This is a genomic window from Mesorhizobium sp. LEGMi-168a, from assembly GCF_058312955.1.
The window spans coordinates 1-42,584 of record NZ_JBZEGV010000043.1 but is presented as its reverse complement, the minus strand read 5'-3'; the positions used below and the strand labels follow the sequence as shown (position 1 = coordinate 42,584).

Annotated in this window: 39 protein-coding genes; 22 read left to right on the top strand and 17 right to left on the bottom strand. The window is 64.4% G+C overall.

The genetic code is table 11. From position 1 onward, the window contains the following. Positions 1-207: hypothetical protein (locus AC4FWB_RS31950; RefSeq protein WP_491030229.1), on the top strand; the 207-nt coding region annotated here is incomplete at its 5' end. A gap of 52 nt (positions 208-259) precedes the next feature. On the opposite strand, the gene ilvD is transcribed toward AC4FWB_RS31950, so the two are convergent. Further along, positions 260-2,104, bottom strand: a complete 1,845-nt coding sequence (gene ilvD / locus AC4FWB_RS31945; protein ID WP_491030228.1) for a dihydroxy-acid dehydratase — start codon at positions 2,102-2,104, stop codon at positions 260-262. A gap of 244 nt (positions 2,105-2,348) precedes the next feature. On the opposite strand from ilvD, the gene AC4FWB_RS31940 reads away from it, so the two are divergent. Next, the gene (locus tag AC4FWB_RS31940; RefSeq protein WP_491030227.1) at positions 2,349-2,819 is read left to right on the top strand and encodes a VOC family protein; all 471 of its coding nucleotides are present in this window, start codon (positions 2,349-2,351) and stop codon (positions 2,817-2,819) included. Positions 2,820-2,996: 177 nt separating this feature from the next. Here AC4FWB_RS31940 and AC4FWB_RS31935 read toward each other — a convergent pair whose 3' ends face one another. The 3 genes from AC4FWB_RS31935 to AC4FWB_RS31925 all read right to left on the bottom strand — a co-directional run bounded on the left by AC4FWB_RS31935 (position 2,997) and on the right by AC4FWB_RS31925 (position 6,210). Continuing rightward, positions 2,997-4,589: a peptide chain release factor 3 gene (locus AC4FWB_RS31935; RefSeq protein ID WP_491030226.1), complete on the bottom strand. Its 1,593-nt coding sequence runs from the start codon at positions 4,587-4,589 to the stop codon at positions 2,997-2,999. A gap of 98 nt (positions 4,590-4,687) precedes the next feature. Then, entirely contained in the window at positions 4,688-5,617 is a 930-nt protein-coding gene (locus AC4FWB_RS31930) for a haloalkane dehalogenase (protein WP_491030225.1), read from the bottom strand. Positions 5,618-5,622: 5 nt separating this feature from the next. Continuing rightward, on the bottom strand, positions 5,623-6,210 hold the full coding sequence (locus AC4FWB_RS31925; RefSeq protein ID WP_491030224.1) for a TetR/AcrR family transcriptional regulator: 588 nt from the start codon (positions 6,208-6,210) through the stop codon (positions 5,623-5,625). Between the two features lie 111 nt (positions 6,211-6,321). Here AC4FWB_RS31925 and AC4FWB_RS31920 point away from each other — a divergent pair, with 111 nt between their 5' ends. Further along, on the top strand, positions 6,322-7,386 hold the full coding sequence (locus AC4FWB_RS31920; RefSeq protein ID WP_491030223.1) for an NAD(P)/FAD-dependent oxidoreductase: 1,065 nt from the start codon (positions 6,322-6,324) through the stop codon (positions 7,384-7,386). A 23-nt stretch (positions 7,387-7,409) separates the two neighbouring features. Here the strand turns inward: AC4FWB_RS31920 and AC4FWB_RS31915 are convergent, their stop codons facing one another. From AC4FWB_RS31915 to AC4FWB_RS31905, 3 genes are all read right to left on the bottom strand, one after another. Then, on the bottom strand, positions 7,410-8,783 hold the full coding sequence (locus AC4FWB_RS31915) for an amidase (protein WP_491030222.1): 1,374 nt from the start codon (positions 8,781-8,783) through the stop codon (positions 7,410-7,412). Between the two features lie 329 nt (positions 8,784-9,112). Further along, positions 9,113-9,913 (bottom strand): class II glutamine amidotransferase, encoded by an 801-nt coding sequence (locus AC4FWB_RS31910; RefSeq protein WP_491030221.1) that lies wholly within the window; start codon positions 9,911-9,913, stop codon positions 9,113-9,115. 16 nt (positions 9,914-9,929) lie between these two features. Continuing rightward, positions 9,930-10,184 (bottom strand): DUF6356 family protein, encoded by a 255-nt coding sequence (locus tag AC4FWB_RS31905; protein ID WP_491030220.1) that lies wholly within the window; start codon positions 10,182-10,184, stop codon positions 9,930-9,932. A 116-nt stretch (positions 10,185-10,300) separates the two neighbouring features. On the opposite strand from AC4FWB_RS31905, the gene AC4FWB_RS31900 reads away from it, so the two are divergent. The 5 genes from AC4FWB_RS31900 (at position 10,301) to AC4FWB_RS31880 (ending at position 13,804) form a co-directional block, all read left to right on the top strand. After that, complete coding sequence (locus tag AC4FWB_RS31900; RefSeq protein ID WP_491030219.1) at positions 10,301-10,771, top strand: Lrp/AsnC family transcriptional regulator; 471 nt, start codon at positions 10,301-10,303, stop codon at positions 10,769-10,771. Positions 10,772-10,853: 82 nt separating this feature from the next. After that, positions 10,854-11,339 (top strand): dUTP diphosphatase, encoded by a 486-nt coding sequence (gene dut, locus AC4FWB_RS31895; RefSeq protein WP_491030218.1) that lies wholly within the window; start codon positions 10,854-10,856, stop codon positions 11,337-11,339. Continuing rightward, entirely contained in the window at positions 11,339-11,998 is a 660-nt protein-coding gene (locus tag AC4FWB_RS31890; RefSeq protein WP_491030217.1) for an HAD family hydrolase, read from the top strand. The genes dut and AC4FWB_RS31890 overlap by 1 nt, the downstream gene beginning before the upstream one ends. 65 nt (positions 11,999-12,063) lie before the next feature. Next, positions 12,064-12,918, top strand: a complete 855-nt coding sequence (locus AC4FWB_RS31885) for a hypothetical protein (protein ID WP_491030216.1) — start codon at positions 12,064-12,066, stop codon at positions 12,916-12,918. Positions 12,919-12,997: 79 nt separating this feature from the next. Then, positions 12,998-13,804 (top strand): isocitrate lyase/PEP mutase family protein, encoded by an 807-nt coding sequence (locus AC4FWB_RS31880; protein WP_491030215.1) that lies wholly within the window; start codon positions 12,998-13,000, stop codon positions 13,802-13,804. 2 nt (positions 13,805-13,806) lie between these two features. On the opposite strand, the gene AC4FWB_RS31875 is transcribed toward AC4FWB_RS31880, so the two are convergent. Together AC4FWB_RS31875 and AC4FWB_RS31870 are read right to left on the bottom strand one after the other, a co-directional pair. After that, positions 13,807-14,496, bottom strand: a complete 690-nt coding sequence (locus AC4FWB_RS31875) for a sulfate transporter family protein (RefSeq protein ID WP_491030214.1) — start codon at positions 14,494-14,496, stop codon at positions 13,807-13,809. A 65-nt stretch (positions 14,497-14,561) separates the two neighbouring features. After that, the gene (locus AC4FWB_RS31870; protein WP_491030213.1) at positions 14,562-15,464 is read right to left on the bottom strand and encodes a DMT family transporter; all 903 of its coding nucleotides are present in this window, start codon (positions 15,462-15,464) and stop codon (positions 14,562-14,564) included. Between the two features lie 277 nt (positions 15,465-15,741). Here AC4FWB_RS31870 and AC4FWB_RS31865 point away from each other — a divergent pair, with 277 nt between their 5' ends. The 3 genes from AC4FWB_RS31865 to AC4FWB_RS31855 all read left to right on the top strand — a co-directional run bounded on the left by AC4FWB_RS31865 (position 15,742) and on the right by AC4FWB_RS31855 (position 19,438). Further along, a complete protein-coding gene (locus AC4FWB_RS31865; protein WP_491030212.1) occupies positions 15,742-16,734 on the top strand; it encodes an adenosine kinase in 993 nt (330 codons plus the stop codon). Positions 16,735-17,179: 445 nt separating this feature from the next. Beyond that, a complete protein-coding gene (locus AC4FWB_RS31860) occupies positions 17,180-17,884 on the top strand; it encodes an antitoxin Xre/MbcA/ParS-like domain-containing protein (RefSeq protein ID WP_491030211.1) in 705 nt (234 codons plus the stop codon). A gap of 384 nt (positions 17,885-18,268) precedes the next feature. Beyond that, the gene (locus AC4FWB_RS31855; RefSeq protein ID WP_491030210.1) at positions 18,269-19,438 is read left to right on the top strand and encodes a porin; all 1,170 of its coding nucleotides are present in this window, start codon (positions 18,269-18,271) and stop codon (positions 19,436-19,438) included. A gap of 82 nt (positions 19,439-19,520) precedes the next feature. On the opposite strand, the gene AC4FWB_RS31850 is transcribed toward AC4FWB_RS31855, so the two are convergent. Then, positions 19,521-21,800 carry an NADP-dependent malic enzyme gene (locus AC4FWB_RS31850; protein WP_491030209.1) on the bottom strand — a complete coding sequence of 760 codons (2,280 nt, stop codon included), beginning with the start codon at positions 21,798-21,800 and terminating at the stop codon, positions 19,521-19,523. A gap of 237 nt (positions 21,801-22,037) precedes the next feature. Here AC4FWB_RS31850 and mutS point away from each other — a divergent pair, with 237 nt between their 5' ends. The 3 genes from mutS (at position 22,038) to AC4FWB_RS31835 (ending at position 25,894) form a co-directional block, all read left to right on the top strand. After that, entirely contained in the window at positions 22,038-24,776 is a 2,739-nt protein-coding gene (mutS, locus tag AC4FWB_RS31845; RefSeq protein ID WP_491030208.1) for a DNA mismatch repair protein MutS, read from the top strand. Positions 24,777-24,854: 78 nt separating this feature from the next. Continuing rightward, the gene (locus AC4FWB_RS31840) at positions 24,855-25,319 is read left to right on the top strand and encodes a nuclear transport factor 2 family protein (RefSeq protein WP_491030207.1); all 465 of its coding nucleotides are present in this window, start codon (positions 24,855-24,857) and stop codon (positions 25,317-25,319) included. A 5-nt stretch (positions 25,320-25,324) separates the two neighbouring features. Further along, entirely contained in the window at positions 25,325-25,894 is a 570-nt protein-coding gene (locus AC4FWB_RS31835; protein WP_491030206.1) for a TetR/AcrR family transcriptional regulator, read from the top strand. A 10-nt stretch (positions 25,895-25,904) separates the two neighbouring features. On the opposite strand, the gene AC4FWB_RS31830 is transcribed toward AC4FWB_RS31835, so the two are convergent. The 4 genes from AC4FWB_RS31830 to AC4FWB_RS31815 form a co-directional block, all read right to left on the bottom strand. Then, positions 25,905-26,714, bottom strand: coding sequence for an MBL fold metallo-hydrolase (locus AC4FWB_RS31830; protein WP_491030205.1), 810 nt, complete (start codon positions 26,712-26,714; stop codon positions 25,905-25,907). Between the two features lie 146 nt (positions 26,715-26,860). Beyond that, the gene (locus tag AC4FWB_RS31825; protein WP_491030230.1) at positions 26,861-27,706 is read right to left on the bottom strand and encodes an aldo/keto reductase; all 846 of its coding nucleotides are present in this window, start codon (positions 27,704-27,706) and stop codon (positions 26,861-26,863) included. 110 nt (positions 27,707-27,816) lie between these two features. After that, positions 27,817-28,206, bottom strand: coding sequence for a CopM family metallochaperone (copM, locus tag AC4FWB_RS31820; protein WP_491030204.1), 390 nt, complete (start codon positions 28,204-28,206; stop codon positions 27,817-27,819). A gap of 43 nt (positions 28,207-28,249) precedes the next feature. After that, positions 28,250-30,760 (bottom strand): heavy metal translocating P-type ATPase, encoded by a 2,511-nt coding sequence (locus AC4FWB_RS31815; protein WP_491030203.1) that lies wholly within the window; start codon positions 30,758-30,760, stop codon positions 28,250-28,252. Positions 30,761-30,951: 191 nt separating this feature from the next. Here AC4FWB_RS31815 and AC4FWB_RS31810 point away from each other — a divergent pair, with 191 nt between their 5' ends. From AC4FWB_RS31810 to AC4FWB_RS31790, 5 genes are all read left to right on the top strand, one after another. Continuing rightward, positions 30,952-33,753, top strand: a complete 2,802-nt coding sequence (locus AC4FWB_RS31810) for a [protein-PII] uridylyltransferase (protein WP_491030201.1) — start codon at positions 30,952-30,954, stop codon at positions 33,751-33,753. A 39-nt stretch (positions 33,754-33,792) separates the two neighbouring features. Next, on the top strand, positions 33,793-35,400 hold the full coding sequence (gene murJ, locus AC4FWB_RS31805) for a murein biosynthesis integral membrane protein MurJ (RefSeq protein WP_491030200.1): 1,608 nt from the start codon (positions 33,793-33,795) through the stop codon (positions 35,398-35,400). Between the two features lie 173 nt (positions 35,401-35,573). Continuing rightward, complete coding sequence (trpS, locus tag AC4FWB_RS31800; protein WP_491030199.1) at positions 35,574-36,641, top strand: tryptophan--tRNA ligase; 1,068 nt, start codon at positions 35,574-35,576, stop codon at positions 36,639-36,641. A 103-nt stretch (positions 36,642-36,744) separates the two neighbouring features. Beyond that, a complete protein-coding gene (locus AC4FWB_RS31795) occupies positions 36,745-37,236 on the top strand; it encodes a universal stress protein (protein ID WP_126096486.1) in 492 nt (163 codons plus the stop codon). 130 nt (positions 37,237-37,366) lie between these two features. Beyond that, positions 37,367-37,936, top strand: a complete 570-nt coding sequence (locus AC4FWB_RS31790) for a NifU family protein (RefSeq protein ID WP_491030198.1) — start codon at positions 37,367-37,369, stop codon at positions 37,934-37,936. 137 nt (positions 37,937-38,073) lie between these two features. On the opposite strand, the gene AC4FWB_RS31785 is transcribed toward AC4FWB_RS31790, so the two are convergent. After that, complete coding sequence (locus AC4FWB_RS31785; protein ID WP_491030197.1) at positions 38,074-38,691, bottom strand: L,D-transpeptidase; 618 nt, start codon at positions 38,689-38,691, stop codon at positions 38,074-38,076. A gap of 225 nt (positions 38,692-38,916) precedes the next feature. Between AC4FWB_RS31785 and cueR the strand changes: the two genes are divergently transcribed. Next, positions 38,917-39,342: a Cu(I)-responsive transcriptional regulator gene (cueR, locus tag AC4FWB_RS31780; RefSeq protein ID WP_491030196.1), complete on the top strand. Its 426-nt coding sequence runs from the start codon at positions 38,917-38,919 to the stop codon at positions 39,340-39,342. Here the strand turns inward: cueR and AC4FWB_RS31775 are convergent. Then, on the bottom strand, positions 39,337-39,933 hold the full coding sequence (locus tag AC4FWB_RS31775; RefSeq protein ID WP_491030195.1) for an Ea47 family protein: 597 nt from the start codon (positions 39,931-39,933) through the stop codon (positions 39,337-39,339). The genes cueR and AC4FWB_RS31775 overlap by 6 nt on opposite strands. A 130-nt stretch (positions 39,934-40,063) precedes the next feature. On the opposite strand from AC4FWB_RS31775, the gene AC4FWB_RS31770 reads away from it, so the two are divergent. After that, a complete protein-coding gene (locus AC4FWB_RS31770; RefSeq protein WP_491030194.1) occupies positions 40,064-40,564 on the top strand; it encodes an MmcB family DNA repair protein in 501 nt (166 codons plus the stop codon). 282 nt (positions 40,565-40,846) lie between these two features. Here the strand turns inward: AC4FWB_RS31770 and nhaA are convergent, their stop codons facing one another. Beyond that, positions 40,847-42,037 carry a Na+/H+ antiporter NhaA gene (gene nhaA, locus AC4FWB_RS31765; protein ID WP_491030193.1) on the bottom strand — a complete coding sequence of 397 codons (1,191 nt, stop codon included), beginning with the start codon at positions 42,035-42,037 and terminating at the stop codon, positions 40,847-40,849. Positions 42,038-42,316: 279 nt separating this feature from the next. Here nhaA and AC4FWB_RS31760 point away from each other — a divergent pair. Then, the coding region (locus AC4FWB_RS31760; protein WP_491030191.1) for a helix-turn-helix domain-containing protein at positions 42,317-42,584 on the top strand (268 nt) is incomplete at its 3' end.

The window sequence follows — 42,584 nt, the reverse complement described above, 5'->3', positions numbered from 1 at the left end:
GCGAACGGACCGAAGCTCCCCATGGCTTCCATCGCCGTCCACAAGAATGGTTCCGTTCTCCTGAGCCCCTCCGAACGCGGGATTATGGTGCAGCCGTCCCGAGCGGCGACCGGATATGAGGTGGTACAGGTCAGCCATGGCTGCCGGTACTGGGAATGGGCGCAACTGGATACCGTCGACAACCACAAAGGCCGTCAACAATGGTGACCACACCCCTTGACCTTCAACTCATCATATGAGGGGAGAAGGGGGAGCTCCCTCACTCCGGCACTTTCCTCACAGCTCCCTTGTCGGCGCTGGTGGCGAAAGCGGCATAGGCGCGCAAGGCCGTGGTCACCTTGCGCTTGCGCTTTTCCGCCGGCTTCCAGGCGTTCGCGCCCTTCGCCGCCATCGCCTTGCGGCGCGCATCGAGCTCGGCCTCGCCGACGGCGAGATGGATCTTGCGGTTCGGGATGTCGATCTCGATCGTGTCACCTTCCTGCACCAGCCCAATCAGCCCGCCCTCGGCGGCTTCCGGCGAGACATGGCCGATCGACAGGCCCGACGTGCCGCCGGAGAAGCGGCCGTCGGTGATCAGCGCGCAGGCTTTGCCGAGGCCTTTCGACTTCAGATAGCTGGTCGGGTAGAGCATTTCCTGCATGCCGGGGCCGCCGCGCGGGCCCTCGTAGCGGATGACGACGATGTCGCCGGCCTTGATCTCGTTGCCGAGGATCGCCTTGACCGAGGCATCCTGGCTTTCGAAGACGCGGGCCGGGCCGGTGAATTTCAAGATCGACTCGTCGACGCCGGCGGTCTTCACGATGCAGCCGTCGAGCGCCAGATTGCCTTTCAGCACGGCGAGGCCGCCATCCTTGGAGAACGGCGTCTTTGCCGAGCGGATGACGCCCGTCTCGCGGTTCGTGTCGAGCTCGTCCCAGCGGCGGTCCTGGCTGAAGGCGACCTGCGTCGGCACGCCGCCGGGGGCGGCACGGAAGAACTCGCGCACGTTCTCGGCCGAAGTGCGGGCGATGTCCCAATGGTCGAGCGCCTCGCCGAGGGTTGCGGCGTGCACCGTCGGCAGGTCGCGGTTGATCAGCCCGGCCTCGTCGAGCTGGCCGAGGATCGCCATGATGCCGCCGGCGCGATGGACGTCCTCCATGTGAACGTCGGCCTTGGCCGGCGCCACCTTGCAGAGCACCGGCACCTTGCGCGACAGCCGGTCGATGTCCTCCATGGTGAAGTCGACCTCGCCCTCATGCGCCGCGGCGAGGATGTGCAGAACCGTGTTGGTCGAGCCGCCCATGGCGATGTCGAGCGCCATGGCGTTCTCGAAGGCGCCCTTGGTAGCGATGCTGCGCGGCAGCGCGCTTTCGTCCTCCTGCTCGTAATAGCGCTGGGCAAGATCGACGATCAGATGGCCGGCCTCGACGAACAGGCGCTTGCGGTCGGCATGGGTGGCCAAAGTCGAGCCGTTGCCGGGCAGGGAGAGACCGAGCGCCTCGGTCAGGCAGTTCATCGAATTCGCAGTGAACATGCCCGAGCAGGAGCCACAGGTCGGGCAGGCCGAACGCTCGATGACCTTGACGTCCTCGTCGGAGATCTTGTCGTCGGCGGCCGCGACCATGGCGTCGACCAGGTCGAGCGCCTGCGCCTTGCCGGCCAGCACCACCTTGCCGGCCTCCATCGGCCCGCCCGAGACGAAGACGGTCGGGATGTTGAGGCGCAAGCTGGCCATCAACATGCCGGGCGTGATCTTGTCGCAGTTGGAGATGCACACCATGGCGTCGGCGCAATGCGCGTTGACCATGTATTCGACGGAGTCGGCGATCAGCTCGCGCGACGGCAGCGAATAGAGCATGCCGTCATGGCCCATGGCGATGCCGTCGTCGACGGCGATGGTGTTGAACTCCTTGGCGACGCCGCCGGCCTTCTCGATCTCGCGCGCCACCAATTGGCCGAGGTCCTTCAGATGGACATGGCCCGGCACGAACTGGGTAAAGGAATTGACCACCGCGATGATCGGCTTGCCGAAATCGCTGTCCTTCATGCCAGTGGCGCGCCACAGGCCGCGGGCGCCGGCCATGTTGCGGCCATGGGTGGTGGTGCGGGAACGATAGGCAGGCATCGAATTGTCCTTGCTGGCTGGCCGCGCTGAGCGTGGCGCGACGGCGCTGAATTTTGGTCGGCAGCGGTTATAGCGGCCAAGGTCCGGCCTTGCCACAGTTTTGCACTGCGCCACGATTCTTCAGAAAAATTCGAAATCGCTGTCGGATCGCGGCTTGCCAGTCCGTCCTTGAAGCAGACGGCGCCAAATCGCCGGCGCGCCGTTTGAAGATGGAACCAAGCTGAACAAGCCCGAGGAGCAAGACATGCAGAAGATCACCACCTTCCTGTGGTTCGACGGCCAGGCCGAGGAGGCCATGAACCACTACGTCTCGATCTTCCAGAATTCGAAGGTGCTGAGCGTGACGCGCTGGCCCAAGGGCCATCCTCAAGGAGGCCAGGTGCTGGTGGCCTCGTTCGAGCTCGACGGCGTGACCTTCCAGGCACTGAATGGCGGGCCGCAATACAAGTTCTCCGAGGCGATCTCGCTGTCGATCGACTGCAAGACGCAAGGCGAGGTCGATCATTTCTGGACAAGGCTCACGGAGGGCGGCGGCGAGCCTGGCCCCTGCGGCTGGCTGAAGGACAAGTTCGGCGTTTCCTGGCAGGTCGTGCCGGAACAGCTGCCACGCCTGCTGCAGGACAAAGACCAGGCCAAGGCCGGCCGGGTCATGCAGGCGATGATGCAGATGGGCAAGATCGAGATTGATAAGCTCGAGGCTGCGGCGAGGGGATGAACGCGGCGCCCTTCCCCTTCTCCCCTTGTGGGCGAAGGTGGATCGGCGCGACGCGCCGAGACGGATGAGGGGTGTTCCAGCTTGGCTAGGACGGCGATCCGTCACCCACCCCTCAACCGTCTCGGCGCTGCGCGCCGATCCACCTTCTCCCACAAGGGGAGAAGGAAAGGCTGCGCTTCACGCCGCCTTGTCGCGGATTTGGTAGTCCTTCACCGCCGTGAAGCGGATCGCCTTCCAGCGCTCGGCTTCGTAGTTGAGCGAAAAGGCGTGCTGGGCGAGGAAGACCGGGTCGTTGTCGAGGTCGCGGGCGATGTCGCCGCGATGGCCTTCGATGAAGCGCTGCACCTCCGCCTTGTCGTCGGCCGAAATCCAGCGGCAGACGGAAAAGCGCGACATCTCGAAATCCACCGGCAGCGTGTATTCGATGTTCAGCCGTTCCTTCAGCACATCGAGCTGTAGCGCGCCGACGACGCCGACGATGGCCGGCGAGCCGTCCTCCGGCGAGAACAGCTGCACGACGCCTTCCTCGGCCATCTGGTGCAGCGCTTCCTTCAGCTTTTTCGCCTTCATGGCATCGCCGAGGCGGACGCGGCGCAGGATTTCCGGGGCGAAGTTCGGCACGCCGCGGAACAGGATCTCCTCGCCCTCGGTCAGCGTGTCGCCGATGCGCAGCGTGCCGTGATTGGGGATGCCGACGACGTCGCCGGCAAAGGCCTCGTCGGCGGTGACGCGGGTGCGGGCGAAGAAGAACTGCGGCGCCGACAGGCTCATCGGCTTGCCGGTGCGCACCAGCTTCGCCTTCATGCCGCGCTCGAGCTTGCCCGAGCAGACGCGGACAAAGGCGATGCGGTCGCGGTGGTTGGGATCCATGTTGGCCTGGATCTTGAACACGAAGGAGGTCATTTTCTCCTCCGTCGCCTCCACCGTGCGTTCGTCGGCTTCCTGCGCGCGCGGCGGCGGACCGTAGGCGCCGAGCGCCTCGATCAGGTCGCGCACGCCGTAATTGCGCAGCGCCGAGCCGAAATAGACCGGGGTCAGGTGACCTTCGCGGAAGGCGTCGACATCAAGCGGACGGCAGGCCTCGCGCGCGAGCTCCAGCTCCTCGATGAAGTCGTTGCGCTCATTCTCCGGCAGGAGCCCGGCGACGCGGTTGGAATCCGGACCGTGGACCGGCGTGCGCTCCTTCTCGTCGTCGCTTCGGCGCACTGCGTTCAGCGCCAGGTGATAGGTGCCGGAAAAAGTCTTGCCGCGGCCGATCGGCCAGGTGACCGGCGCGGTATCCAGCGCCAGCTTCTGCTCGATCTCGTCTAAAATCTCGAACGGATCGCGGCTCTCGCGGTCCATCTTGTTGACGAAGGTGATGATCGGGATGTCGCGCAGCCGGCAGACCTCGAACAACTTCAGCGTGCGCGGCTCGATGCCCTTGGCGGCGTCGATGACCATGACAGCCGAGTCCACCGCCGACAGCGTGCGGTAGGTGTCGTCGGCGAAATCCTCGTGGCCGGGCGTGTCGAGCAGGTTGAAGACGTTGTCGTCATATTCGAAGGTCATCACCGAGGTGACGACCGAGATGCCGCGCTCACGCTCGATTTTCATCCAGTCGGACCGGGTCTGGATGCGGTCCTTCTTGGCCTTGACCTCGCCGGCAAGCTGGATGGCGCCGCCGAACAAAAGCAGCTTTTCGGTGAGCGTGGTCTTGCCGGCGTCGGGGTGGGCGATGATCGCGAAAGTGCGGCGGCGCGCAACCTCTTCAGGTATGGTCTCGGGCATTTCTTCCAGGAGTTCCGTGTGACAGGCGGCGCTTCTACCAGCGCTGCGCCGGCATGTCGACATGGGCGGGCAATGCCTCGTGCCCGCCGTTCCCCGGGTCAGGCCAGTTCGGCCGTGCTTTCCGCTCTCGCGATCTCGGGCAGCCAGCCGGCAACGGCGCTGCCTATCGCGTCAGCATGGTCTTCCTGCAGATAGTGCGCGCCGGGCCCCAGATTGATGAACCGGCAGTTCTTCAGCCCGGCCGCGAATTGCTGTGCCGCCTGCGGCGAAATCAGCGCGCCGGGATCGCCCGCGAAAAGCAGTTTCGGATAGGAGGAGAGCCGCAGCGCCCGGTGATCGTGCCCGCTGATGGCGGCGACATCGGCGGGCTGGCCTTCGATCGGCAATTCCCTTGGCAGGCGCAGCACCGGCTTGCGCGATTGCGGCGTCGCGAACGGCGCCCGATAAGCGGCCATGTCCTCGTCGCTCATTGTGCGCAGCACCGAGGCCGGCAGCACTTTCTCGACGAAGACGTTGTCCTCCAGGACCAGCTTTTCGCCGACGCCGGGCGTGCGCAGCGCCTTGAACAGGTCGCGCGCCTGCTGACGCTGATGAAAATCTTCCCAGCGCTCGAAGGGCCGGATGAATTCCATGAAGGCGAGACCCAAAACGCGCTGCGGCCGCCGCGCCGCGAAATGAAACGCAAGCGCGGTGCCCCAGTCCTGGGCGACGATCACCAGATCCTTGATGCCGAGCGCGTCGATGAAGGCATCGAGGTAGCGGACATGATCGAAGAAGCGATAGTCGATATCAGGCTTGCCCGACTGACCGTAGCCGATCAGGTCCGGCGCGATGCAACGGCCGACCGGCGCGACATGCGGAATGATGTTACGCCAGATGTAGGAAGAGGTCGGGTTGCCGTGCAGGAAGAGCACTACCGGGCCGGATGTGCCAGCCTCCAGATAGGACATGGTGGAATCGAGCACGGCGACTTGTGAGCGCCGCAGCGCGGCAGCGCCAGTCTGTTGTCCGTCGGTTTTCGAATTCATCGCACTCACTCCTTGCCAAACACGGTACCGAAGATGATTTTCTTGAACCGCTCGAGCGGCTCCGGATTGCGCTCGACCTTCATGCGCAGCATGGCGCCCTGCCAGGACGACAGCAGGAAATCGGCGAGGTCGTCGGCATCGAAGGCCTTGCTGATGTCGCCGGCCTCCTGGCCTTCGGCGATACAGGCCGCGAATGGCTGGCGCCAGCGTTCGAAAATGCCGACCAGTTTGAGCCGCAACGCCTCGCTGTGAACCGCTGTCTCAAGACTGAGATTGCCGATCATACAGCCGCGCGCCCAGTCATGCGCTTCGAGCTTGGACGTGATGACGTCGAGATAGCGGCGCAGCCTGCCGGCGGGCGGTGTGCCATCGTTTGCCAACGCCTTTTCGACCAGTCCGCTGACATAGGCGAAGTAGCGTTCCAGCACCTCGCCGACAAACGCTTCCTTGGAAGCAAAGTGGTTGGTGAAGGAACCCGGCCGGGCGCCGGCCGCGGCGACGATGTCGCGCACGCCGGCCGCCGAATAGCCGGAATTCCAAATGGTCTGGAAACCGGCTTCGAGGAGGTTTTCGCGGAGTGATTGTCTAGCCATGCTGATATAATACGTACGTACGTATTGATGTCAAGCGACGAAAAATTTGCGTTGGCAAGGGCCGCAGCAAATGGCAGTGGTCCGGAACGCGACGCCGAGGAGGAAGATTTCGTGGCCAAACAAGTCATCGTCATCGGCGCCGGCATCATCGGCGCGTCGATCGCCTGGCATCTGACGAAAGCCGGCGCCCGGGTGACGGTCGTTTCCGGGAGCGGCGCCGGCGGAGTCGCGACGCCGAATTCCTTCGCCTGGATCAATGCCAGCTGGGGCAATCCGGAAACCTATTTCCGGCTGCGCATGCGCGCCATGGCCGAGTGGAAGCGGCTGGCAAAGGAACTGCCCGGCCTGCCGCTCGCTTGGTGTGGCGGCCTGTGCTGGGACCAGCCGGTGGACAGGCTCGAAACCTATGCGGCCGAGCATTCGTCCTGGGGCTACGGCATCGAGCGAATCGGCCGCGAACAGGCGGCGCGCATCGAGCCCAATCTCACCGAGTTTCCCGAGTTTGCGCTTTACGTCGCGGAGGAAGGCGTCGCCGAGCCGGTCGCCACCGCCAGGGCGCTGCTTGCCGATGCCGAACGGCGCGGCGCGCGGATCGTCAACGGGACCGTCGATAGGCTGGCGCTGGCCAGCGGCAAGGTCACCGGCGTCGTCGTTGCGGGCGAAATCATCGCCGCCGACGAGGTGGTGATCGCCGCCGGCGCCGGCGCTCCGGCGATCGCCGCGACGGCCGGCATCAGGATACCGATCGAGATGCCGCCCGGCCTGATCGTCCATTCGCGCCCCTACAAGAAATTGCTCAACGGGCTGGTGCTGGCCGACAAGCTCCACATGCGGCAGACGGCCGGGGGACGCATCATCGCCGGCTCGGATTTCGGCGGCGGCGATCCGGGCGTGAATCCGGAAGCCACCGCGCGCGAGCTTTTCCACGCAACGAAAGCGATGCTGCGTGGCGCGGGTGGGCTGGAACTCGACTTCCATACCGTCGGCTACCGGCCTACCCCGGTCGACGGCTTTCCGATCGTCAGCCGAGCCGACGGTATCGGCGGCCTCTTTATCGCCGTCACCCATTCCGGCATCACGCTGGCGCCGGCGGTCGGCCTGTTTGCGGCCCGCGAAATCCTCGACGGCGAGCGCGATGCGTTGCTCGCGCCATACGGTCTGTCGCGTTTCGCTTAGAGCTATTAACGCAATCCCGGACTTTAGTAGCCCGGCGGCCGGCGGAAGCCGCCGCTGAGCGTCGCGATCGCTGCGGCGATGCCGAGCAGACGCGCCTCCGACCATTTCCTGCCGACGAGTTGCAAGCCAATGGGCAAGCCGTTGCTGTCCTGCCCGCAAGGGATCGCGATCGCCGGGTGGCCGGAATAGTTGAAGACCGCGCCATAGGCCGGCAGCATCCAATAGCTCTCGTCCTTGCCGTCGACCCTGAGCGGGCTGCCAGGCTTGCAATGCGGGAAGGCCGTGGTCATGGCGACCGGACAGAGCAAGGCATCGCAGCTTTGGAAGAAGCTTTCCCAGGCAAGGATCGAGCGGTCGCGGCGGGCGAGCGCCGCGACCCAACGCGACACCGGGGTCGGCTGCTCCGGCGGTTCCGGCTGTGCTGCCTCCAGCATTATGCCGATCAGCTTGCCGCCCTCGGCGAGATCGTCGTGCAGGTCGAGCTTCGGCAGACTTGCTTCCTCGACGCGCGCGCCGGCGGACGCCAGGTGCGATGCCAGCTTTTCTACGGCGGCGCCAATCTCGCTCGCAACAGGAAAGCCGGCAAAGGATTTAGCGAAGGCAATGCGCAGTGACTTCAGCTCCAGCTTCGGCGTCGCGTCAATCGGGACCGGCGCCAGATCGGTATCCGCTCGGTCCGGCCCGGCAATGATCGGATAGATCAGCGCCAGATCCTCGATGTTGCGCGCCAACGGACCGACACACGACATCAGCCGCACACTGCGTGGCGCGCCGCCCGGATCGGGGAAGGCGCCGGCCAGCGAGATACGATGCTCGGTCGGCTTCAGGCCATAGACGCCGCAGAAGGCGGCGGGCAGCCGGATCGAATCCTGCATGTCTGTGCCGACTTCGAACGGTGTCATGCCTGTTGCGACGGCGGCGGCTGCCCCGCCGCTGGAACCGCCCGCGGTGCGTGACAGATCCCACGGATTGCTGGTGCGGCCGAACAACGGATTGTCCGACTGCCAGTCGCCCAGCATGGTGGCGACATTGGTCTTGCCAATCAGCACACCGCCGGCTGCCTTCAGCCGGGCGACGACGGGGCTGTCGCTCCCCGGCACATAATCGGCAAAGGGCGGGAAGCCGGCGGTGGTCTTCATGCCCGCCGTCTCATGCGTGTCCTTCAAGGTGAAGGGCACGCCGTGCAGCGGGCCGGGCGTGTCGCCGCGCGCCAGTGCCGCATCGACCTGCTGGGCGCGCTCGCGCGCGCTTTCCCGATCGAGGATGACGACGGCGTTGACCGTTTCGTTGTGCCGGTCGATCTGCGCAAGATGCGCATCGAGCGCTTCCACGGCCGAGATTTTCCTGCCGGCAATCACGGCCGCGAGCTTGATGGCGGATGAGAAGGCGAGGTCCATGACAAGGCTCCGGCTACTGCGCGCCGCCATCAAACATGGCGGATTTCGATGTGGCTTCAAGCCGAGTTCAGCACTCGGAACTCGGTAACGTTTGATCGAAATTGTGGCGACTGACATGTCAAGGTTGGTGCTCCACGGCGCCCCCCCTCTGTCCTGCCGGACATCTCCCCCACTTGGGGGGAGATTGGCAGCTTCGCCGACGGCGCCATTCCTGCAACATTGGCGATCGGCGAAAGCCGACGCAGCATCCGATCTCCCCCCTTGTGGGGGAGATGTCCGGCAGGACAGAGGGGGGCGCGAAGGATCGCGGCCTAGCTGAACTCTGGAAATTACACAGCCAACGCGAACTTAGCGATCGCAGGCGCGAACGGCTGGATGCTGGTGCCGTCGCTGGTCATGGTGACGAAGCTCGACGGCGGGATTGCCTGCCAGTCGCTACTGTCGCGGTCGAAGGGTTCCGAGACGATGCAGCGGCCGGCGCCCCTGGCGAAGGCGCCGGTATAGAGCGTCGGTGCGTGATCGTCGGTCGCGTAGCGCACGGCGTGGAGCGCCTGACCATCGGAAAAGGCAGCGGTTAGTTTCAGGGACGGCTCGATACCGGCGCGGTGCGAGGCGTCCAACACGCGGCTGGTGGCGCGCGACGCCGCGCCTTGCGGATCAGTGGAGAGGTCCTCGTCGATCATCAAGAGAAAAAAGAGTTCGGAATCGGTGGTGCCTTCGCGCTGGTCGAAGACTTCATCGGAGAGCGAATTCTCCAGCGCGCGGCGGATCTTTTCGAAGCCGCCGATCTGGCCGTTGTGCATGAACGACCAGCGTCCGGAGATAAACGGGTGGCAGTTCATGCGGCTGGTGGCGCCGCCGGTCGAGGCGCGCACATGGGCGAGGAACAGGCCGGATTTGATCTGCCGGCAGAGGCTCTTCAGGTTGGGGTCGGACCAGGCCGGCAGGATGTCGCGGTAAAGGCCTGGCTCGGGCCGGTCGCCATACCAAGCGAGGCCGAAGCCGTCGCCATTGGTGGGCGACTTGGCCTCCTGGGCGCAGTGGCTCTGGGCGATCAGCGAGTGGCAGGGCGCGGTGATGATGTCTTCGAGGAAGACCGCTTCACCAAGATAGGCCGCCCACCGGCACATCGCTTTCCACCATCCGTCAGGCGCGGTCCAAGAGAGCCTTCGGCTCCGTCACTGCGTGTGAGCCTCTGTTGTGCGTGCGCTCGTAGAGCTCGCGCACGATTCGGCTGGCCGTAGTCTCGAACAGAAATGGCAAGAAAGCGTGAATGAGAGCGGCGCCGGCGGCCATCGACAGGCGGGAACAGAACCAGGCGGCAAAGGCCATATGGCCGAAATAGGTCTCGCCGACCTTGGCCGGGTGAGAGGTGAAGAGTGCCGTAAGCCGTGTCGTCATGGTGGATCCCTCCTGCCGGGATGAGCCCCGATGTTGAGTATCGTGCCATGGGCCGAAGGTTCATCGGTCTCAAATTGTCCTTGTATAGAAGCCTATTCTGGGACATTTGTCCCAATATGGCCTTAGAACTCGATGAAATTGATCGAAGATTGCTGGCGGAGCTGCAGCGCGACGGCACGCTTTCGGTCGACCAGCTGTCGGAGCGCGTGGCGCTGTCGCGCAACGCGTGCTGGCGGCGCGTCAAGCGGCTGGAGGAGGACGGCGTCATCACCGGCCGCGTGGCGCTGGTCGATGCCGACAAGCTCGGGCTCGGTCTTTCGGTGTTCATCCTGATCCGAACGTCGAACCACGACCCGGACTGGCTGCAGAAATTCCGGGCGGCGGTGACCGGCTTTGCCGAGATCACCGGCGTCTACCGCATGTCCGGCGACCTCGACTATGTGCTGAGAGCCCGCGTCGCCGACGTCAAAGCCTATGACCGGCTCTACCAGCGGCTGATCGCCAAGGTGGCGCTGTCGGACGTCTCGGCGTCCTTCGTGATGGAGGAGATCAAGGAGACGACCGTCGTTCCGGTGGAGCTGCGCTGACGGAACCGCGCTCAAAGAAAGCCGTTGATAGGCTCGGCTTCGAGTTGACCGAATCGCCATTCGCGCCGATAGGAATGGGCTCATGCGCACCGCTGTCTATCCTTCCTCCGTCATCGGCCCCACCGTCGGTTTCGTAAGGCTTCCGCATGGCGAGGGCTTGCCGCTGCCTGCCTATGAGAGCGCGGGCGCCGCCGGCCTGGATCTGCGCGCGGCAGTGCCGGAGGACAGGCCGCTGCTGATCCTGCCCGGAAAGCGCGCGCTGGTGCCGACCGGGCTGATCCTGGAAATCCCGGAGGGCATGGAAGGCCAGGTGCGGCCGCGTTCCGGCCTCGCCTTCAAGCATGGGCTCACCGTCCTCAACACGCCCGGCACCATCGACAGCGACTATCGCGGTGAGGTGAAGGTGCTGCTCGTCAATCTCGGCGATGAGGATTTTGCCGTGACGCGCGGCATGCGCATCGCGCAGATCGTCTTTGCCGCGGTGACGCAGGTGGCCAGCGAGGAACGGTCGCTCGCCGGCGGCACGGCGCGCGGCGCCGGCGGTTTCGGGTCGACCGGCACGGCTTAATGCAGGTTCCTAAACTGGTCATCTTCGACTGCGACGGGGTTCTGGTCGATACCGAGAACCTTGCCAACCGGCGTCTTGCCGAATGGCTGAATGCCGCCGGCTTTCAAACCACCTTCGAATATTGCCGCAAGAATTTCTCGGGCCGCAGCATGGCCTCGGTGCAGAAAGAGATCGAAGAAGAAACCGACGTCAGGCTCGGCGCTGACTTCGTCGAGCGCTGGAATGCCGGCCTGCCGGACCTGTTCGCGCATGGCGTCGATGCGATCCCTCACGTGCGCGACTTCATCGAGAAGGTGCGGGCCGCCGGCATCGCCTATTGCGTCGCCTCCTCGGCGCGGGTGTCGAAGATGCATATCACGCTCGGCCAGACCGGGCTGTTGCCGCTGTTCGAGCACGCCATGTTCTCCTCCACCATGGTCGGGCGCGGCAAGCCGTTCCCGGATCTCTTCCTCCATGCCGCAAAGACGATGGGTTTCGCGCCGGCCGACTGCATCGTCATCGAGGATAGCGTCGCCGGCACCCAGGCCGGCATCGCCGCCGGCATGCGGGTGTTCTCCTATCATGCCGATCCGTTCTCCGACCCCGACGGCTTGGCCGCGGCCGGCGGCATATTGTTCGACGACATGCGCGAACTGGCAGGCCTGGTGCCGATCCACTGATTTTGGACGCGGCTGCGCACTTCAAAATGCCGTGCTAGCGTGTGCCCTTCGAGGGGCGCCACACCATGATCTCCGTCTTATCCCGTCTCGTGCTTGCATGCCTGCTGCTGCCGTGCCTGTGGACGGCGGCGGACGCTCGGGCCATCAGCTTTCCGGAATTGAACAGCGCTGTTCCCGGGCATCAGGACATCACCTATCTCGATCTTGCAAAAATGGTCGTTCCCGATCTCGCCGCCAGCGATGACGGTTTCTACAAGGGCAGCGCGCCGATCGAGATGCGCCATATCCTCGGCGGCGACGAAGGCGGCTCGCCGCCAGAGACCATCAACCTGCCGAACGCCGCCGTGCTCGCCATCAAGGCAGGCGGCAAGGACCGGCTGACGATGCTTTTCGACCTCGGCGACTCCCCCGACAGTGCCGAGGGGTTTGCCGTGCTGGCGCTCTACGACGTCGCAGACGGGCCGAGGCTGCTCGACGCAGTCAATGTCGCCGTCGACCGAAGCACCTATTTCCGCGATCCCGGCAAGGTTTCGATCGCCGCCGGCGACGATGCCATCGTCACCATGAGCACGCATTTCAACTCGAACCAGGGCTATGTCGGCACGCTGCTGATCATGGTACGCGACGACCGCTTTGAACTGGTCGACGCGATCTATACGCTCGACGAGAACGATTGCACCTACAGGCGCACGCAGACCCTGGCCTTCCAGACATCGGGCGACGGCAAGCCCTATGCGCCCATCAAGGTCACAGTGACGGACACGACGGTGCCGAGCGACGAAAGCTGCGAAGCGGCACCGCCCGAAGCGTCGTCGAATGACATTTCCGTCACCTATCGCTGGGACGCCAAGGCGTCACATTACGTCAAGGATTCCGACGCGTTCGAGAAATTGTCAGCAGAAAACGAGAAACGCTTCTGAACGAAACGCATTCATTTGCCCGGCCCCGGCCCGCGCGATAGATTTCCCGTCACAACCCGATCACGATTGAGGACACGCCATGGACAAGGGCAAGATTTTTCGCGATCTGCACGCCTCCACCTTCGTCATGCCCAATCCCTGGGATATCGGCACGACCAAGCTTCTGGCTTCCTTCGGCTTCAAGGCGCTGGCCACCACCAGCGCCGGCTTCGCCTTCTCGCGCGGCCTTCCCGACGGCGCCGTGACCTTCGAGGCCATGATCCACCATTGTCGCGAGGTGACGGCTGCAACCGAGCTGCCGGTTTCGGCCGACCTCGAGCGCGGCAAGGGCGACAGCCCCGAGCAGGCGGCCGAAACCATCTTCGCGGCCGAAGCCGCCGGCCTTGCCGGCTGCTCGATCGAGGACCATACCGGCGACCCCGGGAATCCGATCTATGATTTCTCGCATGCGGTCGAACGCGTCGCCGCGGCCGTCGAAGCGGCCCGGGCGCTTAAGCACGATTTCGTCTTCACCGCGCGGGCCGAGAATTTCCTGTGGGGCAAGACCGACCTCGACGACACGATCAAGCGGCTGCAGGCCTTCGAGCAAGCCGGCGCGGATGTGCTCTACGCACCGGGCTTGAGCGATGCGGAGACCGTGCGGACGGTCTGTTCGGCGGTGACAAAGCCGGTCAACGTCATGGCGCGGCCCGGCTTCACCGTCGCCGACCTTGCCACGGCCGGCGTCAAACGCATCTCGCTCGGGCCGTGGCTGACGAATTTCGCCTACGGCATGCTGGAAACCGCGGCGCGCGAGATCCAGCAGGATGGGACCTTCGGCTTCACCCGCGCCGCCATGCCGTTCGGCAAGCTGCAGGCGCTGTTCCGCGGGGCCGGCACCGAGTAGGACTAGACCCGCGCGGAAACCGCCTTGTGCAGATGAACCATCAAGGCGGCGGCGAAAAGCGGCGTCAAAAGGTTGAGCAGTGGCACGGCCAGGAAGAGGGCGATGACCAGCCCGGCCAGGAACACGGTGCCGGCATATTTGCGGCGCAGCGCCTTGGCTTCAGCTTCAGGGCGAAAGCGCATGGCGGCGAATTCGAAGAATTCTCGGCCCAGCAGATAGCCGTTGACGATGAAGAAGGCGGCGATGTTGATGCCCGGGACCAGGAGCAGAAGCAGCGCGACGATGTTGCCTAGAATGACGACGCCGAAGAATTTTATCGCCAGCACCAGAGAATGCAGCGCCGGCACGGCTTGACCGGGCGGATCGTCGGGATAGTCGATGCGCTCGACCACCTCGGCGACGTCGTCGAGGAACAGCCCGGCGATGATTGCCGTCACCGGCGCGATGAGCAGCGCCATCCCAACGGCCAGAATGATGCCGGCGATGATGCCGCCAAGCCATCCGGCCCAGGAGGGCAACCCGGGAACAAGCGTCTGCAGCCACGGCCAGGCCAGCCATTCGAGCAGGCTCTCAATGCCGAACCACAACGCTACCAACGCCAGCAGCGTCAGGCCCAGCGTCTTCAGGAAGACGGAGCGGAATTCAGGCGAGAACAGTTGGCTGGCGGCGGCGCGGGCGGCGTCGAGGATCACAGGAGTTCCGAGCCCCTCATCAAGAAAGGTGCTCCCGACATAGGCAGGCTTTTTGATCGGCGCAACTACCGAGCGAGCCTGGTCTGGCGAGCCGGAATGGTCATGGCGGCGACGCCGACGACGACAAAGGCCATGCCGAGCCAGGCGGTCGGGCCGAGGCTTTCACCCAGGAAGACGGCGCCGATGCCGACGCCGATCGGCACGCGCAGATAGGCCTGCGAGGTGGTGCCGACCGAGCCCAGCGTGTGGATGAGCCGGAAGAAGATCGAAAAGGCGAGCGCGGTCGAGAAGACCGAAAGCCCTAGAAGGGCAAGGATCGACGCCGTCGACGGCGTCAATGTCCACGGCCGGTCGAAGACGAGGCTCAAGGGAATCAGGATCGCGGCGCCGCAGATCATCGAACCGGCCGCCGGCAGCATCGGATCCAGCCCCCTGAAGTTGCGGCCGAATATGGCGGCACCGGCATAACTGACGGTAGCGGCGATGACGGCAAGCTGCGCCCACAGTTGATGGCCGAGCCCGCCAAGGGCCTCGGTTCCGACGATCAGGCAAATGCCGGCAATGCCGGCGCCGACGCCGACCAGCTTGCGCAGCGTCACCGGTTCGTGGCGGGTGATCAGCGCGGTCAAAAGGAAGGTGAAGATCGGCGACGTCGCGTTGAGGATGGTGGCAAGGCCGGCGTCGATCGAGCGTTCGGCTGCGGCGATCAGCGTGAACGGGATGACGCTGTTCAGGCAGGCCTGGAACATGAAGCGGCGCCAGTTGACCACATCCCGCGGCATGGCAAGGCCACGCCAACGGATGATTGCAAGCAGAACGCCGCCGGCGATCAAAGTGCGGCCCGCGATGAAGGTTATCGGCGGAATCGTCTCGACGCCGATCTTGATGAAGGTGTAGGAGGCCCCCCACAACACCGCCAGCACGCCGAGCAGCGCCAGTTCGGTGGTCATTTCGGTCTTCTCGGACATCTTGTGGTTCGTGCCTTCAGCCTGTTGCCGGAACGATCCGCTTCTAGCTCAAGACCAAGCGGAAATGTTTCAATGACGGTGAAACCATAGCCGTCAAGGCCGCGACTGATATGGGCCAGTTCGATGCGAACGCTGCCGCAGCCGGCGAACAAACCCGGTCGAGGCCGGCGCGCCGGTAAAAGGCGCCGATTTTCGGGGTAGGCAAAGCGGTTGCAAGCCGCTAGACCCGCGCCCGGCCGGCATGGCAGAAAGCCGGTACTCGTTGGCGGAGACATTGATGCCGGAATATGACGTGCTTTGCATCGGCAATGCCATTGTCGACATCATCGCCCAGTGCGACGAGGCCTTTCTCGAAACCAACGGCATCGTCAAGGGCGCGATGAACCTCATCGACACCCGGCGCGCCGAGCTGCTCTACAGCCGCATGGGACCGGCGATCGAGGCGTCGGGCGGCAGCGCCGGCAACACGGCGGCGGGCGTGGCGAGCTTCGGCGGCCGCGCCGCCTTCTTCGGCAAGGTGTCCAACGACCCGCTCGGCGACATCTACACCCACGACATCCACGCCCAGGGTGTGGCCTTCGACACCAGGCCGCTCCAGGGCGAACCGCCGACGGCGCGCTCGATGATCTTCGTCACGCCGGACGGCGAGCGCTCGATGAACACCTATCTCGGCGCCTGCGTCGAGCTCGGACCCGAAGATGTCGAGGCCGACAAGGCCGCCGGCGCCAAGGTCACCTATTTCGAGGGTTATCTGTGGGATCCGCCGCGCGCCAAGGAAGCGATCCGGCAGACCGCGCGGCTCGCGCATGCCGCCGGGCGCGAAGTGTCGATGACGCTGTCGGATTCCTTCTGCGTCGACCGCTACCGCGACGAATTCCTGGATCTGATGCGCTCGGGCACGGTCGATATCGTTTTCGCCAACAGCCATGAGATCAAGTCGCTCTACCAGACTTCTTCATTCGAGGACGCGCTGGCGGCGATCCGCAAGGACTGCAAGATCGCCGCCGTCACCCGCTCGGAAAGAGGCTCGGTGATCGTGCGCGGCAACGAGACCGTCGCTATTCACGCGACGGCGATCAAGGAGCTGGTCGACACGACCGGCGCCGGCGACCTCTATGCCGCCGGCTTCCTCTACGGCTACACGGCCGGCCGCAGCCTGCAGGATTGCGGCGATCTCGGCTCGCTGGCGGCCGGACTGGTGATCCAGCAGATCGGTCCGCGCCCGCGCCAGAATCTGCGCCGCGAAGCGGAACAGGCCGGGCTGCTTTAGCGACGCTGAAGCTGCCAATCTCCCCCCTCGTGGGGGAGATGGCCGGCAGGCCAGAGGGGGGCGCTGTCCCGCCAGCGTCTCCAAGATCCTTCACCGCCGCGCCGTGGAGTTGGTATCACGGCGTGACGTGGGGCGTAAGAGCATCGCTCAGCAGCGATCCTTCGCGCCCCCCTCTGCCCTGCCGGGCATCTCCCCCACAAGGGGGGAGATTGGCAGCTTCGGCGCCGCTTCTCGCCTGTCTCACGCCTGTCATAGAGCGCTCCTACATGCACCCTGGGCGTTTCGTGACTGACATTTCGGGACGCCCGCAGCAGTTGGGGTGTGAAATGCAAGACAGCAACCTTTGCGGTCGCTGCGTCTGTTGCCGTTGCGATTGCCGCTTTCCGTTGTAGCCGTTCAAAGACGAGCCGCAGCTTGGGAGGAGCGCGGCGCGCAAGACAGATGCATGACCAGATTTCAGAATCCGCCTGAGGGAATTTCGCAGGAGGCCTTGGCCGGCCTTGTGGCCGAGGCCGTGCAGCAGGCATTGATGCAGCATGGCGTCCCGCTGGACGCGGAGGCGCTGGTTTCCGCCAGCGCGATGGTTGGCGCGGTTGCCGCCGCCCTTCCCTTCCTGCCGCAGGCGCAGCGGCTTGCAATCACCTCCGTCAAAGGCGGCTGGACTGAACTGACGTCCGAGTTTTTCCGCACGATGGCGGAAAGGATCGCGCGCGCCGACCAATCGGGTGCCGACAGTCCGGGCGAAAGCCCGACGATCGGGCCTGCCAAGCCTGCTTCCCGGCCTTTGGCCGAGCGAGCCTTTGAGCTCCAGTCGATGCTCATCGAAGACTGGGCCGGCGAGGTTGCCGGGTCGACCTACCTGGAAGAGAAATTCCGCATACCGCGCTCGACGCTGCATCGCTGGCAAAGACGTGGCGAGGTCGTCGCGCTTCGCAAGGGCGGCCGCAAACATGTCTTCCCGCTCGCCCAGTTCGTCGACGGCAGGCCTGCTCCGGGCATAAGCGATGTATTGGCGGCGATCACCAATCCGAGGCTGGCCTGGTTCTGGTTGATCCGCCCCTCCACCGAACTGGATGGCCGCATCCCCATCGAAATGCTCCGCGAGGACATGATCGAGGACGTCGTCCGTGTCGCGCGCCGCTTGTCCTGAGCGGTGATTTTTCCGACGTGACTTCGCGCTTTCCGTGCAGCACGACCGGGAATATTAGCCGGTTTTCTTTCTGTCATAAATCTGTAATAAATGGAACGTATGGCACATTTTTCAGCTTAACTTTTTGTCTATGACGTATATTTTGTGCAGTATGTGCCATTCTTTCAAATATGTGACGTGATATTTGCGCAACAAGACTTCTATAAGAGTCCAAAAGCTGCTTTTCAGACACAATCTCTGTTGTGAACGAATGCCGATTAGGCCATGTCGGGGGCGAAGAAGCGGCGCCGGTGCGCGCGACTTTTTCAACGATGGGGACGGGGCGGCAGAGCCGGCAAGGCGTGCGCAGACCTGTCTTGAACCTTTGACTGGAGATTCAAGAAAATGAATATCAAGAGCCTTCTACTCGGCTCCGCTGCGGCGCTGATCGCAGTTTCGGGCGCCCGCGCCGCCGACGCGGTCACCGTCGCCGAGCCGGAACCGGCCGAATACGTCAAGATCTGCGACGTCTATGGCGCGGGTTACTTCTACATCCCCGGCACCGAGACCTGCCTGCGCATCGGCGGCTACATCCGCTATGACGCCGGCTTCGGCGATGTCGGCTCCTTCGATGGTGCCAAGGCCATCGATCATCAAGACGGCGACGACAACAAAACGTGGCGGAAAAACGCACGCTTCAACTTGAAGACCTGGACCGGCCAGGAAACCGAACTCGGCACGTTGAAGACCTACACCGAGACCCGCTTCAACTTCGGCAACGGCGCCGGCGTGAATGGTTCTGGTCTTGCCGTCGACAATCCGGCTGCCAACAAGTCGGTTACACTGAACTTCGCCTGGATCCAGCTCGGCGGCCTGCGCGTCGGCAAGGACGAGTCTACCTATGACTCGTTCATCGGCTACGCCGGCAGCGTCATTCAGGACACGATCATCCCGTACGGCATGAAGGACACCAACCTAATTAGCTACTATTTCGACGCCGGCAACGGCTTCTCGGGCGTGGTTTCGCTCGAAGAGGGCTCGGACGGTTCGGGCATCTCCGGCACGATCGACAGCTATGTTCCGCATGTCGTCGGCGGCGTGAAGTACAAGGGCGACTGGGGCGCGATCACCGGCGTCGTCGCTTATGACAGCTCTTACGAGGAAGTGGCCGGCAAGGTTCGCCTCGACGTCAACGTCACCAAGGAATTGTCGCTGTTCATCATGGGCGGTTACGGCACGGACGATAACCTCAGCGACGATGCCGGCAACGTTATCGACACGCATGGCCGCGGCTTCTACAAGCCGTGGGGCGGCAACTGGGCTGTCTGGGGCGGCGGCACCTACAAATTCAACGACAAGACCTCGTTCAACGTCCAGGCTTCGGCCGACGACGACAAGAACTACGCGCTTGCGGCCAACGTCGCCTACACTATCGTTCCGGGTTTCACGGTCACGACCGAAGTCGACTGGGACCACTTCGGCCACTTCGATGACGGCACCCCGTTCGGCAACTGGACCAAGGCCGACAAGAAGAACAGCGTCGGCGGCATCGTCCGCTTCCAGCGCTCGTTCTGATCGAAGTTCTCAGCCTAAAAGAAAGGCCCGCGGCATCGCCGCGGGCCTTTTGCTTTTCAGAAGTGGGTGCGGTGGCCGCTCGTCAATTCCCCGCCGTATAGGCCGCGATCGCCGCCATGTTGACGATGTCGGAGTCCTTGGCATTGAGCGAGACGATCTGCACCGGCTTGTTCAAGCCGACCAGCAGCGGGCCGATGACGGTCGAGCCGCCGAGTTCCTGCAGCATCTTGGTCGAGATCGAGGCCGAGTGGAACGCCGGCATCACCAGCACATTGGCCGGGCCGGTCAGCCGGATGAACGGATATTGCGCCATGGCGCGCGGATTGAGCGCCACGTCGGCCGCCATCTCGCCGTCATATTCGAAGTCGACACGGCGCTTGTCGAGGATGCGCACCGCCTCCTGTATCCGCTCCGAGCGCTCGCCCTGCGGATGGCCGAAGGTGGAATAGGCGAGCATGGCGAGCCTGGGCTCATAGCCCATGCGGCGGGCAAAGCCCGCGGCCTCCTCGGCGATATCGGCGATCTGCTCGGCATTGGGCATATCGTGCACGGCGGTGTCGGCGATCATCACGGTGCGGCCGCGCGCGAGCACGATCGAGGCGCCGATGACGCGATGGCCGGGCTTGGCGTCGATGACGCGGCGCACGTCGTCGAGCGCGGTGGAATAATTGCGCGTCACGCCGGTGACGATGCCGTCGGCGTCGCCCAGCGCCACCATGCAGGCGGCGAAATGGTTGCGGTCGTTGTTGATCAGGCGCTGGCAGTCGCGGAACAGATAGCCTTTGCGCTGCATGCGCTCGTAGAGATAGTCGGTGTAGATCGAGTTGCGGCGCGACAGCCTGGCATTGATGATCTCGAGCCCCTGCTTGTTGAGGTCGACGCCGGCGTTGCGGGCATTCTCCTTGATGACATCGTCGCGCCCGAGCAGGATCGCGGTGCCGAGCTTCTGGTTCACATAGGAGACGGCGGCGCGCATCACCTGCTCTTCCTCACCCTCGGCGAAGACGATGCGCTTGGGTTGCCGGCGCACGCGGTCGTAGATGCGCTGCAACGTGGAGGCGATCGGGTCGCGGCGGGCGGACAGCTCGTGCGCGTAACGGTCGAGGTCGAGGATCGGCTTGCGGGCGACGCCGGAGTCCATCGCGGCTTTGGCCACCGCGAGCGGGATCGCCGAGATCAGACGCGGATCGAACGGCACTGGAATGATGTAGTTGGGGCCGAATTTCGGCCGGTTGCCCTGATAGGCGGCAGCGACGTCGTCGGGCACATCCTGACGCGCCAGTTCGGCCAGCGCCCGGGCGGCGGCGATCTTCATCTCGTCATTGATGGTGGTGGCCCGGACATCCAGCGCGCCGCGGAAGATATAGGGGAAGCCCAGAACATTGTTGACCTGGTTCGGATAGTCCGAGCGGCCGGTCGCCATGATGGCGTCGGTGCGGATCTCGCCCACTTCCTCGGGCGTGATTTCCGGATCGGGATTGGCCATGGCGAAGATGATCGGGTTCTTGGCCATCGACTGCACCATGGCGGGGGTCAGCGTGCCCTTGGCGGAAAGGCCGAGGAAGACGTCGGCGCCGTCCAGCGCCTCGGCGAGCGACCGCGCCTTGGTCTTGACCGCATGCGCCGACTTCCACTGGTTCATGCCTTCGGTGCGGCCCTGGAAGACCACACCCTTGGTGTCGCACAGGATGATGTTTTCCGGCGAAAAACCCATCGCCTTCATCAATTCGATACAGGCGATGCCGGCCGCGCCCGCGCCGTTGCAGACCATCTTGGTGGTCTTCATGTCGCGGCCGGTGACCTCCAGCGCGTTGATCAACCCGGCGGCCGAAATGATGGCGGTGCCGTGCTGGTCGTCATGGAAGACCGGGATGTCCATCAGCTCGCGCAGGCGCTGCTCGATGATGAAGCATTCCGGCGCCTTGATGTCCTCGAGGTTGATGCCGCCGAAGGAAGGCCCGAGGAAGCGCACGCAGTTGATGAACTCGTCGGCATTCTCGGTCGCCACTTCCAAGTCGATCGAATCGACATCGGCGAAGCGTTTGAAAAGCACCGCCTTGCCTTCCATCACCGGCTTGGAGGCCAGCGCGCCGAGATTGCCGAGGCCGAGGATGGCGGTGCCGTTGGAGATGACCGCAACCATGTTGCCGCGCGAGGTGTAGTCGAAGGCGCGGCTCGGGTCCTCGGCGATGGCGCGCACCGGAACGGCGACGCCCGGCGAATAGGCGAGGCTCAAATCGCGCTGGGTGGCCATCGGCTTGGTGGCGACGATCTCCAGCTTGCCTGGACGCCCCATGGCGTGGAATTCGAGCGCCTCCTGCGCGCTGACGGAGGGCCCGCTGCTTTCGGTTTTCCTGGCCATGATGCTTTCGATTTCCTCGCCTGTGCGGCACCGCTTGGGACGGGTGCTTTTTATGGAGTTTCCGGATTAAGGCTACACGCGGCCAGTGTAAACCGACAAGCCGGGCAAAGCTGCTTCAATGCGGAGCGCAAGGCAGTGCTGCGCAATGGCAGCGAACTGGCAGCATGACCCGCGCTTTCCCCCGCTTTTCGAGCGCCTGGCATTAAACCCTACTGTCACATCTGCTAGCGTTCCGAAATGAACATGCACATGCCGACCGAGACAGACGCCCAGGAAACGACGACGCCGGCGCCCGCCATGGGCGGCGTCACGCCGATGATGGAGCAGTATATCGAGATCAAGGCGGCGAACCCGGATTCGCTGCTCTTCTATCGCATGGGCGATTTCTACGAGCTGTTCTTCGACGACGCCGAAAAGGCAAGCCAGGCGCTCGGCATCGTTTTGACCCGGCGCGGCAAGCACCAGGGCCACGACATCCCGATGTGCGGCGTGCCCGTGCATGCGGCGGACGACTATCTGCAGAAGCTGATCGCGCAAGGTTTTCGCGTTGCCGTGTGCGAGCAGATCGAGGACCCGGCGGAAGCCAAGAAGCGCGGCTCGAAATCGGTGGTGCGGCGCGACGTGGTGCGGCTGGTCACGCCCGGCACCATCACCGAGGACAAGCTGCTCGCGCCCTCGGAATCGAGCTTCCTGATGGCGCTGGGGCGAGTGAAGGGCGGCAATGCGGCCAGCCAGGGCAGTTTCGCGCTGGCCTGGATCGACATCTCGACGGGCGCGTTCCGCGTCGCCGAGACCACGGCCGAACGGCTGCTTGCCGACATCTTCCGCGTCGATCCGCGCGAGCTGATCGTCGCCGAGCCGGTCTTCCACGACCCGGAATTGCGACCGGTCTTCGACGTCATCGGCCGGGTCGCCAGTCCACAGCCGCCGTCGCTGCTCGATTCGGCGTCGGCCACCGGCCGCATCGCCCGCTTCTTCGAGGTGGCGACGCCTGACAGCTTCGGCACCTTCTCGCGCGCCGAGTTGTCGGCGATCTCGGGCGCCATTGCCTATGTCGAGAAGACGCAGAAGGCCGAGCGGCCGCCGCTGTCGCGGCCCGAGCGCGAGGAGAGCGGCTCGACGCTGTTCATCGATCCGGCGACGCGCGCCAATCTGGAGCTGCTGCGAACGCTTTCGGGCAGCCGCGACGGCTCGCTGTTCAAGGCGATCGACCGCACCGTGACCGGCGGCGGCGCAAGATTGCTCGCAGACCGGCTGATGGCGCCGCTGACCGATCCGATGGTGATTTCTGCAAGGCTGGATTCGGTCTCCTTCTTCCGCGCCGAGACGCGGCTCTGCCAGGGATTGCGGACGAGCCTGAAAAGCGTCGCCGACATGCCAAGGGCGCTGTCCAGGCTGGCACTGAACCGCGGTGGCCCGCGCGACCTTGGCGCGCTGCGCGCCGGCTTCGAGGCGGCGGGCGCGATCGCCGCGCTGTTCGCGACGACGGCCCTGCCCGCCGAGCTCGCCGCGGCGTTTGCCGCGATCAAGGCCTTGCCCGAAACGCTCGCCCGCCATCTCAGCGAAGCGCTCGACGACGAATTGCCGCTGATCAAGCGCGACGGCGGCTTCGTGCGGTCGAGCTACAATGCCGAGCTCGACGAGATGCGGGCGCTGCGTGACGAATCGCGCAAGGTGATCGCCGGGCTGGAGCGCTCGCTGATCGAGGAGACCGGCATCCGCTCGCTGAAGATCCGGCACAACAATGTGCTCGGCTATTACATCGAGGTGACCGCCAACCATCACTCGATCATGACCGGCAGCGATGCCGCCAAGGCACGCTTCATCCATCGCCAGACCATGGCCAACGCCATGCGCTTCACGACGACAGAGCTGGCGGAGCTGGAATCGAAGATCGCCAATGCCGCCGACCGGGCGCTCAGCATCGAGCTTGCCGCTTTCGACCGGCTTACGGCGGAAGTGGTCGGCGCGGCCGACAGCATCCGCGCCGGCGCCGAAGCGCTCGCCGTGCTCGACGTGTCGGCCGCACTGGCGCTGCTTTCCGAAAGCGAGGGCTGGTGCCGGCCGGCGGTCGATTCCAGCCTCGCCTTCGAGATTTCCGGCGGGCGGCACCCGGTCGTCGAACAGGCGCTCAGGCGTTCGGGCGAAGGTCCGTTCGTCGCCAACGACTGCGACCTCTCGCCGGAAGGCGGCGCGAAGGCCGGCGCCATCTGGCTGCTCACCGGCCCCAACATGGGCGGCAAGTCGACGTTCCTGAGGCAAAACGCGCTCATCGCCATCCTGGCCCAGACCGGCTCCTTCGTGCCGGCGCAGAGCGCCCATATCGGCGTCGTCGACCGGCTGTTCTCGCGCGTCGGCGCTTCGGACGATCTGGCGCGCGGCCGCTCGACCTTCATGGTCGAGATGGTCGAGACGGCGGCGATCCTCAACCAGGCCGGCGAGCGGGCCCTGGTCATCCTCGACGAGATCGGCCGCGGCACCGCTACCTTCGACGGCCTGTCGATCGCCTGGGCCGCGGTCGAATATCTGCATGAGAAGAACCGCTGCCGGGCGATCTTCGCCACCCATTTCCACGAAATGACGGCGCTGGCCGGCAAGCTGCCCCGGCTCTCCAACGTCACCATGCGGGTCAAGGAATGGGAAGGCGACGTCGTCTTCCTACACGAAGTCGGCAAGGGTGCGGCCGACCGCTCCTACGGTGTGCAGGTCGCCAGGCTCGCCGGCCTGCCGGAAGCCGTGGTGGCGCGCGCCAAGGAGGTGCTGCACCAGTTGGAGGAAGGCGAAGTCTCAGGCAAGGCCAACCGGCTGGTCGACGACCTGCCGCTGTTTTCGGTGGCGGTAAAGCGCGAAGCGCCGAAGCCGGCAAAGAATGACGCGCTGGGTGATGCGCTGGGTGTCATCAATCCCGACGAGATGACGCCAAGGGAAGCGCTGGAGGCGCTCTACCGGCTGAAGGGGCTGACGACGAAGCAATAGCTCTGCCTTTGTTGACTCATTGTACCGATTGGTACAATATTCTGTCTTCGACACTCGAAACGAGGACAGGAGATTTTCATGAGCCGTCCGCCATTGCCGCCGTTCACGGCTGAAACCGCGGCGCAAAAGGCTCGCCTCGCCGAGGACGCCTGGAACAGCCGCGACCCGGAACGGGTTGCGCTCGCCTATACCGAGGACAGCATCTGGCGGAACCGGGCCGAATTCGTCTCGGGCCGCGGCGAGATCGTCAGCTTCCTCAAGCGCAAATGGGCGCGCGAGCTCGATTACCGCTTGATCAAGGAGGTATGGACCTTCAACGACAACCGCATCGCCGTGCGCTTCGCCTATGAATGGCACGACGACAGCGGCCACTGGTTCCGCTCCTACGGCAACGAGAATTGGGAATTCGACGAAGCCGGGCTGATGCGCCGCCGCGTTGCAAGCATCAACGACCTGCCGATCACTGAGGGCGAGCGGAAATATCATTGGCCGCTCGGCCGCCGGCCGGACGACCACCCCGGCCTTTCGGAACTCGGGCTTTAAGACCGGTGCGGCGCATCGCTCCAGATCGCGACCAGTTGCTGGGGATCGTTGCGGAAGTTTTTCGCGAGCATGGCTATGAGGGCGCCAGCCTGGCCTTGATCGGCGAGGCGACGGGGCTCGGCAAGGGAAGCCTCTACCACTTCTTTCCCGGCGGCAAGGAGGAGATGGCGAGAGCCGTCATTGCCCATATCGATGGCTGGTTCGAGGACAATGTCTTTGCACCTCTGCGCGACAGCACGGATCCGCGGACCGGGATCGAGCACATGTTCGAGGCGACGGACAGCTACTTCCGCTCGGGGCGCCGGGTTTGCCTCATCGGCGCCTTCGCGCTGGATGAATCGCGCGACCTCTTCGCCGGCCAAATAAGGGACTATTTCGGCCGCTGGGTCACGCGTCTCGCCGAAGCGCTCGCGCGATCCGGGCCCCGACCGGGCGAGGCCAGCGAGCTGGCCGAGGAAACCGTCGCCGCCATCCAGGGTGCACTCACGCTTGCCCGCGCCGCCAATGACCTCGAGGTATTTTCAAGGGCATTGCGGCGACTGCGGATGCGGCTAGGGCTACCGGCTAAGATTTAGCCCCCCATTCCTACAAGGGTTCGAAGCGGAAGCCTGTTTCGGTTCGGGAAATCCGGCCGACACCCGGTGAATCGAGATGTGCTCCTGCAACGCACCAGGCGTTGTCGGCCGCGAGGGCCAATATCTGCAACCGGCTAGCCCGCGCCTGTTCCTGGTCGGCGTCGAATTCCCATGCGACCTCCGGCCGATCGAACTGAAGCGACGGCACATGCACGAGGTCGCCCCAGACCAGCAATGTTTCGCCGCGGCTCGTGACGCGAAAGCAGGTATGGCCGATTTCATGACCCGAGGCGGCGATCGCCTCGATACTCGCGCTCAGGCGCTGTCCCGGGTCCAAAGGCTGCGCTCGATCATGGAAGCGGCTCAATCTCGCTTCCGACCGGAACATGTCGAGTTCTGGCCGTGGGACAAGCAAGCGGGCGAGCTGCGGGAAGCCGTCCCCACCGTCCGGAAGGATGAGCCCGTGGATATGGTCGAGATGGGTGTGGGTGAAGGCAACCGTGCGTATCCGATCGACGGCGATCTTCGCCTCGCTAAGCGCCCGCGGCAGAAACCCCATCGTCGGGTGCCAGGCATTCGAGGACCCTGTGTCGATCAGCGTGATTTCATGACCGTCGTCGATCGCAAAAGCGTTGACGGACAGCCGAAGCGCGCCGTCGACGAGCGATACCTGCGCGGGAAGGTCGCCGCCGAATGTCCTGTCTCCCGGCTGACGCAGTCGTCCGGTCGGCATGTCGACATAGCCGTCGCGCAGCGACGTGACCTTGATGTCTCCGACCTTGTAGGTCGCGTGATGCGATCCGGTTGAGATTCGTTCCAACGCTTGCTCTCTTTCAACCGCACATTTTGAAGTGAGGTTTTCGGCTGGATCGTTTCACCGTTTCGTGGAAACGGCGAACCGCTCCATCTCTTTGTTTTGACACAATTCCGGACGGAAAACCGCTTCACACTTTTCCTGGAATTGCTCTAGATCATTTCCAGGCCGCGCTTTCGCGTCGGCGGCGGGAAGGCGCGGTCGAGATCGGCGAAGTCCTCCTTCGTCAGCTTGATGTCGAGCGCGGCGGCGTTCTGGCGGACATGCTCCTGCCGACTGGCCTTCGGGATGGCGATGACGCCTTTCTGCGCCATCACCCAGGCAAGAGCGATCTGAGCGGCCGTCGCGTGATGGCGGGCAGCGATCGCGTCAAGCTTGGCGTTGCGCGCCAGCACACCCTGCTCGACCGGCGAATAGGCCATCAGCGGGATGCCGCGCTCCAGGCTCCAGGGCGCGAGGTCGAATTCCGGGCCGCGCCGCGAGAGGTTGTAGAGGACCTGGTTGGTCTGGACGTTGCCGCCGGAGGGCAGGCCGACCAGTTCCTCCATCTCGTCGGTGTCGAAATTGCTGACGCCCCAGTGGCGGATATTGCCGGCCGCCTTCAAGGCCTCGAAGGCCTCGACGGTTTCGGCCAAAGGCACGCTGCCCGGCCAGTGCAGCAGGTAGAGATCGATGCGATCGGTGCCGAGCCGTTTCAGGCTGTTCTCGCAGGCCCGCTTCACGCCGGCGCGCGAGGCGTTGGTCGGCAGCACCTTGGAGACCAGAAAGACCTCGTCGCGGCGCCCGGCGACGGCTTCCGCCACCACTTCCTCGGCGCCGCCGCCGGCATACATCTCCGCCGTGTCGATCAGCGTGATGCCGAGGTCCAGGCCAAGCCTCAACGCCGCGACCTCGTCGGCGCGGCGCCGGCGATCCTCGCCCATCTTCCATGTGCCTTGACCGAGCACCGGGACGGCCTCGCCGGACGGTAGAGTGGTGGTTCTGATCGTAGAGGACATGGGCTTGGAAGACATGGGCTTGCTCCGCGTGAAGCCGGATCGCAGCACAGCCATCGCCGGAAATCCAGACCGAAGGATTCGCCTTCGTGCGGATTCCCGACGCGGGGAAATTATTTCACGGGATGCTTGGCAAGCCAGTCCTGCATTTCCTTGATCTCGGCTTCCTGCGCCTTGATGACATTTTCGGCGAGCTTGCGGATTTCGGGGTCCTTGCCGTTGGCGATCACCACCTTGGCCATGTCGATCGCGCCCTGATGGTGCGGGATCATGCCGCGGACGAAGTCGGCATCGGCGTTGCCGGTGTAGTTGAGCATCATGTCCTTGTGCATCTTGTCCATCGCCGCCTTGTAGCCAACGGTGGCGGGGCTGTCCGCGCCCATCGCCATGCCCGACATGTCGTGCTTCATCTCCTCGGATTGCGCCGGAACGCTTTCGAGGAACACCGCGAGCAGCATTCCCGCCGCCATCAGCAGCAGCACGATCTTCTTGGCCAAGGTCATTCAGGGTCTCCTTTTTGGTTGGATTCGTATCTGGGGGCTTCGCTCAAAGTTTCAACGTCCTCAGCCGCAAGGCGTTGCTGATGACGGAGACCGACGACAGGCTCATCGCCGCCGCCGCGATCATCGGCGACAGCAGCGTGCCGGTGAGCGGATAGAGCACCCCGGCAGCGATCGGCACGCCGAGCACGTTGTAGAGGAAGGCGAAGAACAGGTTCTGGCGGATGTTGCGGATCGTCGCCTGGGCCAGCGTGCGCGCTCTGACGATGCCGTTGAGGTCGCCCTTGACCAGCGTGATGCCGGCGCTTTCGACCGCGACATCGGCGCCGGTGCCCATGGCGATGCCGACATCGGCGCCGGCCAGCGCCGGTGCGTCGTTGACGCCGTCGCCGGCCATCGCGACACCGGCTCCGCTAGAGCGCAGTTCGTCGACCAGGGCGCCCTTCTGCTCCGGCAGCAGGCCGGCGCGGACCTCGTCGATGCCGAGCCTGCCGGCGATCGCCTTTGCCGTGCGCTCGTTGTCGCCGGTCGCCATGATGATCCTCAGGCCCTTGTCGTGCAGCGCCTTGATCGCTTCAGCCGTGGTTGCCTTGACCGGGTCGGCGACGGCGACGAGGCCGGCGAGCTTGCCGCCGACGGCAACGAACATCGCTGTCTTGCCTTCGGCCTGCAGCGCCTCCGCCTTTGCGGAAACAGACGTGGTGTCGATGCCGAGGTCGGCCATCATCGCCGCATTGCCGAGCGCGACCTTCCTGCCGGACACCGTGCCGGAGACGCCCTTGCCGGTGATCGCCTCGAAGTTTTCAACCCCGGCAAGCTTGACGCCGCGTTCGACAGCACCCTCGACGATCGCCTCGGCAAGCGGGTGCTCCGAGCCTTTTTCAAGGGTGGCGGCGAGCGCCAGCAGGTCATTCCCGTCGACGCCCTCGGCCGCGACGACGTCGGTCAGCTTTGGCCTGCCCTCGGTCAAGGTGCCGGTCTTGTCGACGATCAGCGTATCGACGGAAGCGAAGCGCTCGAGCGCGGCAGCCTCCTTGATCAGCACGCCGGCATGGGCACCGCGCCCGGTCGCGGTCATGATCGACATCGGCGTGGCGAGACCCAGCGCACAGGGGCAGGCAATGATCAGCACCGAAACCGCCGAGACGATGGCGAAGATCAGGCTTGGCTCTGGGCCGAACACCGCCCAGGCGATGAAGGCGATGATCGCCACCAGCACGACCGTCGGGACGAAATAGAAGGACACCTGGTCGGCCAACCCCTGGATCGGGGCACGCGAGCGCTGCGCCTTGGCGACCATCTCGACGATGCGCGAGAGTGTGGTCTCGGCGCCGACCTTCTCGGCACGCATGATCAGCGAGCCGTTCTTGTTCAGCGTGCCGCCGGTGAGAGGATCGCCCTCCGACTTTTCGACCGGCAGAGGCTCGCCGGTGATCATCGATTCGTCGATCGCCGAGCGTCCCTCCAGCACGATGCCGTCGACCGGCACCGCGTCGCCGGGGCGGATGCGGAGCTTGTCTCCGGTGTTGACCGTGTCGAGCGGCACGTCGTTCTCGGAACCGTCGGCGCCGATCAGGCGCGCCGTCTTCGGCGCAAGGTCGAGCAAGGCGCGGATGGCCGAGCCTGTGCGTTCGCGGGCTCTGAGCTCCAGCACCTGGCCGAGAAACACCAGCGCGACGATGACCGCCGCCGCCTCGAAATAAACCGGCACGGCGCCGTCATGGCCGCGAAACTGATGCGGGAAGACATCCGGGAACAGCGTCGCGACAAGGCTGAACAGATAGGCCGCGCCGACGCCGAGCGAGATCAGCGTCCACATGTTTGGGCTGCGGTTGAGCACCGAATCCCAGCCGCGATGGAAGAACGGAAACGCCGCCCACAGCACCACCGGGCTCGCCAGCGCCAGCTCCACCCATGTCTTCGTCCGGCCGTCGATGAGGCTTTCGAAGCTCACGCCCAGCATCGGCGCCATGGCGATGATGAGAAGAGGCAGCGAGAGCACGGCGCTGACCCAGAAGCGGCGCGTGAAATCGACAAGCTCCGGGTTCGGGCCTTCATCGCCGGTCGGCACGCCCATCGGCTCCAGCGCCATGCCGCAGATCGGGCAGGCGCCGGGCTTGTCGCGGATGATCTCGGGATGCATCGGGCAGGTGTATTGCGTGCCCTTCGGCATCGGCTGCGGTGCGGGCCGGCCGGCAAGGTATTTTGCCGGCTCGGCCTCGAACTTGCCCTTGCAGCTCTCTGAGCAGAAATAGAAGCCCTGCCCCTCGTGACGGACGAAATGCTTTGCGCTGGCGCGGTCGACATTCATGCCGCAGACGGGGTCGGTGGCCGTCAGATACTTCTCCGGCTCGGCCTGGAACTTCGTGCGGCAGCGCTCGCTGCAGAAATGAAAAGTCCGGCCGGCATGCTCGGCCGTCGGCTTGCCGGCGGCCGGATCGACCGTCATGCCGCAGACCGGATCGCGAATCACCGCTTCGGCTGCAGGCACGGCATCCTTGGCGGAACAGCAGGATGCGCCGTGCGCATGATGGTGGTGATGGTCGGAATGGGTCATGAGCAAATACCTCGGAATTCTCGAAATTAAGGTGGAGGTAGTCCTTCCAGTAACTGGAAGGTCAAGGGTCGGTTTCGATTTTTCGAAATTTCGGTCGCCCTGCCTTGCGTTGCATCAATCGTACGCCGTTGAAGACGCTGTTGCCCGCCCCATACACAGCGCCGCGAAAACACGCTATAGACGCCGCCGAAATGGCAAAGATCTCCCTGAAACTCGACGAAATCATCGACGGCGACGCCTTGCGCCGCGACATGACGGCGCTGACGGCGGCGCATGCCGGCGACGGCTCCGGCAAGGCCACGCGCACGGCCGTTCTCCAGCTGCTCAAGGGCAGGCTTGGCGAGGGACGAAAAATCGCCGAGGCGATGCTGAAGGAGGATGGCGGCGGCAATGCCTGCGCCGAGCGGCTGTCGCATCTGATGGACGAGCTGATCCGGGCGCTTTACGATTTCGCGGCGACCCATGTCTACCGGGTCAAGAACCGCTCCGCGGCCGAGCGCATGGCGGTCGTCGCGGTCGGCGGCTATGGCCGCGGCACGCTGGCGCCAGGCTCCGACATCGACCTTTTGTTCCTGCTTCCCTACAAGCAGACGCCTTGGGGCGAGCAGATCGTCGAATACATGCTCTACATGCTGTGGGACATGGGGCTGAAGGTCGGCCACGCCACCCGCAACATCGAGGAGTGCCTGAGGCTGTCGCGCACCGACATCACCATCCGCACCTCGATTCTGGAGGCGCGCTTCCTGTGGGGCGAACAAAAGCTTTATGAAGAGCTGCTCACCCGCTTCGACCACGAAGTGGTGCGCACGACCGGCCCGGAATATGTGCAGGCCAAGCTCGCCGAACGCGACGAGCGCCACGCCAAGGCCGGCGAAAGCCGCTACCTGGTCGAGCCCAACGTCAAGGACGGCAAGGGTGGCTTGCGCGACCTGCAGACGCTGTTCTGGATCGGCAAATATTTCTATCGCGTGCGCACCGGCGAGGAGCTGGTCGAGAAAGGCGTCTTCACCGAGGCCGAATACCGCGAATTCCAGAAAGCCGAGGATTTTCTCTGGGCGGTGCGCTGCCACATGCACTTCCTCACCGGCAAGGCCGAGGAGCGGCTGCATTTCGACATCCAGCGCGAGATCGCCGAGCGATTGGGCTACACCACGCACCCCGGCCTGTCGGCGGTCGAGCGCTTCATGAAGCACTATTTTCTGGTCGCCAAGGATGTCGGCGACCTGACCCGCATCTTCTGCGCCGCGCTCGAAGAAGAGCAGGCCAAGCACGTGCCCGGCTTCAACCGCATCTTCCTCACCTTCTCGCGGCGCAAGCGCAAACTTGCCGGAACGTCCGACTTCATCGTCGACAACCATCGCATCAACATCGCCGACGACACGGTGTTCGAGCGCGACCCGGTGAACCTGCTCAGGCTGTTCTGGTTCGCCGACAAGCATGGGCTGGAGTTCCACCCCGACGCGCTGAAGCTGCTCACCCGCTCGCTCGGCCTGGTCAACAAGTCGCTGAGGCGCGACGAAGAAGCCAACCGGCTCTTCCTCGATATCCTGACCTCGGACCGCAATGCCGAGCTCAATCTCAGGCGCATGAACGAGGCGGGACTGCTGGGCAAGCTGATCCCCGACTTCGGCAAGATCGTCGCCATGATGCAGTTCTCGATGTACCACCACTATACGGTGGACGAGCATCTCATCCGCTGCATCGGCGTGCTGGCCGAGATCGAGCGCGGCGACGGCGCCAAAGTGCATCCGCTCTCGCACTCGCTGATGCCGGGGCTGAAGAAGAGCCGCGAGGCGCTCTATGTCGCGGTGCTTTTGCACGACATCGCCAAGGGCCGGCCGGAGGACCATTCGGAAGCAGGCGCCAGGATCGCGCGGCGCATCTGCCCGCATATGGGGCTGTCGGCGGCCGATACCGAGACCGTCGCCTGGCTGGTCGAGAACCACCTGGTGATGTCGATGACGGCGCAGACGCGCGACCTCAACGACCGCAAGACGATCGAGGACTTTGCCTCGATCGTGCAGTCGGTCGAGCGGCTGAAGCTGCTCTTGGTCCTCACCGTCTGCGACATCAGGGGCGTCGGGCCGGGCGTCTGGAACGGCTGGAAAGGGCAGCTGCTGCGCACTCTCTATTTCGAAACCGAGTTGCTCCTGACCGGCGGCTTCTCCGAGGTGTCGCGCGCCGAGCGTACAGCGGCAGCGCGCGAGCAGTTGACCGAGGCGCTCTCCGCCTGGCCGGCGAAGGAGCGCAAGCGCTACGTCGCGCAGCACTATGAGAACTATCTGCTCGCCGTCGACCTGCCCGACCAGTTGCGGCACGCCGAATTCATCCGCGAGGCGGATGCGGCCGGCAAGAAGCTCGCCACCATGGTGAAGACGCATGAGTTCGAGGCGGTGACCGAAGTGACCATTCTGGCGCCGGACCACCCGCGCCTGCTTTCGGTGATTGCCGGCGCCTGCGCCGCGGCCGGCGGCAACATCGTCGACGCGCAGATCTTCACCACTTCGGACGGGTGGGCGCTGGACACGATTTTGATTAGCCGGGAATTCGACCGCGACGAGGACGAACGGCGGCGGGCCGAGCGCGTCGGCCGGCTGATCGAGGATGTGCTGTCCGGCAAGAGCTGGCTGCCCGAGATGATCGAGAAACGCACCAAGCCGAAGCGCGGCGCCAAGGCCTTCCGCATTCAGCCGCGCGCCGAGATCCGCAACACGCTGTCGAACCGCTTTTCCGTGATCGAGATCGAAGGGCTGGACCGGCCGGGCCTGCTGTCCGAGATCACCGGCGCGCTGTCCGACCTTTCGCTCGACATCGCCTCGGCCCACATCACCACTTTCGGCGAGAAGGTCATCGACACCTTCTACGTCACCGACCTCACCGGACAGAAGATCGACAGCCCGACGCGCACGGCCACCATCCACAAACGGCTGATCGACACGCTGGAAGGCAACGCGCCCGAACGCAACGGCAAGGCCAAGGCGGCGGCCGAGTGACATCCAATTGACGCAATTCCGCAGGCAGTCATCCACCGCATGAGCCTTGTCAAGAAATTCGCCACCGTCGCTTCCGGCACGCTGATGAGCCGCGCGCTGGGTTTCGGCCGCGAGATGCTGATGGCGGCGGCCCTTGGCACCGGACCGGTCGCCGACGCTTTCAACGCCGCCTTCCAGTTCCCCAACACATTCCGCCGGCTGTTCGCCGAAGGCGCCTTCAACGCAGCTTTCGTGCCGCTGTTCGCCAAGGAGATCGAGACGCACGGCACCGACGGCGCCAAGCGTTTTTCCGAGGAAGTGTTCGGCGTGCTGTTCTCGGCGCTGCTGGCCCTGACCATCGCCATGGAGCTGGCGATGCCGCTGATCGTGCGCTACCTGGTGGCGCCGGGCTTCGCCGACATTCCGGGCAAGTTCGAGACGACCGTCCGGCTTGCGACGATCATGTTCCCCTATCTGATCTGCATGTCGCTCGGCGCCATGATGGCCGGCATGCTGAATTCGCTGCGCCGCTATTTCGCGGCGGCGATCGCGCCCGCCTTCCTCAACATCATCCTGATCAGCGTGCTCGCCTATGCGTGGTATCACGGGCTCGACCCGCATGATGTCGGCTTCGGTCTCTCCTGGGGCGTGCTGGCGGCGGGCATCGTGCAGCTTGCCATCGTCTGGGTGGCGGTGCGCCATGCCGGCATCTCGATCGGCTTCCGCCGGCCGAAAATGACGCCGAACGTCAAGCGGCTCTTGATCCTGGCGCTGCCGGCGGCGATCACCGGCGGCATCACCCAGATCAACCAGCTGATCGGCACCGCGATCGCCTCGGGGCAAAACAGCGCGGTGTCGTCGCTGGCCTATGCCGACCGCATCTACCAGCTGCCGCTCGGCGTCGTCGGCGTGGCGGTGGCGATCGTGCTGTTGCCGGAACTGTCGCGGGCGCTGAAATCGGGCAATCTGCTCGAGGCGGCCAATCTGCAGAACCGCTCGGTCGAGTTCACTTTGTTCATGACGCTGCCGGCTGCGGCGGCGCTCTGGGTGATGTCGGAACCGATCGTGCGGCTGGTCTATGAGCGCGGCGCCTTCGCCGCCAACCACTCGACGCCGATCGTCGCCTCGATCCTGGCTATCTTCGGCCTCGGCCTGCCGGCCTTCGTGCTGATCAAGGCCTTCACGCCCGGCTATTTCGCACGCGAGGACACGCGCACCCCGATGATCTTCGCCGCCATCTCGGTCGGCGTGAACGTCGCCATCGCGCTGACGCTGTTTCCGTCGATGGGCGCGCCGGGCATCGCGGTCGCGTCGGCCGTCGCCGGCTGGGCCAACGCGCTGATGCTGCTCGGCATGCTGATAAGGCGCGGCCACTGGGGCCGGGACGTCCCGCTCTTGAAACGCATTCCCCGGCTGGTGCTGTCGGCGGCGGTGATGGCAGTGGCGCTTTACTTCGCCGAGCACTATTTCGCCGCAAAGCTCGGACCCGGCTCGCCGCTGGTGGTCAAGGCAACGACGGTGCTTGCGCTGGTCGGCGGGGGTGCTGCGCTCTACTTCATCACCGCCTTCGGCACCGGCGGCGCCGATTTCGGCATGATCCGGCGCAACGTCAGGCGCGGCTCCGGGAAGTCAGCCCCGTCAATCGCGAAGACCGAACTGGACGAATAAGCCGGGCAAACTGCCGGCCACACCGGGTCTTGATCGTATCGTCGCCTTCGTCCATAAGCGCGCCGTCGCAAGACTTTCGCCGCGCGCGGTTTCCAGCCGCATGATTGGCTCCAAAAAGTCTGCAACTTTTTGGAATCATGCTTAGACGGCCCTCCACAAGCCATGAGGAAATCATGTCCGCCTTCAAGCCACTCGTCTTTTCGGGCGTCCAGCCGACCGGCAATCTGCATCTCGGCAATTATCTCGGCGCCATCAAGAAATTCGTCGCCCTCCAGGAACAGTCCGACTGCATTTACTGCGTCGTCGACCTGCATTCGCTGACGGCGCAGCTCGTGCATCAGGATCTCGGCGACCAGACGCGGTCGATCACCGCGGCGTTCCTCGCCTCCGGCATCGACCCGAAGAAGCACATCGTCTTCAACCAGTCGCGCGTCATCCAGCACGCCGAGCTTGCCTGGATCTTCAACTGCGTGGCGCGCATCGGCTGGATGTACCGCATGACGCAGTTCAAAGACAAAGCCGGCAAGGACCGCGAGAACGCCTCGCTCGGCCTGCTCGCCTATCCGAGCCTGATGGCGGCCGACATCCTGCTCTACCGCGCCACCCATGTGCCGGTGGGCGAGGACCAGAAGCAGCATCTGGAGCTGACCCGCGACATCGCGCAAAAATTCAACAACGACTTCTCCGAGCGTATCGCAGCGCTCGGCGTCGGAGTCGAGATGGAAGTCGGCGAGGAGACTGTGAACGGCTACTTCCCGATCACCGAGCCGGTGATCGGCGGCCCGGCGGCGCGCATCATGAGCCTGCGCGACGGCTCGAAGAAGATGTCGAAGTCCGACCCGTCGGACCTGTCGCGCATCAACCTGACCGACGATGCCGATACCATCTCGAAGAAGATCCGCAAGGCCAAGACCGATCCCGCGGCCTTGCCGAGCGAAGTCGACGGGCTGGAAAGCCGGCCGGAAGCGGAAAACCTGGTCGGCATCTATGCCGGCCTCGCCGAAATCTCGAAGGCCGATGTGCTGAAGGAGTATGGCGGCCAGCAGTTTTCCGTGTTCAAGCCGGCGCTTGCCGACCTTGCGGTGGAGAAGCTCGCGCCGATCGCTTCAGAAATGCGCCGCATCGAGGGCGACCGCGCCTATGTCGACGGCGTGCTGAAGGATGGCGGCGACCGTGCCCGCGCCATCGCCGAGGGCACGATGAAGACGGTGCGCGACATCATCGGCCTGCTGCAGGACTGATCGCTCCTGCCTCGCTGACTTCCATCGCCATGCCCAGCCGGCGGCTTGCCGCCGGTTCGTGGCGGTGGCAGATTGCGGCCGAAATGATACCGAGCAGATAGACATGGTCTCCAAACGCCTCAGCCGCGAAGCCGGCCATCGCCGCAAATTCCTGGCGATCATCGACGACACGCCGGAATGCGAGCGCGCCGTCGCCTACGCCTCGAAGCGGGCGCAGAGCACCAGCGGCGTACTGGTGCTGCTCTATGTGATCGAGCCGGACGATTTCCAGCACTGGCTGGGGGTCGAGAAGATCATGCGCGAGGAAGCCAACGCGACCGCGCGCGCTGCGCTCGACAGCTACGCCAACAAGGTGCGCCAGAAAGTCGGCATCGAGCCGGAGCTGGTGGTGCGCGAGGGCAAGCCGACCGAAGAGATCCATAAGCTGATCGAGGAAGACCAGGACATCGCCATCCTGGTGCTCGCGGCCGGAGCCGGCAAAGAAGGTCCAGGACCTCTGGTGAGCGCCGTGGCCGGCCGGGGCGCGGCCTTCCCCATCCCGGTCACCGTGGTGCCGCAGAACCTCTCCGACGAGGAAATCGAGAGCCTGGCCTGAGGTTCACAAGCCCGCAAAAACATTCCGCCAGCCAGCCGTTCGGGCGTCGCGTTTCGCTTGAATGTCCAGCCGATAGAGCCTATTTAGAATTATTCCAAACTATCGGCCCGGGAAGGGCCTGGAGATACCCATGTTCATCCAGACCGAATCGACGCCGAACCCGGCGACGCTGAAGTTCCTGCCCGGCAAGGAAGTGCTCGTGCAAGGCACCGCCGATTTCCGCGACGCCGAAACGGCAGCCGAGGCCTCGCCGCTGGCCGGCCGGCTGTTCGAGATCCCCGGCGTCACCGGCGTCTTCTTCGGCTACGACTTCATCACCGTGACCAAGGACGGTCCCGACTGGCAACACCTGAAGCCGGCGATCCTCGGCGCCATCATGGAGCATTTCATGTCGGGCGCCCCTGTCATGGCATCGGCGGCTGCTTCGAGCGAGGCAGGCCAGACCGGCGAGTTCTACGACAAGGCCGACGAGGAGCTGGTGGCGACCATCAAGGAGCTGCTCGACACCAGGGTGCGCCCGGCGGTCGCGCAGGACGGCGGCGACGTCACCTTCCGCGGCTTCGAGAACGGCACCGTGTTCCTGCACATGAAGGGCGCCTGCGCCGGCTGCCCGTCATCGACGGCGACGCTGAAGCACGGCATCCAGAACCTGCTTCGTCATTTCGTGCCGGAAGTGCAGCAGGTCGAGCAGGTCGCCTGATCTTCAAGCGGCGACGCCGCAAGCAAGAAACGCAAAAACAAAAAACCGGGCCCCAACAGCCCGGTTTTCTGTTCTTGGACGTCTTGTTGTTGCCTAGACGGTCCGCTTGCGAAAGCTTTCGCCCCCGGCCTTCGTGATCACAGCACGATGACCTTGGCGCCGACCGAGGTGCGGTCGTAGAGATCGATAATGTCCTGGTTCATCAGCCGGATGCAGCCCGACGACATCGCCTTGCCGATCGAGAACCATTCCGGGCTGCCATGCAGGCGGTAGCCCATGTCGCCGCCCTTGTTGAACAGATACATGGCGCGCGCGCCGAGCGGGTTCTTCAGGCCGGGCTCCATGCCGCCGGCAAACTTGGCGAGCTCAGGCTGGCGCTTGATCATCTGCGAAGGCGGCGTCCAGGTCGGCCATTCGCGCTTCAGCGCGATATGGGCGGTGCCGTGCCACTCGAACCCCTCGCGGCCGACGCCGATGCCGTAGCGCATCGCCATGCCGTCGCCCTCGATGAAGTAGAGGAACTTGTTCTGGGTATCGACGATGATGGTGCCGGGCTTCTCCGAAGTGTCGTAGCGCACTTCCTGCCGGTGGTAGCGGGCCGGAACCTTCTCGATCGGGACGCGCGGCAACTGATAGCCAGCATCGGTCATCGCGCCATAGTTGTTGGTGAACAATTGCCCGCCGATGGTGCTGCAGCCGCTGACGGCGGTCGAAAGCGCAAGAGCAGCGAGGATTGCAAATGACTTCAAGCGCATGAATAGGTCCGACGCCCCGCCTTAATATCAGCGGCACGAGTCGGCCGCTTTGTCGCCATCATTCATGCTGGCATTTCTTTTGCTTGCCAAGCGCGCACTGCCTATATGCAAGACCTTCCCCGCCGGTAAGTGCCGAACTGCGGCATTTCGGCAACAGGGCTCACAGGATTGTGAAGCAAAATCAATGGGGCGGCTCGAAGGCTGCCAGAGATCGAGGAGAGCGCCATGAATGTCGGAGATGCCGCCGAGCGTTCCGGCCTGCCGGCCAAGACCATCCGCTACTATGAGGAGATCGGTCTGATCCGACCGGCGCGGGCCGACAACGGCTACCGCGACTACTCCCGCGACGACGTACACCGGCTGGCCTTCCTGCGCCGCGCGCGCAATCTCGGCTTTTCAATCGACGATTGCAGGCAGCTGATGGCGCTCTATCAGGACCGCGACCGCGCCAGCCACGACGTGCGCGAAATCGCCAGCGCCCATGTCAGGGCGATCGAGGAAAAGGTGCGCGAGCTGCAGTCGATGCGCGCGACGCTGCAGAAGCTGGTCCATGCCTGCCACGGCGATGACCGGCCGGACTGCCCGATTCTGGATGACATGGCGGGAGTGGTGGACAGAGACAGTTCTGTGGCCTCATCTCAATGTTCATAGAAATCGGCGGCGGGCATCACGTATGATCGCCTCGACTTTAGCCAGATATACACCGATAAGATCCACCGCGTTCGTCACCATCTTCCCACCAACCGCCGGCGCGTCGGGTAGGTGAAGCGTCACACTTCCAACATCAGCCGGCAACTCGACGTAGTACTTCTCTTCGCTGCCGTCCGGAAGTGACACGATCCAACCTGAACCCCCGTTTTGGTCTCCGATAAAGAAGCTAGTGGCCCCAGGGGGCGACGGCTTAAATCGCTCAATGTCTGAGGATGAAAAGCTAGAGATATACACACTCGTTGTCGTAGGCGTACTCGCCTTCTTCTCGATGCTGGTTCGCAAGTCGTGGAAGAAGCGCATCAACGCATCCGCTTTCATCTCCTCTTGCTTTGGCTGATACCACGAATCGAACTCAACGATGACACTGCGAAGATTTTGTAACGCCCAAGTAGCGTTACGCCCAAAAATGACGGCGTTTCGAAGACCTGTTTTGGCACGGCCTGGCCGGCTTATCATATCCTCTAGCCCAAACTTCGCTGTGCGAAGCAGGTCTTCGGCCTCTGCAATTATTGACTCGGCAGATCGTGACATAGTGCTCTCCCTTGCCGCTTAACAGCAACCCAAGCTAACCTTCTGATTTTTTGACATCCAGAAGACTCATCCAACTCACGATAGCTGAAACGGGTTCAAACCATGAACAAAATCTGGCATGGTACCGGCCATGCCTATCATTTCCCCGATTCCCTTCAACCCCCTGATCGACGGCCGCCAGTCGGAGCGCGCCATGCTGGTGCGGCGCGGCGTGCAGCGCCTGCTTGCCGAGATGGGCGCGCATGTGCTGCCTGAATTGTCCTTGGCCACCGGCCGCCGCGCCGACCTCGTAGCGCTGACCCGGCAGGGCGACATCTGGATCATCGAGATAAAATCCTCGATCGAGGATTTTCGCGTCGACCGCAAATGGCCGGACTATCGGCTGCATTCCGATCGCTTCTTCTTCGCCACCCATCCCGGCGTGCCGCAGGAGATTTTTCCTGAGGAATGCGGCTTCATCCTCTCCGACGGCTATGGTGCCGAGATCCTGCGCGATGCGCCGGAGCACCGCATGGCTGCTGCGACGCGCAAGGCGCTGATGCTGAGGATTGCGCGGGCGGGCGCCGCGCGGCTCTTGGCGGCGGAGCTTGCCGGCGTGGCGGTGCCGGCGCTGGATGGGGAGAGCGAGTAGAGGTCCAGGTTCCTCGGGCGTCGCGTTCCTTCGCGCCCCCCTCTGGCCTGCCGGCCATCTCCCCCACTTGGGGGGAGATCGGCAGCTTCGGCCTCGGCGCACCTTCTCGAACGTTGAAGATTGGCGAAGGTGGCGGCGACAGCCAATCTCCCCCCATGTGGGGGAGATGTCCGGCAGGACAGAGGGGGGCGCTGTCCCGCCGGCTTGTCAAAGCGAGCACTTAACCCCCGCAAGCTGTGTTTGGTAAGGCGGCGATGTATCTCGAACCGATGCTGGCCAGTCCTACTCCACGTCCTCTTCCGCCCCACCCGCCGCCGGCGCCGCAAGCAACACGGCCGCGCCCACTAACGCCGCGACCAGCGAGCCGCCGAGGATGCCGACCTTCACCGCATCCTGCAGTGCCACGTCATTGGCGAAGGCGAGCAGGCCGATGAACAGGCTCATCGTGAAGCCGATGCCGCAGAGCAGCGAGATGCCCAGCATATGCAGCCAGCCGGCATTGACCGGCAGGTCGGCGAGGCCGAGCCGGATGGCGATGGCCGAGGAGCCGAAGACGCCGACCAGCTTGCCGAGCACGAGGCCGGCCCCAACACCCAATGTCAGCGGCTCGACCAGGGCGGCGAAGCTCAGGCCGCCGAGCGAGACGCCGGCATTGGCGAAGCCGAAGATCGGGATGACGACGAAGGGCACCAGCTTGTGCAGGCCGTGCTCCAGCCGGTGCAGCGGCGAATGCTCGAGATCGTGGCTGATGCCGGGCGAGCGCTCGAGCGGAATGGTGAGCGCCAGCGCCACGCCGGCAAGCGTTGCATGCACGCCCGACTTCAGCACCAGCACCCACAGCACCGCGCCGATCACGAGATAAGGCAAGAGGGTCATCACCCGCATGCGGTTGAGCACGATCAGCACGGCGATGGCCGCGAAGGCCGCCGCCAGATAAGCGAGCGACAGGCCGCTGGTATAGAACAGCGCGATGATGATGACGGCGCCGAGATCGTCGATGATGGCCAAAGCGGTGAGGAACACTTTCAGCGAGGCCGGCACGCGGCTGCCGAGCAGAGAGAGGACGCCGAGCGCAAAGGCGATGTCGGTGGCGGTCGGGATCGCCCAGCCGGAAAGGGCTGCCTGATTGTCGCGGTTGATGGCGACATAAACCAGCGCCGGAACCACCATGCCGCCGGCGGCGGCGATGCCTGGCAGCACGCGGCGCGGCCAGGTGGAGAGCTGGCCGTCCAGCATCTCGCGCTTGATCTCCAGCCCGACCAGCAGGAAGAACACCGCCATCAGCCCGTCATTGATCCAGTGCGAGACGCTGAGCGGTCCGAGATAGGCGTGGAGGACGGCGAAATAGGTTTCGGCGAGCGGCGAGTTGGCGACGACCAGCGCCAGCGCCGCTGCCGCCATCAGGATGATGCCGCCGGCCGCCTCGCCGTCGAGGAATTCGCGAAGGATCGATTTCGGCCGCTCGTCTTTCATGGATCCTCCGTCACATGGCCGGAATCATCTCACGGGATGATGCGCAAGCCCGAGCAGCGAGGCAAGCTTCGGACCGTGCTTCGTCCGGGCAATCGCCTCTGGTTTCGAATTCGCCCCATCGTCCTCTCCGAGGTTGGCGCCGCCCCTCACCTGCCTGGCGGCATCCTCTCCCCGTATAGTGACGGGGAGAGGGACGCTGTGTCCGAACCGGATAGATAGGTAACAGAGTGGACCGATTGGATGGGTGACAGTTTTCTCGTTAGCCGGGAGGGACCGGCGATGGTTTGGCGAGAGACAGGCATCATGGATGAGCGGCTTCGTTTTGTGGTGGAATGCCTTTCTGGCGAGGAGACGATGACGCAGCTTTGCGCGGCCTTCGAGATCTCGCGCAAGACCGGCTACAAATGGCTTGGCCGCTATCGCGAGCTCGGCCCGGAAGGCCTGCACGACCGGCCGCGGGCGCCGCTCAATCATGGCCGGGCGACGGCAGCGGAGCTGGTGGAGCGGATCGTGGCGGAGAAGGAGGCGCATCCGCTATGGGGGCCGA

What these genes read in the sequence shown, in the direction of transcription:
- ilvD (WP_491030228.1), bottom strand. Translation starts at nt 2,104, where the DNA reads ATGCCTGCCTATCGTTCCCGCACCACCACCCATGGCCGCAACATGGCC.
- AC4FWB_RS31940 (WP_491030227.1), top strand. Translation starts at nt 2,349, where the DNA reads ATGCAGAAGATCACCACCTTCCTGTGGTTCGACGGCCAGGCCGAGGAG.
- AC4FWB_RS31935 (WP_491030226.1), bottom strand. Translation starts at nt 4,589, where the DNA reads ATGCCCGAGACCATACCTGAAGAGGTTGCGCGCCGCCGCACTTTCGCG.
- AC4FWB_RS31930 (WP_491030225.1), bottom strand. Translation starts at nt 5,617, where the DNA reads ATGAATTCGAAAACCGACGGACAACAGACTGGCGCTGCCGCGCTGCGG.
- AC4FWB_RS31925 (WP_491030224.1), bottom strand. Translation starts at nt 6,210, where the DNA reads ATGGCTAGACAATCACTCCGCGAAAACCTCCTCGAAGCCGGTTTCCAG.
- AC4FWB_RS31915 (WP_491030222.1), bottom strand. Translation starts at nt 8,783, where the DNA reads ATGGACCTCGCCTTCTCATCCGCCATCAAGCTCGCGGCCGTGATTGCC.
- AC4FWB_RS31910 (WP_491030221.1), bottom strand. Translation starts at nt 9,913, where the DNA reads ATGTGCCGGTGGGCGGCCTATCTTGGTGAAGCGGTCTTCCTCGAAGAC.
- AC4FWB_RS31905 (WP_491030220.1), bottom strand. Translation starts at nt 10,184, where the DNA reads ATGACGACACGGCTTACGGCACTCTTCACCTCTCACCCGGCCAAGGTC.
- AC4FWB_RS31900 (WP_491030219.1), top strand. Translation starts at nt 10,301, where the DNA reads ATGGCCTTAGAACTCGATGAAATTGATCGAAGATTGCTGGCGGAGCTG.
- dut (WP_491030218.1), top strand. Translation starts at nt 10,854, where the DNA reads ATGCGCACCGCTGTCTATCCTTCCTCCGTCATCGGCCCCACCGTCGGT.
- AC4FWB_RS31890 (WP_491030217.1), top strand. Translation starts at nt 11,339, where the DNA reads ATGCAGGTTCCTAAACTGGTCATCTTCGACTGCGACGGGGTTCTGGTC.
- AC4FWB_RS31885 (WP_491030216.1), top strand. Translation starts at nt 12,064, where the DNA reads ATGATCTCCGTCTTATCCCGTCTCGTGCTTGCATGCCTGCTGCTGCCG.
- AC4FWB_RS31880 (WP_491030215.1), top strand. Translation starts at nt 12,998, where the DNA reads ATGGACAAGGGCAAGATTTTTCGCGATCTGCACGCCTCCACCTTCGTC.
- AC4FWB_RS31870 (WP_491030213.1), bottom strand. Translation starts at nt 15,464, where the DNA reads ATGTCCGAGAAGACCGAAATGACCACCGAACTGGCGCTGCTCGGCGTG.
- AC4FWB_RS31865 (WP_491030212.1), top strand. Translation starts at nt 15,742, where the DNA reads ATGCCGGAATATGACGTGCTTTGCATCGGCAATGCCATTGTCGACATC.
- AC4FWB_RS31860 (WP_491030211.1), top strand. Translation starts at nt 17,180, where the DNA reads ATGACCAGATTTCAGAATCCGCCTGAGGGAATTTCGCAGGAGGCCTTG.
- AC4FWB_RS31855 (WP_491030210.1), top strand. Translation starts at nt 18,269, where the DNA reads ATGAATATCAAGAGCCTTCTACTCGGCTCCGCTGCGGCGCTGATCGCA.
- AC4FWB_RS31850 (WP_491030209.1), bottom strand. Translation starts at nt 21,800, where the DNA reads ATGGCCAGGAAAACCGAAAGCAGCGGGCCCTCCGTCAGCGCGCAGGAG.
- mutS (WP_491030208.1), top strand. Translation starts at nt 22,038, where the DNA reads ATGAACATGCACATGCCGACCGAGACAGACGCCCAGGAAACGACGACG.
- AC4FWB_RS31840 (WP_491030207.1), top strand. Translation starts at nt 24,855, where the DNA reads ATGAGCCGTCCGCCATTGCCGCCGTTCACGGCTGAAACCGCGGCGCAA.
- AC4FWB_RS31825 (WP_491030230.1), bottom strand. Translation starts at nt 27,706, where the DNA reads ATGTCCTCTACGATCAGAACCACCACTCTACCGTCCGGCGAGGCCGTC.
- copM (WP_491030204.1), bottom strand. Translation starts at nt 28,206, where the DNA reads ATGACCTTGGCCAAGAAGATCGTGCTGCTGCTGATGGCGGCGGGAATG.
- AC4FWB_RS31815 (WP_491030203.1), bottom strand. Translation starts at nt 30,760, where the DNA reads ATGACCCATTCCGACCATCACCACCATCATGCGCACGGCGCATCCTGC.
- AC4FWB_RS31810 (WP_491030201.1), top strand. Translation starts at nt 30,952, where the DNA reads ATGGCAAAGATCTCCCTGAAACTCGACGAAATCATCGACGGCGACGCC.
- murJ (WP_491030200.1), top strand. Translation starts at nt 33,793, where the DNA reads ATGAGCCTTGTCAAGAAATTCGCCACCGTCGCTTCCGGCACGCTGATG.
- trpS (WP_491030199.1), top strand. Translation starts at nt 35,574, where the DNA reads ATGTCCGCCTTCAAGCCACTCGTCTTTTCGGGCGTCCAGCCGACCGGC.
- AC4FWB_RS31795 (WP_126096486.1), top strand. Translation starts at nt 36,745, where the DNA reads ATGGTCTCCAAACGCCTCAGCCGCGAAGCCGGCCATCGCCGCAAATTC.
- AC4FWB_RS31790 (WP_491030198.1), top strand. Translation starts at nt 37,367, where the DNA reads ATGTTCATCCAGACCGAATCGACGCCGAACCCGGCGACGCTGAAGTTC.
- AC4FWB_RS31785 (WP_491030197.1), bottom strand. Translation starts at nt 38,691, where the DNA reads ATGCGCTTGAAGTCATTTGCAATCCTCGCTGCTCTTGCGCTTTCGACC.
- cueR (WP_491030196.1), top strand. Translation starts at nt 38,917, where the DNA reads ATGAATGTCGGAGATGCCGCCGAGCGTTCCGGCCTGCCGGCCAAGACC.
- AC4FWB_RS31775 (WP_491030195.1), bottom strand. Translation starts at nt 39,933, where the DNA reads ATGTCACGATCTGCCGAGTCAATAATTGCAGAGGCCGAAGACCTGCTT.
- AC4FWB_RS31770 (WP_491030194.1), top strand. Translation starts at nt 40,064, where the DNA reads ATGCCTATCATTTCCCCGATTCCCTTCAACCCCCTGATCGACGGCCGC.
- nhaA (WP_491030193.1), bottom strand. Translation starts at nt 42,037, where the DNA reads ATGAAAGACGAGCGGCCGAAATCGATCCTTCGCGAATTCCTCGACGGC.